At 62.0% G+C, this 57,671-nt stretch carries 53 protein-coding genes and 1 pseudogene (2 of these 54 running past the window's edge); 21 read left to right on the top strand and 33 right to left on the bottom strand.

Going from position 1 to position 57,671, the window contains the following annotated elements:
- On the top strand, positions 1-470 hold the 3' portion of the coding sequence (locus BAC01S_RS21530) for a glycosyltransferase family 2 protein (RefSeq protein ID WP_027796617.1). 382 nt of this gene lie to the left of the window's left edge; the window shows 470 of its 852 coding nt (coding positions 383-852); its start codon lies off the left edge, out of view; it ends in the stop codon at positions 468-470.
- Positions 471-708: 238 nt separating this feature from the next.
- Positions 709-2,595: a hypothetical protein gene (locus tag BAC01S_RS21535; RefSeq protein WP_027796618.1), complete on the top strand. Its 1,887-nt coding sequence runs from the start codon at positions 709-711 to the stop codon at positions 2,593-2,595.
- Between the two features lie 342 nt (positions 2,596-2,937).
- On the opposite strand, the gene BAC01S_RS21540 is transcribed toward BAC01S_RS21535, so the two are convergent.
- Genes BAC01S_RS21540 through rfbG form a run of 6 tightly spaced genes read right to left on the bottom strand, consistent with a single transcriptional unit; the run spans position 2,938 to position 9,122 of the window.
- Entirely contained in the window at positions 2,938-4,263 is a 1,326-nt protein-coding gene (locus BAC01S_RS21540; protein WP_027796619.1) for an NAD(P)/FAD-dependent oxidoreductase, read from the bottom strand.
- 26 nt (positions 4,264-4,289) lie between these two features.
- Positions 4,290-5,345 (bottom strand): lysylphosphatidylglycerol synthase transmembrane domain-containing protein, encoded by a 1,056-nt coding sequence (locus BAC01S_RS21545; protein WP_245616644.1) that lies wholly within the window; start codon positions 5,343-5,345, stop codon positions 4,290-4,292.
- On the bottom strand, positions 5,333-6,109 hold the full coding sequence (gene rfbF, locus BAC01S_RS21550; protein ID WP_027796621.1) for a glucose-1-phosphate cytidylyltransferase: 777 nt from the start codon (positions 6,107-6,109) through the stop codon (positions 5,333-5,335). The genes BAC01S_RS21545 and rfbF overlap by 13 nt, the downstream gene beginning before the upstream one ends.
- A 16-nt stretch (positions 6,110-6,125) precedes the next feature.
- Positions 6,126-7,094, bottom strand: coding sequence for a glycosyltransferase family 2 protein (locus BAC01S_RS21555; protein WP_027796622.1), 969 nt, complete (start codon positions 7,092-7,094; stop codon positions 6,126-6,128).
- Between the two features lie 22 nt (positions 7,095-7,116).
- Entirely contained in the window at positions 7,117-8,028 is a 912-nt protein-coding gene (locus tag BAC01S_RS32165; RefSeq protein ID WP_052408809.1) for an NAD-dependent epimerase/dehydratase family protein, read from the bottom strand.
- The gene (gene rfbG, locus BAC01S_RS21565; protein WP_084168756.1) at positions 8,025-9,122 is read right to left on the bottom strand and encodes a CDP-glucose 4,6-dehydratase; all 1,098 of its coding nucleotides are present in this window, start codon (positions 9,120-9,122) and stop codon (positions 8,025-8,027) included. Before rfbG ends, BAC01S_RS32165 begins: the two co-directional genes overlap by 4 nt.
- Before the next feature lie 687 nt (positions 9,123-9,809).
- On the opposite strand from rfbG, the gene BAC01S_RS21570 reads away from it, so the two are divergent.
- A complete protein-coding gene (locus BAC01S_RS21570) occupies positions 9,810-10,559 on the top strand; it encodes a glycosyltransferase family 2 protein (protein ID WP_027796624.1) in 750 nt (249 codons plus the stop codon).
- A gap of 1 nt (position 10,560) precedes the next feature.
- Positions 10,561-11,670, top strand: coding sequence for a glycosyltransferase family 4 protein (locus BAC01S_RS21575; protein WP_027796625.1), 1,110 nt, complete (start codon positions 10,561-10,563; stop codon positions 11,668-11,670).
- A gap of 26 nt (positions 11,671-11,696) precedes the next feature.
- On the opposite strand, the gene rfbD is transcribed toward BAC01S_RS21575, so the two are convergent.
- Genes rfbD through rfbB form a run of 4 tightly spaced genes read right to left on the bottom strand, consistent with a single transcriptional unit; the run spans position 11,697 to position 15,107 of the window.
- Positions 11,697-12,596, bottom strand: coding sequence for a dTDP-4-dehydrorhamnose reductase (gene rfbD / locus BAC01S_RS21580; RefSeq protein WP_027796626.1), 900 nt, complete (start codon positions 12,594-12,596; stop codon positions 11,697-11,699).
- An 8-nt stretch (positions 12,597-12,604) separates the two neighbouring features.
- A complete protein-coding gene (gene rfbC / locus BAC01S_RS21585; RefSeq protein ID WP_027796627.1) occupies positions 12,605-13,156 on the bottom strand; it encodes a dTDP-4-dehydrorhamnose 3,5-epimerase in 552 nt (183 codons plus the stop codon).
- The gene (gene rfbA, locus BAC01S_RS21590) at positions 13,141-14,034 is read right to left on the bottom strand and encodes a glucose-1-phosphate thymidylyltransferase RfbA (protein WP_027796628.1); all 894 of its coding nucleotides are present in this window, start codon (positions 14,032-14,034) and stop codon (positions 13,141-13,143) included. The genes rfbC and rfbA overlap by 16 nt, the downstream gene beginning before the upstream one ends.
- A gap of 11 nt (positions 14,035-14,045) precedes the next feature.
- Complete coding sequence (gene rfbB, locus BAC01S_RS21595) at positions 14,046-15,107, bottom strand: dTDP-glucose 4,6-dehydratase (RefSeq protein WP_027796629.1); 1,062 nt, start codon at positions 15,105-15,107, stop codon at positions 14,046-14,048.
- Positions 15,108-15,450: 343 nt separating this feature from the next.
- Between rfbB and BAC01S_RS21600 the strand changes: the two genes are divergently transcribed.
- The gene (locus tag BAC01S_RS21600) at positions 15,451-16,302 is read left to right on the top strand and encodes a symmetrical bis(5'-nucleosyl)-tetraphosphatase (protein WP_027796630.1); all 852 of its coding nucleotides are present in this window, start codon (positions 15,451-15,453) and stop codon (positions 16,300-16,302) included.
- 9 nt (positions 16,303-16,311) lie between these two features.
- On the opposite strand, the gene BAC01S_RS32170 is transcribed toward BAC01S_RS21600, so the two are convergent.
- From BAC01S_RS32170 to BAC01S_RS21640, 8 genes are all read right to left on the bottom strand, one after another.
- Entirely contained in the window at positions 16,312-17,088 is a 777-nt protein-coding gene (locus BAC01S_RS32170; RefSeq protein WP_043203156.1) for a lysophospholipid acyltransferase family protein, read from the bottom strand.
- Positions 17,089-17,170: 82 nt separating this feature from the next.
- A complete protein-coding gene (locus BAC01S_RS21610) occupies positions 17,171-18,448 on the bottom strand; it encodes a dihydroorotase (protein ID WP_027796631.1) in 1,278 nt (425 codons plus the stop codon).
- A gap of 25 nt (positions 18,449-18,473) precedes the next feature.
- A complete protein-coding gene (locus BAC01S_RS21615) occupies positions 18,474-19,496 on the bottom strand; it encodes an aspartate carbamoyltransferase catalytic subunit (RefSeq protein ID WP_027796632.1) in 1,023 nt (340 codons plus the stop codon).
- Between the two features lie 87 nt (positions 19,497-19,583).
- Positions 19,584-20,117, bottom strand: coding sequence for a bifunctional pyr operon transcriptional regulator/uracil phosphoribosyltransferase PyrR (pyrR, locus tag BAC01S_RS21620; protein WP_027796633.1), 534 nt, complete (start codon positions 20,115-20,117; stop codon positions 19,584-19,586).
- Positions 20,114-20,557: a Holliday junction resolvase RuvX gene (ruvX, locus tag BAC01S_RS21625; RefSeq protein ID WP_027796634.1), complete on the bottom strand. Its 444-nt coding sequence runs from the start codon at positions 20,555-20,557 to the stop codon at positions 20,114-20,116. Before ruvX ends, pyrR begins: the two co-directional genes overlap by 4 nt.
- Entirely contained in the window at positions 20,554-21,132 is a 579-nt protein-coding gene (locus tag BAC01S_RS21630; RefSeq protein WP_027796635.1) for a YqgE/AlgH family protein, read from the bottom strand. Before BAC01S_RS21630 ends, ruvX begins: the two co-directional genes overlap by 4 nt.
- A gap of 245 nt (positions 21,133-21,377) precedes the next feature.
- Complete coding sequence (locus BAC01S_RS21635; RefSeq protein ID WP_027796636.1) at positions 21,378-22,877, bottom strand: hypothetical protein; 1,500 nt, start codon at positions 22,875-22,877, stop codon at positions 21,378-21,380.
- 133 nt (positions 22,878-23,010) lie between these two features.
- Complete coding sequence (locus tag BAC01S_RS21640; protein ID WP_008342674.1) at positions 23,011-23,181, bottom strand: rubredoxin; 171 nt, start codon at positions 23,179-23,181, stop codon at positions 23,011-23,013.
- Positions 23,182-23,445: 264 nt separating this feature from the next.
- Here BAC01S_RS21640 and BAC01S_RS21645 point away from each other — a divergent pair, with 264 nt between their 5' ends.
- Complete coding sequence (locus BAC01S_RS21645; protein ID WP_027796637.1) at positions 23,446-24,318, top strand: hydroxymethylpyrimidine/phosphomethylpyrimidine kinase; 873 nt, start codon at positions 23,446-23,448, stop codon at positions 24,316-24,318.
- Between the two features lie 195 nt (positions 24,319-24,513).
- On the opposite strand, the gene groL is transcribed toward BAC01S_RS21645, so the two are convergent.
- Both groL and BAC01S_RS21655 read right to left on the bottom strand, forming a co-directional pair.
- Positions 24,514-26,154 (bottom strand): chaperonin GroEL, encoded by a 1,641-nt coding sequence (gene groL / locus BAC01S_RS21650; RefSeq protein WP_027796638.1) that lies wholly within the window; start codon positions 26,152-26,154, stop codon positions 24,514-24,516.
- A 47-nt stretch (positions 26,155-26,201) separates the two neighbouring features.
- Entirely contained in the window at positions 26,202-26,492 is a 291-nt protein-coding gene (locus BAC01S_RS21655; RefSeq protein WP_027796639.1) for a co-chaperone GroES, read from the bottom strand.
- 743 nt (positions 26,493-27,235) lie between these two features.
- On the opposite strand from BAC01S_RS21655, the gene BAC01S_RS35940 reads away from it, so the two are divergent.
- The gene (locus tag BAC01S_RS35940; protein ID WP_407667947.1) at positions 27,236-27,331 is read left to right on the top strand and encodes a transposase; all 96 of its coding nucleotides are present in this window, start codon (positions 27,236-27,238) and stop codon (positions 27,329-27,331) included.
- Between the two features lie 62 nt (positions 27,332-27,393).
- Here the strand turns inward: BAC01S_RS35940 and BAC01S_RS21665 are convergent, their stop codons facing one another.
- A complete protein-coding gene (locus BAC01S_RS21665) occupies positions 27,394-28,341 on the bottom strand; it encodes a LysR family transcriptional regulator (RefSeq protein WP_027796640.1) in 948 nt (315 codons plus the stop codon).
- A 247-nt stretch (positions 28,342-28,588) separates the two neighbouring features.
- Between BAC01S_RS21665 and BAC01S_RS21670 the strand changes: the two genes are divergently transcribed.
- From BAC01S_RS21670 to BAC01S_RS21695, 6 genes are all read left to right on the top strand, one after another.
- Positions 28,589-30,634: a hydantoinase/oxoprolinase family protein gene (locus BAC01S_RS21670; protein WP_027796641.1), complete on the top strand. Its 2,046-nt coding sequence runs from the start codon at positions 28,589-28,591 to the stop codon at positions 30,632-30,634.
- 3 nt (positions 30,635-30,637) lie between these two features.
- Complete coding sequence (locus BAC01S_RS21675) at positions 30,638-32,392, top strand: hydantoinase B/oxoprolinase family protein (RefSeq protein ID WP_027796642.1); 1,755 nt, start codon at positions 30,638-30,640, stop codon at positions 32,390-32,392.
- Between the two features lie 14 nt (positions 32,393-32,406).
- Positions 32,407-33,558: a CaiB/BaiF CoA transferase family protein gene (locus tag BAC01S_RS21680; RefSeq protein ID WP_043203197.1), complete on the top strand. Its 1,152-nt coding sequence runs from the start codon at positions 32,407-32,409 to the stop codon at positions 33,556-33,558.
- The gene (locus BAC01S_RS21685; RefSeq protein WP_027796644.1) at positions 33,555-34,370 is read left to right on the top strand and encodes an enoyl-CoA hydratase-related protein; all 816 of its coding nucleotides are present in this window, start codon (positions 33,555-33,557) and stop codon (positions 34,368-34,370) included. The genes BAC01S_RS21680 and BAC01S_RS21685 overlap by 4 nt, the downstream gene beginning before the upstream one ends.
- Positions 34,371-34,457: 87 nt before the next feature.
- Positions 34,458-35,831: an MFS transporter gene (locus BAC01S_RS21690; RefSeq protein WP_027796645.1), complete on the top strand. Its 1,374-nt coding sequence runs from the start codon at positions 34,458-34,460 to the stop codon at positions 35,829-35,831.
- 54 nt (positions 35,832-35,885) lie between these two features.
- On the top strand, positions 35,886-36,836 hold the full coding sequence (locus tag BAC01S_RS21695) for a hydroxymethylglutaryl-CoA lyase (RefSeq protein WP_027796646.1): 951 nt from the start codon (positions 35,886-35,888) through the stop codon (positions 36,834-36,836).
- A 212-nt stretch (positions 36,837-37,048) separates the two neighbouring features.
- Here BAC01S_RS21695 and BAC01S_RS32175 read toward each other — a convergent pair whose 3' ends face one another.
- From BAC01S_RS32175 to BAC01S_RS21730, 7 genes are all read right to left on the bottom strand, one after another.
- Positions 37,049-37,828 carry an alpha/beta fold hydrolase gene (locus BAC01S_RS32175; protein WP_043203164.1) on the bottom strand — a complete coding sequence of 260 codons (780 nt, stop codon included), beginning with the start codon at positions 37,826-37,828 and terminating at the stop codon, positions 37,049-37,051.
- Between the two features lie 345 nt (positions 37,829-38,173).
- The gene (locus BAC01S_RS21705) at positions 38,174-38,575 is read right to left on the bottom strand and encodes a nuclear transport factor 2 family protein (RefSeq protein WP_027796647.1); all 402 of its coding nucleotides are present in this window, start codon (positions 38,573-38,575) and stop codon (positions 38,174-38,176) included.
- A 101-nt stretch (positions 38,576-38,676) separates the two neighbouring features.
- Positions 38,677-39,435: an SDR family oxidoreductase gene (locus BAC01S_RS21710; RefSeq protein WP_027796648.1), complete on the bottom strand. Its 759-nt coding sequence runs from the start codon at positions 39,433-39,435 to the stop codon at positions 38,677-38,679.
- A gap of 88 nt (positions 39,436-39,523) precedes the next feature.
- Positions 39,524-40,624, bottom strand: coding sequence for an alkene reductase (locus tag BAC01S_RS21715; protein ID WP_027796649.1), 1,101 nt, complete (start codon positions 40,622-40,624; stop codon positions 39,524-39,526).
- 20 nt (positions 40,625-40,644) lie between these two features.
- Positions 40,645-41,634, bottom strand: coding sequence for a zinc-dependent alcohol dehydrogenase family protein (locus tag BAC01S_RS21720; RefSeq protein WP_027796650.1), 990 nt, complete (start codon positions 41,632-41,634; stop codon positions 40,645-40,647).
- Between the two features lie 122 nt (positions 41,635-41,756).
- Positions 41,757-42,665 (bottom strand): LysR family transcriptional regulator, encoded by a 909-nt coding sequence (locus BAC01S_RS21725; RefSeq protein WP_027796651.1) that lies wholly within the window; start codon positions 42,663-42,665, stop codon positions 41,757-41,759.
- Between the two features lie 7 nt (positions 42,666-42,672).
- Positions 42,673-43,554 carry a LysR family transcriptional regulator gene (locus tag BAC01S_RS21730; protein ID WP_027796652.1) on the bottom strand — a complete coding sequence of 294 codons (882 nt, stop codon included), beginning with the start codon at positions 43,552-43,554 and terminating at the stop codon, positions 42,673-42,675.
- Positions 43,555-43,712: 158 nt separating this feature from the next.
- On the opposite strand from BAC01S_RS21730, the gene BAC01S_RS21735 reads away from it, so the two are divergent.
- The 3 genes from BAC01S_RS21735 (at position 43,713) to egtB (ending at position 46,991) form a co-directional block, all read left to right on the top strand.
- Entirely contained in the window at positions 43,713-44,459 is a 747-nt protein-coding gene (locus BAC01S_RS21735) for an SDR family NAD(P)-dependent oxidoreductase (protein WP_027796653.1), read from the top strand.
- 17 nt (positions 44,460-44,476) lie between these two features.
- Positions 44,477-45,724 carry an MFS transporter gene (locus BAC01S_RS21740; RefSeq protein ID WP_027796654.1) on the top strand — a complete coding sequence of 416 codons (1,248 nt, stop codon included), beginning with the start codon at positions 44,477-44,479 and terminating at the stop codon, positions 45,722-45,724.
- An 85-nt stretch (positions 45,725-45,809) separates the two neighbouring features.
- A complete protein-coding gene (egtB, locus tag BAC01S_RS32180; RefSeq protein WP_084168758.1) occupies positions 45,810-46,991 on the top strand; it encodes an ergothioneine biosynthesis protein EgtB in 1,182 nt (393 codons plus the stop codon).
- A 254-nt stretch (positions 46,992-47,245) separates the two neighbouring features.
- Here egtB and BAC01S_RS21750 read toward each other — a convergent pair whose 3' ends face one another.
- Genes BAC01S_RS21750 through BAC01S_RS32190 form a run of 4 tightly spaced genes read right to left on the bottom strand, consistent with a single transcriptional unit; the run spans position 47,246 to position 52,238 of the window.
- Positions 47,246-48,184, bottom strand: coding sequence for a LysR family transcriptional regulator (locus BAC01S_RS21750; protein ID WP_027796655.1), 939 nt, complete (start codon positions 48,182-48,184; stop codon positions 47,246-47,248).
- A gap of 35 nt (positions 48,185-48,219) precedes the next feature.
- The gene (locus BAC01S_RS21755; RefSeq protein WP_027796656.1) at positions 48,220-49,692 is read right to left on the bottom strand and encodes a M81 family metallopeptidase; all 1,473 of its coding nucleotides are present in this window, start codon (positions 49,690-49,692) and stop codon (positions 48,220-48,222) included.
- Positions 49,689-50,981: a D-amino acid dehydrogenase gene (locus BAC01S_RS32185; protein ID WP_043203166.1), complete on the bottom strand. Its 1,293-nt coding sequence runs from the start codon at positions 50,979-50,981 to the stop codon at positions 49,689-49,691. Before BAC01S_RS32185 ends, BAC01S_RS21755 begins: the two co-directional genes overlap by 4 nt.
- Positions 50,982-51,005: 24 nt before the next feature.
- A complete protein-coding gene (locus BAC01S_RS32190) occupies positions 51,006-52,238 on the bottom strand; it encodes an MFS transporter (protein WP_043203167.1) in 1,233 nt (410 codons plus the stop codon).
- A gap of 731 nt (positions 52,239-52,969) precedes the next feature.
- Between BAC01S_RS32190 and BAC01S_RS35660 the strand changes: the two genes are divergently transcribed.
- The 4 genes and pseudogenes from BAC01S_RS35660 to BAC01S_RS35665 form a co-directional block, all read left to right on the top strand.
- Entirely contained in the window at positions 52,970-53,101 is a 132-nt protein-coding gene (locus BAC01S_RS35660) for a hypothetical protein (protein WP_407667946.1), read from the top strand.
- Between the two features lie 35 nt (positions 53,102-53,136).
- Complete coding sequence (locus BAC01S_RS21775; protein WP_245616645.1) at positions 53,137-54,237, top strand: porin; 1,101 nt, start codon at positions 53,137-53,139, stop codon at positions 54,235-54,237.
- Between the two features lie 196 nt (positions 54,238-54,433).
- Positions 54,434-54,802, top strand: coding sequence for a BON domain-containing protein (locus BAC01S_RS21780; protein WP_027796658.1), 369 nt, complete (start codon positions 54,434-54,436; stop codon positions 54,800-54,802).
- 1,000 nt (positions 54,803-55,802) lie between these two features.
- A pseudogene (locus BAC01S_RS35665) lies at positions 55,803-55,970 on the top strand (alpha/beta fold hydrolase); the annotation flags it as partial.
- A gap of 97 nt (positions 55,971-56,067) precedes the next feature.
- Here the strand turns inward: BAC01S_RS35665 and BAC01S_RS21785 are convergent.
- On the bottom strand, positions 56,068-57,357 hold the full coding sequence (locus BAC01S_RS21785; RefSeq protein ID WP_043203171.1) for an ABC transporter substrate-binding protein: 1,290 nt from the start codon (positions 57,355-57,357) through the stop codon (positions 56,068-56,070).
- Between the two features lie 303 nt (positions 57,358-57,660).
- Here BAC01S_RS21785 and gntR point away from each other — a divergent pair, with 303 nt between their 5' ends.
- Positions 57,661-57,671: the 5' portion of an HTH-type transcriptional regulator GntR gene (gene gntR, locus BAC01S_RS21790; protein ID WP_245616646.1), read on the top strand. It continues 931 nt past the right edge of the window; 11 of the gene's 942 nt are visible here — the first part of the coding sequence; the start codon lies at positions 57,661-57,663; the stop codon falls past the right edge of the window.

Here is a 57,671-nt window from a genome sequence, read left to right on the forward strand (position 1 = left end):
ATCCAACGGAGCCTTGGAATCTCGAGCGACTCAAGGAAACTTGCTTCATCTGCCAGCCCGCACTCTTTTTCCGGCGGCGCGTCGTCGATCAATACGGATTGCTCGACGAGTCGTTGCACTATTGCATGGACTATGAATACTGGTTGCGACTTGGCAAAGCAGGGGTTCGGTTCGCATTACTCGATAAGAAGCTCGCTGGATCACGGCTCTACGCGGACAATAAAACGCTCGGTGCCAGAGTGAAAGTGCATGCCGAAATTAACGATATGTTCAGAAAGCTATTCGGCATGGTCCCTGATCGCTGGCTTTTCAATTACGCCCATGCGGTGGTCGAGCAGCGATATACGAGAAGCAACTCGAATGCATTTGCTCTCCGGGTCGGCATGACTTCGGTCTCGGCCTCATTGAAATGGAATCACCGTGTCTCCGGAGAAATGGCGAAATCAATTTATTCGTGGATTCGAAAATGAGGCTCTTACCTCTACTGGCGTAAACCGAAGGCAGACGGGCACACAGATTACCTCTACCTGACCGGCACGGCCACGATCAGACCGTATTCATCGGGTACTGCCCGGCTCTCTGCGAATCTTCGTTCACCACGTGGACCCAGGCGACCCAGGGTTACATCTACGGCATCAGATGCCACTAAGTACCGGGATTGATCTGCGGTATAGTTCCGGCGTCGCCAACACCCAAAGAACTGTCCCAATGTCCAACGCTTTCTGGGTGGCCGTCGCTGCGATGGCCGTCACGCTGTCTATTTCCACGGTTTTGGGCAGAGCAGTATGCCAGATGGTCCCGGGACGCCTTCGTCCGGCCGCCACGCTTTATCTCTCTCCAGCGTTTGGTCTCGCGGTGCTCGTCATTTTCGCGAGCATGACTGGACGTCATCTTCCGCTCGGAGGAACCCCAGTCCATCTTGTCCTCGCTGCGGTGGTGATTCTGGCGATCATCGCTGAGCGCGACCGTTTCGCAGCGTTTCGGCATATGTTGACGGTGGTGTGCTTCGGGCTGGTGTGCGGTTCCCCGGTCCTTGGAGGTCTCTTTGTTCACGGTGCCTATTTCGCATACAACGACACCTTCACGTATCTGGCGCAAAGTATCTGGCTGCAAACACATCCCTTCAGTCTCCACATCACACCTGATCTCCTAACGCCACTGAGTAGCCAGATCGGTCTATATCAGGCCGCGGGTTTGCGGATGGGCGCGAGCTATCTGATAGCACTCGTCCAGTCGTTCATGGGCACTCAGTGGCCGTATTCCATCTACCCGGCTGTGATGGTATCTGCGGTTGCGGCATGCTGTCTGGCGGCCGGCTTTCCACTCTCGAGGTTGACGCAAACCATGTCGCGGCGCGCAACGCTCGCGCTTCTTTCGCTGCCGGCCTTCGGCCTGAATGGACTGACATTCGGATCGGTCTTCGGCTTCGCACCTCAGACGCTCGGGATCATGTTTGGATCGAGCGTCGCATTCACCATCGGCTATCTGCTTCATTGGATCACGATCCGTCAACGTAGCGCGCGAGATATCGCTGTCGCGTCGGTCCCGGGTGCATTGCTCTTTGCGGCCTTGACCTACGCATATTCCGAAATCATACCTTTCGTAGTACTGGCTGTTCTCGCGAGTGCGCTGTTCGTGATCGCCCGGCACCGCGATCGCGCGGTCTCTATACTGTCCTTCGGAGTGGCATTCGCCGTAGCCGCTCTGATCCTCCTGAACACGGAGACGCTGCGCGCCATAGCAGCGATCCGGACGCAGGCAAATGTAGTTGTTGGAGGGCCGGTCAACTGGTCCTTGAGCGGCTTTATTGCCCATGCGCTCGGCGTGCATGGAGGCGCATGGGACGGCTTCACGTGGGCCATGCGGGGAATACCAAAGAGCGGCGCCTACTTTGTCGGCACGGCCTCCATGCTCGCGATAGTCGCGCTGTTGGCGCTGGCTCGAAGGGCGATCCGGAAGCGTATCGCGGACTATTCGCTGTTGCCGACAGCGGTAATGCTGGCGTTTCTCGCGGCGGCTCTATTGATTTTCAGGTATGGCGTGCACTCCCCGTTCCCAATCGGGATCGGGCAGAGCTGGAGCCAATTTAAGCTGGCGGAATGGGCTTCGCCCTTCGTATCCGTGTTTGTCCTTCTCTCTGTCGCGAGGCTGAAGAAGTTCGTCGGCAAATATCTGGCAGCGGGAGTCGTGTGTCTCCTCTGCTCGCTGATCGCCGTTGAGGCGGTCGCGTGGCCGATTAACCTGCATGGCGTATACGGATATTTCACCTGGTATTACGGCACGCCCCGATCGGTCGGGAAATACTTGACGGACTTCCGCGAAACGATTCTGGAGACTTGCAAGCCCGGCACGCCGATATATCTCGATCTGCACGGTGATCATATCAAGGCGCGTGAAACGCTCGCAATGTACCTGTTTGACCAGCCACTGAAATCAGACTGGCACGACGACGATTATCTGAATTTCTACAACTCGCGCGGTGGCAAAAGTGAACGGATTCAGTCTGGAGACTGCGTCGTCGCAGCAAAAGACAACGCTGAATATCAGGGTGGCGTGGTCAGCGGTCCGTTTCGAATTGTGCCGGCGCAGAGGTAGCCGTGGTTGGCCGCAAGTTAGTAGGCCAAGGCGCGCGCGGCGACAATCATTTTGGCCGACGCGCTCCGCAGCTACGTATCGCACGCGTTCTGGTCTTCGCAGTGTGGCCGTGAAGGCCGCGGCCATATCCTCTGCGCCCGCTGCACAGTGGCTTGCCGCAGGATTCCCATCACCCAGTGAGAGTTTTTAGCTCCGGTCACCCAGTTCGAAGGCAACATGCCGCGAGCTGGCGACAGTTACATAGTGTTCATGAAAGGCCGCGCGAGGCGCACTCATTTGCGCACTCGCCCCGGAAAGTCGGTGTTGGAATTCTCGTCTTACTTCCGCGGCCCGCCTATAGTGTCAGTCAATCTTAAGCGCCCTATCCACCACGCCAGCCACATCGATACCCTCGCGAATCGCATAGTTGGTGCCACGATCTTCGGGATAAATATGGGCCATCGTGGAGATCAATGCGTTTTTAAAAGGCGTCTCGCGACCCGGCACGTATTTCGAATAATTTCGCTCAGTAACCGGTTGCGCGTAATCGGCCCGCCACAAACGAAATTCTTTGATCCACGATCGTTGCATTTCGGGGAACATCCGTTTCAGATGCTCAAGCGCATACCCGAGGTATTGTTCATCACCATATTTCCAGACAGGATCATCCGTCGCAATATAACGAGACAGAAAGACAATATGGTTTCCTCCGTAATTGGCCGGCGGATCGAAGTTGGTGTGCTCGATCACGCCTACAAACGGAAAACCTGGATCGTTCACATTGAGCCAATATGTATCAGACAAACTGCGATCCATCTCCAGCACCAAACACATGTTGCCGAGGTAGTTTACGCGTCGCAGCGAGTCGATCCATTTCGAATCCGTCGCTCCCTCCAACAGGTCAGCGATCGCCGGAAACGCTGGCGTAAACAAATATTGCCGGCCCTTCACCTCGTCTTTTCCGACCGTCAGTGACTCGATCTTCCCGTCAGCGGCTTCGACGGTCGTCGCACGCACGTTGTATCGAACCTCGCCACCTAGCTTGACGATCTCGTCGGCCATTGCCTGAGCAAGCCGACCAAATCCACCACGGAAATAGGCGAGTTGTTCACCGCCTTTCTTGTCCCGAGTACTGCCTCGCAACACCAGCTTCTTCCAAAACCAGACCGCGTTGACTGCATCGGCAAACACCGAGAATTTCGCGTCGATCAGCGGCTGCCAGACCACCCGGTAGACGGTCTTGCCGCAAAGCGGCTCAAGCCATTCGCGAATTGTCAGGTGCTCGATCTGACGCCAGTCCTTGATCTTCCGCACCTTGAAGACAAGCAATCCAAGCCGGATCCGGTCGACGATCGACAACGGAGAGAATCGCAGCAAATCGAGCGGGGTAGACAGCCGCCACATCTTCCCGTTGAAGTACATGCCTGTCCTTGAAGGAAGCGTCACGATCTCCTTCTCAAGGCCCAGTTCCTTCACGAGCTTCGGCACATACTCATCGTTGTTGAACCAGTGGTGATAGAACTTCTCGATCGTCACACCGTCGCGAAACTCGAACGTACCAGCCAGTCCTCCCGGATTGGAGTCGCTTTCGACGATCAACACCTTGCGGCCAGCACGGCTTAGCGAGAGACCTGCAGTCAGGCCAGTGAATCCGGCGCCTACGATAACTACGTCGTATGTTTGATTCATCAGATATGAGCAATCTTCATGTGCAATTAGTTCAACTCGCTGCGTACGCGCGAGGCAAACAGCTTCGGATTGAGCAGGATCGCAATACCCCCTGCGATCGTGGTCGGTAACCACAGCGACAGGTGCGAAAGTACAGCGAAACTGGCGGCCTGCGCGTCGCTGCCGCCAAGTGCACGCACCGCTGCAAATGCAGCTAGATGGAATGGGCCGACGTACCCCGGCGATGACGGGACCAACGTCGATAGAGTTGCGATAGCCATGACCATCAGAGCCGACGCATAACCAGCGGGCAAATCGAGTCCCTGAAACATCATCCAGAACAGGCCTGCTTCGCCCGCCCACACGATCGCGGACAATAACAGTACGCGCGCCAGCGTTCGTGCGTTACCCATCGTACTGAGTTGCTCGATCAGCGACGCCATGAGGCGAACGATCTTCGCAGCGGCGGCGACTCCATCCAGGCGACGAGCAAGCCATTCGAGCAGAGTGATCAAAGGTCGTCCAAGCACGATAATCACGGCAAGCGCTGCGCCTCCCACAACGGCAATGCCCAGGACTGTTTTACCGATCCATTCGGGGAGCGGCATCGGGGAAATCAGCAAACCAATTCCCAGGGACAACAGCAATGTCATCAGGTCGATCAACCGCTCGAAGAGCAAACTTGCTGTCGCGGTAACGCGGCTCACCCCAATGGCCGATGGAAACACGAGTGCACGAACAAGATCGCCCGCGCGCAACGGCAAGACGTTATTCAGCGTGATCGATCCCAGAAATGGAGCAATGCATCGACCGGTCCGAACCGACGCACCAGCTGCGCGCAGCATTACTGCCCACCGCTCAATACGTGCCGAATAGTCGATCGCGAGCGATACCAATCCGATCGCAAGAAAATGCCACCGAAACTCGACGAGCGCGAGCTTCAGCGCATCAAAATCTACCCGCCGGAACACGAGCACCAGGCAGGCGAGAGATATAACGATGCCAATAACCGGCCTGATCCAGGTCTTCCATCGCGCTGATCGCGATCCATCTGCAGCCAAGCGCCCGGTGCCCACGTCGTCGTCACGCATCATCGGTTCCATACCGCCCAGGGTGCCTTGCCGCGATCCCACATTTGCTCGAGGTGCCGCTTGTCACGCAACGTGTCACAGGGTTGCCAGAATCCGGCATGCGTAAATGCGGCGAGCTGATTATCCTTCGCCAGATTTTTGAGCGGATCTTGCTCCCACGACGTAGCATCGTCCAACACGTAGTCGATTGCGCGGGGTTCTACGACAAAGAAACCGCCGTTGATCCAGCCGATTTCATCACTCGGCTTTTCCTCAAAGCTCGACACGATGCCGTCTCGCGCGAGATTTAGCACGCCGAAGCGGCCCGGAGGCTGTACTGCCGCGACGGTCACCAGTCGGCCATGAGAGCGGTGATAAGCGAGTTCGGCAGTGATATCGATGTCGGAAAGGCCATCTCCGTACGTCAGACAGAACGCTTCGTCCTGGAGATAGGGAGCCACTCGCTTAAGTCGTCCACCGGTCATCGTCTCCGCACCGGTATCGACGAGCGTGACTTTCCAGTCTTCCGATTGCGAATTGAGAACCTGGTGCTCACCCGTACGCAGGTCTATCGAAAGATCCGCTGTATGCCTGTAGTAGTTGAAGAAAAATTCTTTGATTACGTACCCCTTGTAACCAAGGCAAATCACGAAATCCTTGATCCCGTGGTGTGCATACGTCTTCATGATGTGCCATAGCAGTGGACGTCCGCCAACCTCAACCATAGGTTTCGGCTTGTTGTCCGACTCTTCGGCAATACGTGTACCGAGCCCGCCGGCAAGAATCACTGCTTTCATCGAATCCCCAGAATTTCTAAAGTTTGATCTCTGCCGGCCCGAAGTTCAGCGTTTCTTCGGCAATCGCTACGGGTTCGGCACGCAATATCAGATAGATACGAAGTAGGTATTCCCCAAGAATTCCAAGGAGTAGTGACTGGAACCCAATGCCGAATAGTACAAGGATGTGGATGCTGGCAAGTCCGCGCGGCAAGTCGGGCTGAAAGGCCCGCAATATGACGTAGTAGAGCGCCCCTAGCGCGGACAAACCGAGCAGAAAGAGGCCGCAATATGTCGCTAAACGCAGCGGCAGCACGGAATGATTGAACACACCCGAGAGTCCCAACTTGATCAATTGGCCGACCCCGAATTTGCTTGTACCGGCAACACGTGCGGCGCGCGCATATGAAACGCCGATTTGCCTGAAACCCAAGCCGGCAATTAGTCCACGCAGATACGGATTCGACGAGCGATACCGTTGCAGCGCATCAATCACTTTTCGGTCGACCAGCCGGAAATCGCCGGCGTCGCGCGGAATCGCATGCTCACCAAGCTTGTCGATCGCCCAGTAACCGAACTTTCTGAACGCATTGATCAATCGCCCTTCCGGACGTTGCTCGCGCACACCATACACGACATGGTAGCCCTCCCGCCAGAGCTGAAAAAAGTGTTCGAGGAGTTCTGGCGGGTCCTGCAGATCGGCGTCGATCTGCATCACCGCGTCGCCCCGTGCGTGCATGTAATTGGCAAGAATCGAGCGCTGAAAACCAACATTCTTCGAGAACCGGATTGCCCGCACGCGTGAATCGGCTCGCGCCAAAGCGGCGAGCTTCTCCCACGTCGAGTCAGACGAATGGTTGTCCGTGAAGATGAACTCAAGCCGGCACCGGTCGGCCATCGTATCTCCAAGCTTTCTGAGACGCGCATAAAGCGCGTCCAGATTGTCCGCTTCATTTAAAACTGGCACCGAAATTGAAATCAGCGGAAAAGCAGCGGAATTGTCCATCGACGTTTTGTCCATTGAAAAATCAGTTCGACGCGAAGCGACGCAGTGCTGCTTCCACACCTTCATCGAGCGAATAATTCGCGTGCCACCCGATCGCATTTGCCAGGCCGGATGGATCGCCGACCACCATGGGCAGATCATCGGGGCGCAATGGCAAAGCGCCGAAGCGCAGCAGCGTTGCGTCAACACCCATGCAACGTGCCACTGCGCAGGCGAAATCCTTGACCGAGGTACCCACACCACTCGAGAGATTGTAGGCACCACTGGGCATTGCGCCCGCGCTCAGCGCGGTAGCTGCCGCAATTAGCCCATCGCATGCGTCGTCGACGTATACGAAATCACGCACCTGCGTGCCAGCGGACAAGTTGACCTGTTCGCGCTGCCTCAGCTTGGCGAAGAGCGACGGTAGCAGGCGATGATCGCCCTCACCCTGTCCAAAGACATTGAAGGCGCGTAGCACCGCAACGGGCAAACCGCACTCAGCGGCCGTTGCCAAGGCAAGCAAGCCGCCTGCCGCTTTCGTTGCGCCATAAAGTTTCCGGCTCTCCAACGGCATATCTTCGCGTAACAATCCAGTGGTCTGACCAGCGTACTCGGCACTGCTTCCCATCAGAACGACGCTGGCAACGCCGAATACGCTCGCCGCCGCGACCACCTCGGCAGGAAGGATCGTGTTCACTCGAACCAACTCATCGCGGTTACGATCCGCTGGGTGCACGCCGGCTGCCGCCAAGTGGAATACAACGTCGAAACGCTGGGCAGCCATCACGTCGCGCAAGCTCCCCGGATCGAGCCGCACGGCTTCGACGCTTTTCACTCCCGCGACTGGACAAGCGCGGCGACCGAGCGCGACCACCTCATAGCCGAGCGCCATCAACTGACGCGCAAGATTGCGACCAATGAAGCCGGCGCCCCCCGTCAGCAGAGCCTTCAACGGACCGCCCTGTCACTTAGCTCATTGCGCCAGGCCTTGATCTGACCTAAACACAATTCACGCGCCGGGGTTTCACCGTTGTAAAACGCCCGATACCAGTCGGCTGTTTCCTTGACCACGCGCTCCGTATCCCATGGCGGCTGCCAGCCCAATACATTGCGGGAAAGAGAACTGTCGAGCGCCAATGCAACCGCTTCTGGAAGGGGGTTCTGCTGATAGTCCAGCACCGGTCGTTGCCAGTCGTTCGACAGAATCTCCAGCACTTCGCGGACACTGAATTGACGCGGATCATGCGGACCGAGATTCCATGCGCGCGAAAAAGCGACGCGGTCCCGCTCAAGGCCGGCGAGCAGCATCAGGTAGCCTTGGACCAAAGCGAGAACATGCTGCCAAGGGCGCGTCGCGTCCGGATAGCGAAGCGTCAGCGAGCCACCGCCAATGACAGCTCGGACAAAGTCCGGGATCAACCTGTCTTCGGACCAGTCGCCGCCGCCAATGATGTTACCGCCACGCGCCGTCGCGATACCGAGAGGATGATTGGCATCGGAGCCAAACGAATAGCGATAGCTGTCGATCACCATCTCCGCGGCGGCCTTTGACGCGCTGTACGGATCTTTTCCCCCTAGCGCGTCGTTCTCGCGATATGGCCACTCCCACTCGTTGTTTTTGTACACTTTATCGGTCGTGACACAAACAACTGAGCGGCAACCTCTTGTCGACCGGGCAGCCTCCAGCACATGCGCCGTGCCTACCGCGTTGGTAGTGAATGTCCACACCGGCTCGCGATATGAGCGCCGCACCAGCGGCTGAGCGGCAAGGTGTAAAACCAGCTCAGGCTGAACTTCTTCGAAGCAGGCCCGAACCGCCTTCAGATCGCAGATATCGCCCTCGATTCCGGCCACGTGATCGTCAACGCCAGCTTCAACATAGAGCGATGGCGTCGTATCGGGCGACAATGAGAATCCCGCGACCTCGGCGCCGAGCATCTTGAGCCAAAGGCAAGCCCAACTACCCGTAAAGCCCGTATGTCCCGTAACCAGAATTCGCTTACCGGACAACACCGATTCGAAATCCAGCTTGCCTGTCTCGTTCAAAAAAACTCCCCAGCTTTCAATCTGATTGCTTCGTCAGCAAGAGCCAACAGCTCGGGTTGCGTTCGCCGCAACCGACTTCCCGGTGATCTCGCGATCATGGGCCCAATAACGCCAAAGTGGCCACAAAACCGGTTGCAGCCAGAGAAATTGCCGTAGCGTCAATTTTTTCAGACAGAACGTATTATACCGTTCCGGTACGTCATGCCAGGCGCTGCCGATCATGGATTCTCACCGCACCGGATACAATCCTGCGGTTACTGTTCCGCTGTCTTGAGCATTACCGGCGTAACGATTGTGACGGAGAGCATCATCCACGCACACATCTTCCCAGCGCGCCGACCAGCCGCCATGCCAAGCCGCCCGGCCCAAACATCAGATGTTACAATCTGACACAAAGAAGCCTGATGACCCCATCAAAAGAGTCCAATTTTGGGGATAATTGTCGGCTTCGACAGTGGAAAAGGCTGACGTACGGTTCCAAGCGACTCACTCGCCGACCTCCGCGAGGTTGCATGATTCCGTATCAATCAGTTAGCGAGTGGTAGCTACCGCTCCCCCTAGCCGCCACGCGGTGCGCAATATGCCACAAATTGTGCGTGCGGCTTTTGCCCACGAGGCCAGATTCCCGCTCATGGAACGCGCTCCCACTTTCCCCCCAATCGCCCAATTACGATACGCCGTACCTGTATGAATGAGCGCAACCCAATCGTTACGGTAGTCGTACCGTCATACAACCAGGGACGATATCTCGAAGAAGCCCTGCGTTCAATCGCAGTCCAAAAGGTTCCAAAGGAAATCTTTGTCATGGACGGCGGCTCCACCGACCAGTCGCCCTCGATCATCGAGAATTGGAGCCCAAAGCTGGCGGGCTGGCGTAGCCATAAGGACGATGGGCAAGCGGCCGCAATCAATGAAGGCGTTGCGCTCGGCTCCGCACCCTACGTTTGCTGGCTGAACAGCGATGATCTGCTTCTGCCTGGTGGCCTCGACAAGCTCGTGAACGCAATGGAGCGGCATTCCGCCTGGCCTGCCGCCTATGGCAAAGCGTGGCATCTCGACGACACCAGCGGTCGTCGCACGCCCGCATGGGTCGAGCCGTTCAACGAGCGGCGGATGGCGACGCGCTGCGTCATCACCCAGCCGGCATCGTTAATTCGCAGAAGCGCATGGACGGCTGTAGGGGGACTTGATCCGACGCTCAAAATGGCCTTGGACTACGACCTGTGGTGGCGGCTATATCGGCACGGTGGCCCGCTCGGGTTCGTAGATGACGATGTAGCCATCAACCGGAACCACGACGCCACCAAAACGCGCATTCACCGCCGCCTCCATTACAAAGAAGCCATGGAAACGGTGCGACGCCATCACGGCCACGTCCCTCTAAAATGGTGGCTTGCTCAACCGTACGCCGTTTGGTGGAAAACCCTGATTCGATAGCATGCGCGTTCTTCACTTTTATAAGACATACAAGCCCGATTCGATGGGCGGGGTCGAACAACTGATCGGCGAGATCTGCAGCGGAGCCGCGAGCCACGGAATACCAAGTGACGTGCTGACTCTCAGCAAGAATACGTCGACAGTCGATCTTGGCGACCACAAGCACTATCGCGCGCGACTCGACTTCAAGATCGCGTCCGCCTATTTCTCGCTATCGTCATTGGCACGGCTGAAGGAACTGGCGAAGACGGCCGATGTCATTCACTACCATTTTCCATGGCCATTCATGGACATGGCGCACTTTCTTACGCGTCTGAACAAACCTACGGTGGTGACCTATCACTCGGACATCATCAGGCAAAAGGCGCTTCTGCAGTTTTATCGGCCATTGATGCTGGCCTTTTTTGGCAGCGTAACGAAGATCGTCGCAACGTCACCGAACTATGCACAGACAAGCCCTGTGCTCCGTCGGTTTGCGAGCAAAGTTGAGATCATCCCGATCGGACTGAACGAACACGCCTACCCACAACCCACCGATAGAAAGGTTGCCGAGTGGCGCGCAAGAATCGGGCCGCGATTCCTGCTTTTTGTGGGAATGCTCAGATACTACAAAGGGCTCCACGTTCTTCTTGATGCCCTTAAGGGCACCGACTATGACGTAGTGATTCTCGGTGGTGGTCCCCTTGAGGGCGAACTGAAGGCGCAAGCGAAAAGTCTCGGATTGCGCCGCGTACATTTCGTGGGCGCCCTCCCGGACGAAGACAAAGTGGCACTTCTAACACTATGTCGCGGACTGGTGTTTCCGTCACACCTGCGTTCGGAAGCCTTCGGTATTTCGTTGCTGGAAGGAGCCATGTACGGGAAGCCGCTTATCTCGTGTGAGATCGGCACCGGGACAAGCTACGTGAATGTCGCAGGCAAAACTGGGCTGGTGGTGCCTCCCAGCGATGCTCCCGCTCTTCGCAATGCGATCGATCGCATCTGGAATGATGATCAGTTGGCGTCCGAGCTTGGCGCAGGCGCCCGAGAGCGATTCACGAAGCTCTTTACTGCGGACAAAATGGCCGACGCGTACGTCGACCTATATCGGCGCATTGCTTCAAAGCCCTGAAACACGTCTACGCCGCAGAGCGAAGATCAACTACCCAGCCCGGCAAGGCAAAGCTGCAGTGCGTCGAGCCAGTCGGGCGCACGCACGCCAAAGCTCGCGTCCAGTTTGTCATTGGACAAATGGGAGTTGCCCGGGCGCTTTGCAGGCACTGGATACTCGCACGAAGCAATGGGAACCACCACCGGTTTGTTTTTCGGTGACGCCAATTCGAAAATCGCGTTAGCAAAGTCGAACCATGTTGTCCGTCCGGATGCTGTCAGATGGTAGACACCTGATTTTTCACGCCACCAGTCCGCGCCGTTTTTGTTTTCCACAAAGCCTTGTGCAACGATGTGCGAAGTCATCGCCGCAATAGTCGCGGCCCAGGTCGGCGCCCCGATCTGATCCGCAACGACTCGCAGCTCCGGACGCTCACTGCCAAGCTTGAGCATCGTCAGCAAGAAGTTCTTGCCACGCCGCCCGTACACCCAGCTCGTCCTCAGTGTCAAATGCGCGCAGCCCGCCGCCGTGATCGCCTGCTCACCTTCGAGCTTCGTTTCTCCATACACGTTTTGAGGATTCGTCTCATCGGTTTCCGTGTACGCACCCGCCTTCGTACCGTCGAACACGTAATCGGTCGAATAATGAATTAGCGAGCCACCGCTGCGCGCCATCTCTTCCGCGAACACGCGTGGCACGTCGACATTCAGGCGTCGTGCCATTTCGACGTCGGTCTCAGCCTTGTCGACCGCCGTATAGGCCGCCGGATTCACGATCAGGGATGGCTTCAGTTCCCTCACGAAGTCCCGCACACGAGCGAGATCCGAAAGATCAAGCGTCGACCGGCCGCACGGCACCACACGCCCCAGTCCCTGCAGCGTACGCAGCAATTCGAAGCCGACCTGGCCGTTGACACCCGTCACAAGAATCGTCGATTGCTGGCTCATCTTCGACCTCAAGCGTAGACGTCGGCGGCACTCAGCCGCATGCCTGCCGCATCCTTCGCCGCCAGCATCGGCTCGAAATCGATCGGCCAATCGATTCCAATCTCCGGATCGCTCCAGATGACACAGCGCTCGTGCTCCGGGAACCAGTAATCGGTCGTCTTGTACAGAAACTGCGCGGCATCAGAGAGCACGACAAACCCATGCGCGAACCCGGGCGGAACCCACAGCTGACGATGATTCTCTTCCGACAGCAAGATACCCACCCACTTGCCGAAATTCGGCGAGCTATTGCGAATATCGACGGCAACATCGAACACTTCGCCTTCCACCACGCGCACCAGCTTGCCCTGCGCGTGTTCGATCTGGTAGTGCAGCCCGCGCAGCACGCCCCTCGCCGAGCGCGAATGGTTGTCCTGGACAAACTCGACGCCAGGCGCGACGTGCTCCGCAAAATCGCGCGCGTTAAAGCTCTCGTAGAAATACCCACGCGCGTCGCCAAAGACCTTCGGCTCAATGATCTTTACTTCAGGAAGCGCAGTTTCGGTTACCTGGATACCCATGCCACGTGGTCCGTAATAATTTGCTTGAGGTATTGTCCGTAGCCGTTCTTCGCAAGCGGCTGCGCCAGCTTCAGAACCTGTTCGGCATCGATCCACTTGCGCCGGTACGCAATCTCTTCGGGGCAGGCTATAACAAGCCCTTGCCGTTTCTGCAGCGTTGCAATGAAACTCGCCGCCTCGATCAGCGAATCGTGCGTGCCGGTGTCGAGCCACGCATAACCGCGTCCCATGATCTGGACGTTCAGTGCACCGTCGGTGAGATACCGCGAGTTGACGTCGGTGATTTCCAGTTCGCCACGTGCCGACGGTTTGATATCCGCCGCAACATCGCACACGCGGTTGTCGTAAAAGTAGAGTCCCGTGACCGCATAGTTCGAACGCGGCTGGGCGGGCTTCTCCTCAATGGAGACCGCGCGAAATTCCTGGTCGAATTCGACAACGCCATAACGTTCGGGATCCTGCACGTGATAGGCGAACACGGTTGCACCACTATCCTGAGCATTCGCTCGCTCAAGCTGGATCGCAAGATCGTGTCCGTAGAAGATGTTGTCGCCAAGAATCAGCGCAGAAGGATCGTTGCCAACGAAGTCCCTTCCGATGATGAAAGCCTGAGCAAGCCCATCCGGTGACGGCTGTACCGCGTACTGGATGTTCATGCCCCACTGGCTACCGTCACCGAGCATCGCCTCGAAACGCGGCGTGTCCTGCGGCGTCGAGATGACCAGAACGTTACGAATGCCCGCCACCATCAGCGTCGAGAGCGGATAGTAGATCATCGGCTTGTCGTACACCGGCAGCAGTTGCTTCGACACCGCATGGGTAATCGGATACAGCCGCGTTCCGGAGCCGCCGGCCAGGATGATGCCTTTGCGTGTCATCGCGCCTGCCTTCACGCGCGCTGCGCGTAGTTCGTTTCCACCCAGTTGCGATAATCACCCGAGGCGACTTCGTCAACCCACGCCTGATTGCCGAGATACCAGCCCACTGTCTTCGCAAGGCCTGTTTCAAAGGTTTCCGCCGGCTTCCAGCCGAGTTCGCGCTCGAGCTTGCGCGCGTCGATCGCATAGCGGCGGTCGTGGCCGGGGCGATCCTTCACGTAGGCGATCTGGTCGCGGTACGAGCCCGTGGCCTTCGGACGCAATTCGTCGAGCAGGTCGCACAGCGTATGCACGACTTCAATGTTTTTCTTCTCGTTCCAACCGCCCACGTTGTATGTCTCTCCAACCTTGCCGCGGGCGAGCACTTCGCAGATCGCAGCACAATGATCGCCCACGTACAGCCAGTCGCGCACGTTCTGGCCATCGCCATACACGGGCAGCGGCTTGCCGGCAAGCGCATTGGCAATCATCAGCGGAATGAGCTTTTCAGGGAACTGATAGGGGCCGTAGTTGTTCGAGCAGTTCGTAGTGAGCGTCGGCATGCCGTAAGTGTGATGCCAGGCGCGCACGAGGTGATCCGAACCCGCCTTGCTTGCCGAATACGGACTATTAGGCGCGTAGGGTGTAGTTTCCGAGAATTGCGGGTCGGCGGCAGAGAGCGAACCGAACACTTCGTCGGTGGAAACGTGCAGGAAGCGAAACGCGGCCTTATCAGCGTCGTTCAGGCTGCTCCAGTGCTGGCGCGCAGCTTCGAGCAGGACGAAGGTACCGATCACATTGGTCTGAACAAAGTCGACCGGGCCGTGGATCGAGCGATCGACGTGGCTTTCGGCCGCGAAATGCACGATCGCACGCGGCCGGTGCTCGGCAAAAAGGGCGTCAAGCGCCGCGCGGTCACAGATATCGACGCGGGCAAACACGTGCTTCGAATTCCCTTGCAGCGACTTCAACGTGCCAAGGTTGCCTGCGTAGGTCAGCTTGTCGACGTTGAGAATGGCCTCGTCGGAGTGACGGAACCAGTCAAGCACGAAGTTGGCGCCGATAAAGCCGGCGCCGCCCGTCACCAGAATCATGTAACTCCCTTGTCAGCGTTGCAGCAGATCCGCTGCGACACAAACCGCAGCCGGCTATTTAAAAGATTTCGGAAAGGTGCCTTCCAGACAAGCCGCGGACCCTATGCAAGAAGCATGTCCAGCCCTGATTTTTAAGCAGTAATTATAAGACGTGCATGGGCGAAAGCCATACCACTAGCATCTTGAAACAGCTTGACAAATTTTAACTTTGGCACATGTCGTGCCTGTGGCGGTGTTGTCACTGACATTGGCTATCCGCGGCGCGGCAGGTTTCGCTCTTGCTCCTGTGTTACCGTCTGCGCTAAGCAATGTAATGCATACTACCCAATCAATATTCTCTCCGATGACCAAGCTGCAGTCGGGCCCCGCTCCCCTCGCCTTCGGCGACCTGCAGGGCTGCCACACTTCCTTCCGTGATCTCCTCGCCAAGGCCGATCCTTCCCAGGACACCCCCCTCTGGTTCGCAGGCGACCTGATCAACCGCGGCCCCGATTCGCTCGCCACGCTGCGCGACGTCATCGCGCAGGGCGATCGCGCCGTTGCCGTGCTCGGCAATCACGATCTGCATCTGCTCTCGGTATCGGCGGGCATCCGCAAATCGAAGAAAGGCGACACGATCGACGACATCCTGAACGCACCGGACGCCGCCGATCTTCTCCATTGGGTACGCCACCGCCCGATCGCGCACTACGAGCACGGCATGCTGATGGTGCACGCGGGCGTACTGCCGCAGTGGGACATCGACCTCACGCTGGAACTCGCCCACGATCTGGAAAAGGCATTGCGACGCGACAACTGGCAGGAAACGCTCGCCGGCCTGTACGGCAACGAGCCGAACCGCTGGTCGAAGGATCTGAAGGGTATCGACCGGCTGCGTGTCACGTGCAGCGCGCTCACACGCATGCGGTTCTGCAACCGTGACGGCGCGATGGATTTCAGCGCGAGCGGCGCGCTCGATTCCGCGCCGGACGGCTATATGCCATGGTTCGATGTGCCGGAACGCAAGACAAGCAACTGCACTGTCGTGTTCGGCCACTGGGCAGCGCTCGGCCTCACGCTGCGCGACAACCTGATCGGGCTCGACTCCGGCTGTGTGTGGGGCAACCAGCTTTCGGCGGTGCGCCTCGAAGCCGAACCCGCGCGCCGCACGCTCACCCAGGTCGAGTGCCCGGGCTGCCGCACCATCGACTCGTAGCGCGTCCCGCTACGACACCCGCTCCACCCCCTGCTGCCCGCCAGCGTCCGCCCGCCCGCGCAGTTTCTCCAGCGCCGCCTCCACCGCCGCCTGCGCCTGCGCCGCCAGCTTGCGGCGGTCGCCCTCGGGCTGTATCGGCTCTCCCACAAAGACATGGGCAGTAAGCGGCGCAGCCTTCAGCATCGCGTCCAGCGCCTGCTTGAGCGACACATCATCGATATAGGCCGGCGCCACCGACTGCTGCCCCCGCGCGTCTTCGTAGAGGATACAGATCGGCTGCACAGGCTGCCCGGCTTCCACCGCCGCCTGGAACATGTTCGTGTGGAACTGTTTGACCGCGCGGCCGTCCGTGGTCGTGCCTTCGGGAAACACGCACATCAGTTCGCCGCGCGTCAGGCGCTCGGCGAGTTCGTGCATGATGCGTTTCGCGTCGCTGCGCTTTTCGCGCTCGACGAACACGGTATCGAGATTCTTCGCGAACCAGCCGATCAGCGGCCAGTCGCGCACCTCGGCTTTGGAGACGAACGGCGTCGGTCGCCAGGCGTTGATTACGTAGATATCGATCCACGAGATGTGATTGCTGACGACGAGCGCGCCCGCGTCGAGCCGCGCCGCGTCGTTGTGCACGACGAGCTTCATGCCGCACAGCGCGAGCATCTTGAGCGACCAGGCGCGGTTCAGGGCATGGCGCTCGTCGGCGCTGGCGCGCGGAAAGCGCAGCGCGACGGTCCAGGCACCGTGCGCCAGGTGGGCCAGCAATCGGGTCTTGCGTACGAAAAGACTCATGGTCAACTAACGAATACGATATCGATGAGTACCAGCGGGTACGGTGGATACCAGCGTGCCGCGCGCGGCTATCACGCAGGCCTCAGCGGCGCTCGAAGCCGATGCGCCCCGCGACTATCGTCGTGCGCACCACGGCGGGCAATTCGTAGCCAAGGAACGGCGTGTTGTGGCCCTGGCTCTTGAGCGCGCGCGGCTCGACTTGCCAGTGCGCCTGTGCATCGAACACGCAGAAGTCCGCATTGCCGCCCACCGCGAGGCGTCCCGCGTCCACCTGCATCACGGCAGCCGGCGCCGACGTGATAGGGGCAAGCGCCTTCGCGAGCGGCACGTCCGCCTCCTGCGCCCACTTTACGGTCAGCGAAAGCAGCAGTTCGAGACCCGTCGCGCCCGGCGTCGCCTCGGCGAACGGCAGCAGCTTTTCGTCGTCGTCCACGGGCGTGTGGACGGAGCAGATCGCGTCGATCGTGCCGTCCGCAAGGCCCGCGCGAATCGCCTCGCGATCGCGCTGCTGGCGCAGCGGCGGGTCGAGCCGGAACTGCGCGTCGAAATAGCCGATGTCCATGTCGATCAGATGCAGGTGGTTCGCGCTCACGTCGCACGTTACCGGCAGGCCTTCGGCCTTGGCCGCGCGCACGAGTTCGACGCCCGCCGCCGAGGAGAGGTGCATCACGTGCACGCGCGCGCCGGTCACGCGCATCAACTCGAAAAGCGTGAAGAGCGCGATGGTCTCGGCGCTCACCGGCACGCCCGAAAGGCCGAGCCGCGACGCCAGCGCGCCGCTCGCGGCCACGCCGCCCTTCGAAAGCCAGGCATCCTGCGGACGCAGCCAGACCGCGTAGCCGTAGGTACTCGCGTACTGGAGCGCGCGCAGCAGCGCCTGAGTGTCGGCGATCGGCCGATCAGCCTGCGTGAAGCCGATGCAGCCGGCCTCGGTCAGCGACACCATTTCGGTGATCACCTCGCCCTTCAGGCCGACCGTGAGCGCACCGAGCGGATATACACGCGAACGCTCCAGCTTGCCGACGCGGAACTTGAGCATCTCGATCAGGCCTGCCTCGTCGAGCACGGGGTCGGTGTCCGGCGGGCAAACGAGGCTCGTCACGCCGCCCGCGAGCGCCGCGGCCATTTCCGATTCGAGCGTCGCCTTGTGTTCGTAGCCCGGTTCGCGCAGCCGCGCGCACAGGTCGACGAGGCCCGGGGCAACGTGCAGTCCGCGCGCGTCGAGGGTTCGTTCGGCCTGGAAGTCGGCGGGCGCCGCGCCCAGCGCGACGATCTTCCCCGCCGCGATATACACGTCCTGCTGCTGTTCGGTGCCGGAGGCGGGATCGATCAGCGTGCCGCCTTGAATGTGGATCTTCATGCGCTGCCCTTGTCGTTCTCGCCGTTTATTCGTTGTTGCCTGCCACGATGCCCATCACGGCCATGCGGACCGCAATGCCGAAGCTCACCTGGTCGAGGATCACCGACTGCGGGCCATCGGCCACCTGCGAGTCGATCTCGACGCCGCGGTTCATCGGCCCCGGATGCATGACGATCGCGTCGGGTGCAGCAAGCGCGAGACGCTCCGGCGTGAGCCCCCAACTCTTGAAGTACTCCTGCGCAGAGGGCAGCAGCGCCCCGCTCATGCGCTCGTTCTGCAGGCGCAGCATGATGATGACGTCGACGTCCTTCAGCCCTTCGTCGAGGTTGTGGAACACGCGCACGCCCATCTGCTCGAGACCGCCCGGCAGCAGCGTGCGCGGGCCGATGGCGCGCACTTCGGGCACGCCGAGCGTCGTGAGCGCGTGGATGTCCGAGCGCGCGACGCGCGAATGCAGGATGTCGCCGACGATCGCCACGCGCAGATTCGTGAAGTCGCGCTTGTAGTGGCGGATCGTGTACATGTCCAGGAGGCCCTGCGTGGGGTGCGCGTGGCGTCCGTCGCCGGCGTTGATCACGTGCACGTGCGGCGCGCAGTGTTCGGCGATCAGATACGGCGCGCCGCTCGACGCATGACGCACGACGAACATGTCGGCATGCATGGCCGAGAGATTGCCGATCGTGTCGAGCAGCGACTCGCCCTTGCTCGTCGACGAAGCGGCGATGTTCAGGTTCAGCACGTCGGCCGAGAGCCGCTTCGCGGCGATTTCGAAGGTCGTGCGCGTGCGCGTGGAATTCTCGAAGAACAGGTTGAACACGGACTTGCCGCGCAGCAGCGGCACCTTCTTCACCTCGCGGTCGGTGACGCTCACGAACTGCGCGGCCGTGTCGAGAATATGCGTGACGATCGAGCGCGGCAGGCCCTCGATCGACAGCAGGTGCTTGAGCTCGCCGTTCTTCGTGAGCTGCGGATTGCCCTTCAGGAAGCCGTAGCGAAAGCGTCCGCTTTCGGCGCTGGCGGCCTGGTCCGGGGTGGGCTGGGTGTTCATCGTAGGGGTCCTCTGGATGCAGGGCCGGGTTCGGACGAAAGATGCGCTCAGGGTGCCTTCGTGAGGTCGCCTGAAACGCTAAAAAAATCAGACGATGCTTTGCGGCGCGATGGAAAAGGCGAAGCGGCCATCGTCGCCGCGTTCGAGCACGAGGGTCGAGCCGGCAGACAAATCCGCGCTCCCGCCCGCAAAGCGCGCGGCTACGGGCAATTCGCGACCGCCGCGATCGGCGAGCACGGCGAGCTCCACCGAAGCGGGGCGGCCGTAGTCGTACAGTTCGTTGAGCGCCGCGCGAATGGTGCGGCCCGTATGCAGCACGTCGTCCACCAGCACGATGCGCCGCCCTTCCACGTCGAACGGCAGCGAGGTCGGCGCCGCCTGGCTATGCAAACCTTTTTTCGCGTAGTCGTCGCGATGCAGCGCGACGTTGACGACACCCCAGCCGCTCGCGCCCAGGTCCTGGGCCAGCCGCTCCGCGATCCACGCGCCGCCGCTGTGGATGCCCGCGAGTGCGACGCCATCGGGCCCGCTGAAGGCATCCGACGAGGGATACGCGGCGCGAATCTGGTCGAGAACGGCGCGATACAGCGCCTCGGCGTCTAGCGTGTCGCGGATAGTCATGGCGTGGAGGCGGAACGTTCGTCGAGGTATTGCTGGAGGATCACGCAGGCGGCTTCGGCATCCAGCTCGTCAAGGCCGTCACCGCGTTCGCGCAGGCGCGCTTCGGCGTCCACCGACGAGTAGCGCTCGTCCACCCACACGACGGGCAGGTTGAAGCGGCCATTGAGCTGATTGCCGAAGCGTTTGGCCTGCTGCGTCATGGCGTGCGGCGCACCGTCCGGATGCGACGGCAGGCCGACCACGAGCAGATCGGGTTGCCACTCGCGCAGGAGCGCGCCGACGGCTTCGAAACGATAGTCGCGGTTACGGTTCTGGATCACGGTGAGCGGCCTGGCGCTATGCGTCAGCGCGTTGCCGAGCGCGACGCCAATGCGTTTTTCGCCGTAGTCGAACGCAAGCAGGGTAGCCTCCGCGGCGCCCCGCCCGGCGGCCACGCTCATGCGTGACCCGCCTCGCCCGAGAGCATCGACGACGAAATGCCGAGCAGCGCGAGGGCCGCTTCGAAACGCTCTTCGGCGGGCACGTCGAAAACGATCTTCGGATCGGCCTCGACGGTGAGCCAGCCGTTGCGCGAGATTTCGTCCTCGAGCTGGCCCGCGCCCCAACCGGCGTGACCGAGCGTGAGCAGGAAACGTTCGGGGCCCTTGCCGTTCGCGACGGCTTCGAGCACATCCTTGGAGGTGGTCATTTCGAGGCCGCCCGGCACCGACATCGACGACGTATAGTTCGTGCCCTCTTCGGGCGCGTGCAGCACGAAGCCGCGCTCCGTCTGCACGGGGCCGCCGAAATAAACGGGCACATGCAGCAGCGGTTCGATTTCGAGCTTGAGGTCGATGCGCGAGAAAAGCGCCTGCAGATCGATGTCGGTAGGACGATTGATAACGAGGCCGAGCGCGCCGCGCTCGGAATGATCGCAAAGGTAGACCACCGTTCCTGAAAACGTCGGATCCGCCATGTTGGGCATGGCGATCAGGAACTGGTTGGTCAGATTGATGCGATCGTTACTCTTGGACATGGTTTGAATTCTAGCAAAGACGATGCGAAATGGCGGACAGCCGCCGGTGCACACAAAGTGGCTTGGCGCGGCCCTGCGCGCCGTGGCGCCAGGTGGCCACGCCCCTTTTGTTGCAGCGCGTTTCGCTCACTCTAACATGCGGACCTCTTGCGTCCGCCCCGGCGCTAGCCGGATCCGCGCCGGGTTGCAGCAGGTCGCCGCAGGTTGCATCAATCGGTGATCGGGTTCGATAGCCGTCGAGGACGCTAGTGCGGAAGAGAGTCGGCCGCGCCTGCCAGGCGTGTCGGTGCAGCCGTAATCGCCGCACCTAGCGCGCGTACCGCGCCCGTCGCGTCGGGCTGCGGCACCCCTGCGGCGATCTTGTGCAGCATGGCGCGCAATGCCTCGCTCGCGTGTTCGATGGCGGCGGCATCCGGCGCCGCGACAGGATTCGCGGCCCGCTCGGCCTCGCCTGCCTCCACCTGCGCCACCGCGTGCGCGGTGCGCCGCCATGCGAGGCCCAGCGCGTCCGCGAGCAAGCCCACGTGGCCCAGCCCGAGCGCCCACGCCGCCGCGCCGAGGCGGTAGGCCGCCTCGGCCGCAAGCAGCGCCTGCGCCGCATCGCGCGGCGCGCGCCTTGCGTGCGTACGCGCGTGCCCTTCCAGCTCGACCACCGAGGCGTCGGCCGTCTGCAGGAAATCGTCATACGCGTTGGCGTTGACCGCGAGCGCGCCCAGTTGACGCGTGGGGGCAACCGACGCCACGGCGTCGGCTTGCGTCGCACTCACCTCCCAAAGCGCCTCGGAGGCCTGCGTGCCCGCCACGTGCCAATCCACTGTCACGCCGTAGTCATGCAACAGTTCCACGTCGGCGGTATCTTCCGCGGCTGCGCCGAAGAGCGCGTAGTCGCGCCACAGCAGCGCAAGCGTTGCGCGCACGAGCGACTGCGGCGCCACGCGCAGGCCATGTGCATGATCGCCCAGCAGCAGATTGCAGCGGGCGTAGAAGCGCCGCACTTCGTCTTCGCCCCAGACGGAAGCGCCGCGGCGCAGCGCGCGGGCACAGGCCAGCGCGAGGCGCCAGTAGTCGTAGGGGTCGGAGCTTGCGAGTTCGGCGAAACAGGTATTCATTTCGTCGAAGGCCGCATTCGCCCACGCAGCCGCCGCACGGTTGCCGCTGGAAAGCCGCGTCTTAAGGGCAGGCAACAGCGCCGCCTCGTAGCGCGCGCGCAGCTGGGCGAGCTTGTGGGCCGGTTGCGCGCGCAGCGTGGCAGGCGCAACCGGCCGGCCGAGCAGCGCCACGTCCTCGTAATGCAGCGAGACGCCGGGCGTGTGCTCGGCAAGCACCTCGAAAAGCGCATGTTGCCGCGCGTAGAGTGCGGGCGAGCAGCTCAGTTCGCGCAGGTTATGGCGTTCGAGCGCCGCCAGCAGGTCGGCGGTCGCGTCCCGGAAGAGCATGTGCACGCCGGCGTCGGTGTCGTCGTCGGGCGCGGAGCGCAGCGGCTGGCCGGGCTGGGTCACCACGCGCGCCGGCGCCACCATGGCGAGCGGCGAAGCGAGCAGCAGGGTGTCGGCGAAGCGTGCCGCCGCGAGCCAGCCCGCGTCGCGCAGCGTGCGCGCGGCACGGCGCAGCGGCGTGGCCACATCGCCGTGCGCCTCGAGCGCGGCGAGCACTTCGGCAAGCGCCGCCTGAGCGAGCGGCACCCGGCCGCCGCGAGGATTGGGCAGCGCTTCGAAATGAGCAACGAACGTTGAACGAAGACTCATGAGCGAACGCCGAAATCGACTATGAACCCCGCGGTTATGCACTCCGCGGCTGTGAACCCGGGCCACGACCGTTGTGAGAGGGCAGACTGGGCACGAAACATGCCGCAGCCGCCCCCGGCGCGCGGAAAGCGCGTCAGATCTGGACCATCTCGAAGTCTTCCTTGCGCGCGCCGCACTCGGGGCAGGTCCAGTTGATCGGGACATCCTCCCAGCGCGTGCCGGGCGCAATGCCCTCGTCCGGCAATCCGGCTTCTTCGTCGTAGATCCAGCCGCAGATCAGGCACATCCAGCTTCTATATTCCATTCTTATGCCGCGTCGAAAGGTCGAAAAATCGGTCAGAAAACAAGAGCCATGATGGTACCGTGTTGCCGATTGCATGCCTAGCAACCGTGCCTCGGAATCGTCGTGTGCAGGGGCCGCGCCTGGCGATGAGGCTTCTGAGCGGCGAGGCGCTACGCAAAAATCTCCGCTTCGCCCATGTCATCCGTCCCCAGGCGTGCGGATAAGCCGCATAATTGAAGCGCCGGCGCGACTCGCGCCACGTGTAACTGCACATTCGCCATCCCCATGCCCAGCGACACCCCTCCCATCGTCCTTACTTTCGGCCTTTCCGATCCGACCGGCGGCGGCGGCCTGCAAGCCGATCTGCTCACGCTCGCCAGCATGGGCTGCCACGGCGCCAGCGTGCTCACCGGCTACACGGTGCGCGACTCGGCGGGCTGCGACGAGGTGACCGGCCTCGACCCCGAAGTCGTCGCGACCCAGGCGCGCATGCTGCTCGAGGACATGCCGGTGGCCGCGTTCAAGGTAGGCGCGGCCACGCGCGCCGAAGTCGTGAGCGCGATCGCCGAAGTCGTGGCCGACTACGACGACATCCCGCTCATCCTGACACCCGACTTCACGCTCGACGACGAGCACGTGCTGGCCGCCGACGAACTGCGCGAAACGATTGCCGATCTGCTCGCGCCGCAAACGACGCTCCTGATCGCAGACGCCGCGACGCTGATTGCACTGGCCCAGCCCGATAGCGACGCGGAAGCGCCCAGCCTCGACGCCGCGATCGCCCACCTGCTCTCGACCGGATGCGAGTACATCCTGGCGATGGAGACCGGCACGCATCGCCTCGTCAACACGCTCTACTGCGAGGACGGCCAGTTGCGCCAGGACCTGTGGGACCGTCCGACGCAGCCGTTGATGGGCCTCACCGATACGCTCGGCGCCGCCATTGCCGCGCTGCTTGCCAATGGACAGGAACCGCCGGAGGCGGTGCGCGAGGCGCAGGAGTATCTCTACCAGGCCGCGCAGAGCGCGTTCAGGCCCGGGATGGGCGCGTGGATTCCGGATCGGTTCTTCTGGGCGCGGAGCAATGACAGCGAAGACGGCGAAAAACCGTCGGGCGATGCGGGAGAAACGCCGCCGGCCGGTGAGGCGCGGCACTGATTGCGTAGTTGCGCCGCCGGCCCGCGGTCGGCAGCGCGAAATTCAGGCGTAAAAAAACCCGCAGATGCGGGTTTTTTTGTCTGGGCAGGAAACACGCCTCGCAGCGTGTTCCCCTGCACTTCAATGTAATCGCGGCACGAGCCTGGCTCTGCCTGAGTCCGGAGTAGGGCCTGAAGCACCAACTCCGGATCGCAATTACATGTCCATGCCCATGCCGCCCATGCCGCCGGGCATACCGCCAGGCATCGGGGCATCTTCCTTCGGCACTTCAGCAACCGCTGCGTCCGTCGTCAGGAGCAGGCCTGCGACCGAAGCTGCGTTTTGCAGCGCCGTGCGCGTGACCTTCGTCGGGTCGACCACGCCGGCTTCAACCAGGTCGCCGTACTCGCCGGTCGCTGCGTTGTAGCCGTAGTTGCCTTGACCAGCCGCGACCGCTGCCACGACCACCGACGCTTCTTCGCCGCCGTTCGTGACGATCTGGCGCAGCGGCTCTTCCATGGCGCGCAGGACGATCTTGATACCGGCGTCCTGGTCTGCGTTGGCGCCCTTCACGCCGGCGATTGCCGAACGTGCGCGGATCAGCGCGACGCCGCCGCCCGGGACGATGCCTTCTTCAACGGCAGCGCGGGTTGCGTGCAGCGCGTCTTCCACGCGTGCCTTCTTTTCCTTCATTTCGACTTCGGTCGCGGCGCCGACCTTGATCACGGCAACACCGCCTGCCAGCTTGGCAACGCGCTCTTGCAGCTTTTCACGGTCGTAGTCCGACGTCGCTTCTTCGATCTGCGTGCGGATCTGCTTCACGCGCGCTTCGATGCTGGCGGCTTCGCCAGCGCCGTCGATGATCGTGGTGTTTTCCTTGCCCACTTCGATGCGCTTGGCTTGACCCAGCTCTTGCAGGGTGGCCTTTTCGAGCGTGAGGCCGGTTTCTTCCGCGATCACCTGGCCGCCGGTCAGGATCGCGATGTCTTCCAGCATCGCCTTGCGACGGTCGCCAAAGCCCGGAGCCTTGACGGCGACGGTCTTCAGGATGCCGCGGATGTTGTTGACCACGAGCGTTGCGAGCGCTTCGCCTTCGATGTCTTCGGCGATGATCAGCAGCGGACGGCCAGCCTTCGCGACTTGTTCCAGAACCGGGAGGAGGTCACGGATGTTCGAGACCTTCTTGTCGTGCAGCAGCACGAACGGGTTTTCCAGAATCGCGACTTGCTTGTCCGGGTTGTTGATGAAGTACGGCGAGAGGTAGCCGCGGTCGAACTGCATGCCTTCGACGACTTCCAGCTCGTCTTGCAGCGACTTGCCGTCTTCGACGGTGATGACGCCTTCCTTGCCGACCTTGTCCATCGCTTCAGCGATACGGTCGCCGATCGACGAATCGCTGTTCGCCGAGATCGAGCCGACTTGCGCGATTTCCTTGTTGGTCGTGCAGGGCTTGCTGATCTTGCGCAGCTCTTCGATTGCGGCTGCAACGGCCTTGTCGATGCCGCGCTTCAGGTCCATCGGGTTCATGCCCGACGCGACGTACTTCATGCCTTCGCGGACGATCGACTGGGCCAGAACCGTAGCCGTCGTCGTGCCGTCGCCGGCGTTGTCGCTGGTCTTGGAAGCGACTTCCTTGACCATTTGCGCGCCCATGTTCTGGAGCTTGTCCTTGAGCTCGATTTCCTTCGCGACCGAGACACCGTCCTTGGTGACCGTCGGGCCGCCGAACGAGCGCTCGAGCACCACGTTGCGGCCCTTCGGACCCAGCGTGACCTTCACAGCGTTGGCGAGAATGTTCACGCCTTCAACCATCTTGGAACGGGCGGAATCGCCGAACACGACGTCTTTAGCTGCCATCTTTTAACTCCTTGAATTCTGGGAAATTTCTCGGCGCGGCGATGAACTTAGCGGTTCACCACGGCCATGATGTCTTCTTCGCGCATCACAAGCAGTTCGTTGCCGTCGACCTTGACGGTCTGGCCAGCGTACTTGCCGAACAGGACGCGATCGCCGACCTTGACGTCGAGGGCGATCAGGTTGCCCTTGTCGTCGCGCTTGCCCGGGCCCGTGGCCAGGACTTCACCTTGATCCGGCTTTTCGGCCGCTGCGTCCGGGATCACGATGCCCGAAGCGGTCTTGGTTTCTTGATCCAGGCGCTTGACGATCACGCGATCATGCAAAGGACGAAGGTTCATGGATAGATCCTCTCTTGATTAGGACTTGAAGACAGTCAAGAACACCTGACTGGCGAGCGGGCCAGCCAGAGAATTGTTAGCACTCTCGTGCAGTGAGTGCTAATTATATGGACGGGGGGTGACAAATTCAAGAAGGGGGGCGGATGGATTTGGTGTCGTGTGACGGGTGCGCTTGACGCTGGGCTTTGTCCCCCTCCCGGCTGCCATACGATGACGGTAATCACAACCATTTTTCAATTAAAACAACGAGTTATAGAAAATAGCCGCAGCTTCGAACATCTGGATGATGAAAGCTTCACGCTGTCGCCCAACGCAAAAAAGGCCCAGCGCATTGCGACGCCGGGAACCCAGGGAAATCCCCGATCACCGGGCAAGAAGCCGCTACCGGCAGCGAGGCAAACCATTCTGTGGCTACGATCCTGCTGCCGAAAGCAGGTCTGACTGGGCGCTCGATCATAGGCAAACCTGGCACGCCAGCTTTGACTGGGTTCGTCAAGGGCTATTCGATGCCTGCCCTCATTCACATTGCTATGAGCGCCCGGGATACTGAGCGGACTTGCGCACGATGCGCAGGTAGTCGGCTTGCGTCTTGGAGAAAAGCTGGCTGCGCATGTCGTCAATCATGCGCATGCGCAACTGGCCCGGTTATAGACGGTGGCTGAAGGCGACATCAAAGTCTGCAGAGAAGAGGCCGGGTATCCGAACGGGACGTCCGAATTCCCCCCGGGAAGCTTCGTGAGCGACTGGCAGCAGCCGCTTGCAAGCCGGGCGTATCGGTCGCAAGGCTGGCCCACGAAAATGGCATCAACGCGAACATGCTGTTCACCTGGCGGCGGTGATATCTGACAGATCGGCAAGCTAGATCTGCCGCGCCATTCCCGGTCTCTTGCAGCCACGCGGGTCAGAGATGGCCGGTGTCGCCGTCCCGCTTCGCCTTGCATAGATCGATGAACCGCTGCACCGGTTGCGACAAGGTCGCGCCTCGCCGTGTCGCGATGCCATAAGGCGCACCGCGTCGCTCGATCCGCAACGGCAGGATCCCAACAAGGCCGTACTCCGCAAAATATTGTGCGACCTTGAGCGGCATCAGGCCCACTGTGCCGGCTCCTGACCGTAGCAGCGAGACGGTTGCGAAGGTCGACGAAGTCTCGATCGCATAACGGGGAAACGGCAGTTGCGCGTCGTCGAAGAGCTGCTCGAGCAGCGAGCGCATCGGCAGCGTTGCCTGCGGCACGATCCAGGGATTACCCACGAGATCGGCGAGCTTCGCCGGTGGCTTGCGCATGAGCGGATCCCGACCTTCAACGATGAGACAGACCTCTTCGATTTCGAGCGGTACGAAATCATAGGCATCGGGATGCACGCTGACGCTCGGCCGCCCGATCACCAGATCGAGCAAACGCTGATCGAGCATCGACAGAAGCCTCGCGCTATTGTCCTCCCATATCTCGACGGAGACGTCGGGCTGTACCTCGCGCAGGCTCTTGAGGACCGGCGTGAGCCACACCGGCATCGACCCCATCACGGCGCCGATCGCCAGCGTGCCGCCGCCGCCGCGCATGATCGCGGCGAGCTCGTCGCGCAGGGCGCTGATCTCCGAACGCAGCGCCCGCGCGTGACGGATCACACAGCGCCCCAGTTCGTTCGCGACGATCCCGCGCGGCGAGCGCGAAAAGAGTTCGGCACCGAACAGCGCTTCGATTTCGCGCAACGACTTCGTCGTCGCGGGTTGCGACAGCGACACCTGCTGCGCCGCCTTGCGCAATGAACCGTGATCGTCGAGGGCGATCAGCAGCGCGATGTGGTTCCCCCGTAGTCTTCTCAGAATCGCATCGATACTGGTTATCACCGATATAACTCCAGCGTCTCACCTGATCCGAAGGTTTCATTATCTGCGCGCCTGGGCCCACATCTACACTCGACGTGTCGTACCCGCCATGCCTACGGCGCGGTCATGACCCGAAGCGCGCGTCGATCATAGCCAAAACCGCGTGATCGTGTCCGTCGCGGCACATCGGTAGCCGGGCGCGAATGTTCGCCCGGCGTATCCAACGCGTATGACATGCGCTGACATTCCGAACATGGAGACAGGCTAATTGAAAAGAATCGGTATCGACGTCGGCGGCACGTTCACCGACGTCGTGATGGTGGATGACGAAACCGGCCGCATCTGGTCGACCAAAGTGCCGACCACCCCACAGGACCGCGTAACCGGAACGATCGAAGGCTTCAGCCGCATCATCCAGCTATCCGGTGCGCACGCCGAGGACGTGGGCTTTCTCGGCCACGGCACGACGATGGCGACCAACATGGTTGTCGAAGGCACGGGCGCGAAGACGGCGCTCGTCACCACGCGCGGCTTTCGCGACATCCTGGAACTGCGGCGCGTCTCGCGCCATGACCGCGCCGACCTCTACGATCTGCTGTTCGACAATCCGCGACCGCTCGTCGAGCGCCGCTGGCGGCTCGAGATAACCGAGCGCATGCGTCATGACGGCGTGGCCGCGACTGCGCCCGAGCAGGCGGAAATCGCGCGCCTCGCCGCGCAGATTCGCGACTCCGACGTCGAAGCCGTGGCGGTGTGCCTGTTGCACTCGCACGTGAATCCGCAACACGAGCGCGAGGTCGCCGACGCATTGCGCCGGCTGCTGCCGGATCGCTTCATTTGCGCATCGCACGAAGTCAACCCGGAAGCGATGGAGTACGAGCGCGCCAGTTCCACCGTGATCAACGCGATGCTGGGCCCGGTGTGCGGCCGCTATATCGGCCGCCTCGTGAAAGCGCTGGGGCAACGCGGCTTTGCGGGCAAGTTCCTGTTCATGCAGTCCAATGGCGGTCTGGCCAGCCCCGAGATGGTGGCGGCCCGGCCGATCGTACTGCTCGAATCCGGTCCCGCCGGCGGCGTGAGCGCGGCGATCCGCAACTGCGAGAAGAGCCAGTTGCGCAATGCGATTCTTGGTGACATGGGCGGCACGACCTTCGATGTGTCGCTGATCCGCGAATTCCGGCCGGAGTTGCGCAACAAGAGCGTGCTGCACACCTATACGGTGCGCTCGCCGAGCATCGATATCGACTCCGTGGGCGCGGGCGGCGGCTCGATCGTCTGGATCGATGCAGGCGGCGGCGTGCGCATCGGGCCGGAAAGCGCGGGTGCGGACCCAGGACCCGCGTGCTATGGCCGGGGCGGCACGCGACCGACGGTCACCGACTGCAATCTTGTGCTCGGCTATATCGACCCCGACAACTTCCTCGGCGGCGAATTCCGTCTCGATGCCAAGGCCGCATGGCGGGTCGTCGAGGAATCGATCGCGAAGCCGCTCGGCCTCTCCGTGCCCGATGCGGCCCAGGTGGTGCGTTCGGTCGCGAATGCGCTCATGGCGCAGGCGATCCGCATCATGACCGTCGAGCGCGGCTACGACCCGCGCGAGTTCTCCTATATCTGCTATGGCGGCGCGGGGCCCGTGCACGCGGTCGATCTCGCGCAGGAAATGGGCATCCGCCGCGTCGTGATTCCGCCGCTGCCGGGACTGTTCAGCGCGTTCGGCATGACGGTCGCGGATCAGCAGTACGACTACCAGAGTCCGCTCGAAACCGATCTCGCGAACATCGACGACGCAACCCTTGCGCAGGCGCTGGACGACCTGCTGGAACAGGGCAACGACGAGCTGCGGCGTCATGGTGCCGAACTGGGCAACGTCAAGGTCGTGCGTCTCGCAGACTGCCGCTACGCGGGGCAGCCCGACGTGATCACGATCGAGGTGCAGGACGCACGCGACGGTTGCCGCGCGGCACTCGCCACGGCCTTCGAGGCGGCGCACCGCCGGCAATGGAATTTCATCAGCGAGGACAAGCCGATCATCGTCGCCAACGTGCGTCTCCAGCTGATAGCGACGACCGGCTGGCGCGGCGGCGTCGCCGGCACCGACGCTCTCGATACGCCGAAATCTTCCCATACGCGCACCGTGTATATCGACGGCAGCATGCGCACGTTGCCGGTCTTCGCCCGCACCGCCATTCCGGTCGGCGCAGCGATCGAAGGGCCGGCCGTGATCGAAGAGCACAGCAGCTGCGCGGTGCTCAAGGATTCGCACATCGCGCGCGTCGACTCCGACCTGAACCTCGTCATCGAACTGGCGGCCTGAGTTATGGACATCGTTACCTACGAAATCATTCGCAGCAGTCTCTTCGCGATCGCGCGGGAAATGAAGATCGCCATGATGCGCACCGCGGGCAGCCCATTGATGCATGCCAGCGGCGACTCGTCGGCCGCGATCTTCGATGCCGACATGCAGCTCATCGCACAGGGCAACGACATCCCGACCATGCTCGGCTCCGCGGTCATCTCGACGCGCGTCTCGGTCGAGGCAGTCGGCCGCGAGAACCTGCGCCCCGGCGACGTGATCGTCAGCAACGACGCTTACGTGGGCGGCGGTAATCACCAACCCGACGTGCAGTTCACGCGGCCGGTGTTCGTCGACGGCCGGATTGTCGCCTTCGTGATGACGCGCGGCCACTGGACCGACATCGGCGGGCAGTCGCCGGGCAGCTATACCGTCACCACCTGGGACGTGTTCGCGGAAGGCATCCGCATCCCGCCGGTGCTGCTCTATCGCAACGACGAGCCAGTGCGCGACATGCTCGAGCTGCTGACACGCAACAGCCGCAACGCGCACGAGCTGCGGCTCGACATCCAGGCGCAGTATGCCGGCACGTTCGTCGGCGACCGGCGCATCGCGGATCTGGTCGCGAAGCACGGCGCGCAGGCGCTGCGCGCCGTGATGCGCCAGAGCCTCGATCATTCGGAGAAGCTGATCCGCGCGGAAATCGCCCGCATTCCGGACGGCATCTACGAGGCCGAAGAGTATCTCGATCCGATCGAGGCACCGGGCTGGAAGCAGGAGCGGCCGCTGCTGAAGGTGAAGATCACCGTCGAGGGCGACCACATCACCTTCGATTACACCGGCACCGGTGCGCAGGTGCGCGGCGGCATCAACTGCCCGTTGTCCGTCACCTGCAACAGCACGTGGTTCACAGTGAAAGCGCTGACCGATCCGGGCATCCCGATCAATCAGGGCTGCTATCGGCCCGTGACGATCATCGCGCCCGAAGGCAGCGTGCTCAACTGCCGCTATCCGGCTTCGGTCGTGTCCGGCAACACCGAGACCTCGCCGCGCGTAATCGACCTGCTGCTGAAGGCACTCGCCCCCGCAGTACCCGAGCGCATCACCGGGCAAAGCAATTGCGCGTCGTGCGCCGGTATCTTCAGCGGCCGCGACACCGATGCGCGACGTGTCGAGGCGACCGGGCAAGAGTTCGTGACGATGCACGACGTGCACGCGGGCGGGATGGGCGCGCGGGCCGAAAAGGACGGCGTGAGCGGCATCCGTGTCTATGTCGGCAACGCCGGCAGCCAGTCGATCGAAATGATCGAGCGGACCTCGCCGTTGCTCGTCGAAGAGTGGTCGCTCGTCACCGACAGCGGCGGCGCAGGACGGCGACGGGGCGGTCTGACTTCTCGCCGCGTGTACCGCATCGAATATGACGAAGCGACCTTCACCGTATCGGGCGAACGTGGCCGTTCGGCGCCCGAAGGCCAGTTGGGCGGACTGCCGGGCTCACGCTTTCTGTGCAGCGTGCGCCGTGCGGACGGCAGCGAGCAGAGCGTCGCCGCCAAGGGCGGCCAGACCGTCGTGTATCGCGGCGACCGGGTCGTCGTGCAGCCGGCCGGCAGCGGCGGCTACGGCGATCCGCGCGAGCGCGAGCCGGAGCGGGTGGCGGCGGACATCGTCGACGGCTACGTCAGCGAGGATGCCGCGCGACGCCTGTACGGTCACGGCGCGCACGAGGTCCCCGGGCACGAAGCGCTCGCCGATGCTGCTATCGCGCTGGCAGCCGAATGAACGGAAACGAACCGATGACGAACCCTCTACCGCTCGATGGCGTGTGCGTCGTCGAGATCGGCCACAGTCTGGCGGCGCCCTATGCCGGCATGATCCTGGGATCGCTCGGCGCCGAGGTGATCAAGATCGAGAGCACCGGCGGCGGCGACTATGCGCGCGACTGGGGACCACCCTTCATCGACGGCGCTGCTGCGCTGTTCCATGCAGTCAATCACGGCAAGTCGAGTATTGCGATGTCGCTGTCGAATCCTGAGGAAGCTGCGCTGCTGCGCGATCTGATCGAGCGCCGTGCCGACGTCGTGCTGCAGAATCTGAAGGCCGGCGGCGTCGATAAATACGGACTCGGCGCGCAACGCATGCGCGAGCTCAAGCCGTCGCTCGTGTACTGCAATCTCGGCGCATTCGGTATCAGCGGCCCGTGGCGGGACAAGCCGGGCTACGATCCGCTCGCCCAGGCGCTGGCCGGACTGATGAGCTTCCTCGGCGGCCCAGGCGAGCCGCTGAGCCGCATTCCGGTCTCGGTGAACGACATGGGTACCGGGCTGTGGGCTGCGATCGGTGTACTGGCCGCGCTGTTCAGGCGGCAGGCGACCGGCGTCGGCGAAACCGTGTCCGTGTCGCTCTACGAAACCGCGCTAAGTTGGGCCGGCATGCAGATCGCCGACTATCTCGCGTCCGGCGAGCTGCCCGGCCGCTGGGGCTCGGGCACCGCCGCGATCGTGCCGCATCAGGCGTTCGCCTGCGCGGACAGCACGATCATGGTGGCCGCCGGCAACGACCGGCTGTTCCGGCGCCTGTGCGAGGTCCTCGAATTGCGCGCGCTTGCGGACGACCCCCGCTTCGCGACCAACGGCGCGCGCGTGGCGAATCGCGCCGCGCTGATCGAACGGCTGCAGGATGCGTTCGGACAACGCGACAGCGCAAGCTGGCTCGCCGCGCTGGATCGGGCCGGCATCCCATGCGGACCGATTCAGACCATCGATCAGGTGGTCGCGCACCCGCAAACTCAGGCGCTCGACATCCTGCGCACGACGGAAGACCACGCCGCCAGCTTCGTCGGCCTGCCGGTGTCGTTCGGCGGCGTGCGGCCGGTACGCACCGGGCGCACGCCGAAGCTCGGCGAACACAATCATCTGCTGACGAAAGCCCCTCTGGAGACATCTTGAAGCTCGCAACCTGTCTGGATTCTGCCCCGCTCACCACACTGCAGCTAGAAGAGATCGATGGACAGATTCTCGTCGTCACGCTGAATCGACCCGACGTCTCGAATGCGATCAGCACGACCACCGGCCACGAACTGATCCGTGTGTTCGGCTCGCTCGAAGCGGAGCCGTCCGCCTATCGCTGCGTGATTCTCACCGGCGCGGGCCAGCGCGCTTTCTGCGGCGGCGCCGATCTCAAGCAGCGCGAAGGCATGACCGACGAGCAGTTCGGCGAGCAGCACTACCTGTTCGAGCGGATGAATCGCGCGCTCACCTTCTGCCCGGTCCCGCTGATTTGCGCAGCCAACGGCTCGGCCGTCGCGGGCGGACTCGAATTGCTGCTGGCCTGCGATTTCGCGTATGCGTCGAAGCAGGCGGTATTCGGCTTTACCGAGGTGAAGCGCGGCATCATGCCAGGCGGCGGCGGCACCCAGCAGTTGCCCCGCACGATCGGCGTGCGCCGCGCCAAGGAATTGATTTTCCGCGGCGCCCGCTTCAGCGCCGAGGAAGCGCTCGCGTGGGGCGTCGTCAACCGGCTGTGCGAACCGGGACGAGTGCTCGCCGATGCGATCGAGGCGGCACGCGACATCTGCAACAGCGCGCCGTTGTCGGTCAGCCAGGCGAAGAAAGCGATCGACCTCGGCATGCAGGGCGATCTGCGTACAGGGCTCTACGTGGAAATCGAAGCATATAACCGCCTGATCCCGACCGCCGACCGGCTGGAAGGAATCAGCGCGTATAACGAAAAGCGTCAACCGGTATTCAAGGGCCGTTAGCGCGGCGGTCTTCGCAATCCGCGCAGCACAGGACCGGCAGGCACGAACCTGCCGGCTTGACCACCGGCATACCCGGAGGAGACAGGCATGACACCCACGACCGGCAGTTCGCAACACGCTCACGGGGACCAGACCTACGGCAAGATTACCCGACGTCTGATCCCGTTTCTGTTCCTGTGCTATGTCTTCGCGTTTCTCGACCGGATCAACATCGGCATCGCGCAGCTCGACATGAAGCACGATGTCGGCTTCAACGATCTCACCTACAGCATCGGCGCCGGCATCTTCTTCCTCGGCTACGTGCTGATGGAAGTGCCGAGCAATCTATTGCTCGCGCGCATCGGCGTGAAGCGCACGTTCTCGCGGATCATGATCCTGTGGGGCATCGTCGCCGCGGCGACCGCCTTCGTGAAGCTGCCGGCTCACCTCTACGCGGTGCGATTCCTGCTCGGACTCGCGGAAGCCGGCCTGTACCCGGGGGTGATCTTCTATCTGACGCGCTGGTACCCCGTCGAGCGGCGCGCCAAGGTCATCGCACTCTTTACGTGCGCGACCGGCATTGCGGGGCTGTTCGGCGGTCCGCTGTCCGGCGCGTTGATGACGTATGCCAATGGTTCGTTCGGACTGCACGGCTGGCAATGGATGTTCATTGCGCAGGGGCTGCCCGCGAGCGTGCTCGGCATCGTCGCGTTCTTCTATCTGGATGACGGTCCGCAGCAGGCGGCGTGGCTGAACGACAGCGAAAAGGCGGTAGTGCTGAACGATCTGCAGCGCAGTTCGAGCGTCAGCGCCACGCATGCGGAACACACCTTCGGCCGCGCGCTCGTCGACTTTCGCGTGTACGTGATGGGCTTTGTCTGGTTCACGCAGATCGCGGGCGTGTTCGCAATCGGCTTCTGGCTGCCGACATTGATCAAGGAATCGGGCGTCAACAGCCCGTTGTATGTCGGGTGCTACTCGGCGATCCCGTACTTCGTGAGCTGGGTCGCACTCGTGATGCTCAATCGCAATTCCGACCGCACGATGGAGCGCCGCTGGCATTGCGCCATTGCAATGCTGTTCGGCGCCGCCGGCCTCGTGGCGGCGGGCTTTACCGGCGGCAATCTGGCGCTGTCGCTGGTAGCGTTGTCGATCGCGACAGCCGGCATTCTCGCGCCCAATCCGCTGATCTGGGCCATCTCCACCGATTACATCCGCGGCAGCGGCGCGGCCGGCGGCGTGGCGATCGTTAACTGCATCGGACTGCTCGGCGGCTTCTTCAGCCCGATGATCATCGGCTCGATCAAGACGCTGACGCACAGCATGTCCGGCGGCCTCGCCGCCATCGCCGTGCTGATGACGCTCGGCGCTGTCGCGGCGATCGTCTTCGCGCCGCAGACCTCGGCGGCCACCGAAGCGCATCGTCAGGCGGACGACAGCCAGCCCGAGGGTGGGCAGCCGGTGGCCGATGCGACGCCGTGAAGAACGCCATGCAGCGTGACGTCACGCAAACCCGCCTTTAAGGAGCAAAGGACCATGGATAACAGGGAAACGGCGCAGGTTCGGGAAGTCGGCCTGCGCGATGGGCTGCAGATGGTCGGCACGATCCTCAGCACCGCCCGCAAGCTGGATTGGTGCGCGCGCATGGTGGATGCCGGCGTGACCGAGATCGAAGTCACCTCGTTCGTGCCGCCGAAAGTCGTGCCGCAGTTCGCGGATGCGGTCGAGGTCGCGACAGGCGCGCTTGCCATCGACGGCCTGCATGCGGCCGCGCTGGTGCCGAATATGAAGGGTGCGCAACGTGCCTTCGACGTCGGTCTGCGCAAGGTGCACTACGTGCTCTCGGCGAGCAACGAACACAATCTGAAAAACGTGCGGCGCAGCACCACGGAATCGGTTGACGATTTCGCGCGGATCGTCGCGGAGCGCGATGCCAGCCCGCTGCCCGGGGTGCGCGACGTCGTGCTCGGCGCGGGTGTCGCGACCGCTTTTGGCTGCACGATCGCCGGCAAGGTGGACGAAGCCACCGTGCTCGGTCTCGTCGATACGTTGCTCGAAGCCGGTGCCGACGAGATCACGATCGCGGATACGGTCGGCTACGCGAATCCTGGACAGGTGCGTGCGCTGATGCGCAAGGTTTGCGCGCTGGCCGGCACAGTGCCGGTGGCGTGCCACTTCCACGATACGCGCGGGCTGGGTCTTGCCAACGTGATCGCCGCGCTCGATGCCGGCGTGCGCCGCTTCGACGCGTCGCTCGGCGGTCTTGGCGGCTGTCCGTTTGCGCCTAATGCGACGGGCAACATCAATAGCGAAGACACCGTATTCCTGCTCGAATCCGAAGGGTTCGATACCGGCATCGACATCGGCCGGCTGCTGGCGATCCGGGAAACGATCGCCGCGTGGCTGCCGGGCGAGCCATTCACCGGCGCGATTGCACGGGCCGGTTTGCCGAAAACTTTCGTACCTTCGCAAGCCGTGACGGCATGAGGCTTCACCCAGGTTGGCCGTCATTCACCGGATGACATGAATCGACCTGCCGTCACCTCGCGCTATCGTGGCGTCTTTCCCGTCGTCACGCCATCCTTCACCTGTCGGGCACGTCAATGGTCATGGTGATGCCCGCCGCGCTGCTGGCCCGCGCGGCGACGGAAGTCGGCCATATCGTACTTCGAGAGCTCTGCCGGGGCCGCTGACGCCGCTCAAGCGGCCCGGCCAGCCAGCCGTTCGAGCAGATCGACGAGCAGGTCGGGGGCCAGCACCATCGCATCGTGTCCCGTGTCGAGCGTTTCCCAGCCCCAGCCGTCGCTGGCGCGAATCCGTTCGCGTACCAGCGCGAGCGTGTCGTACGATGGGTTCGCGCAATGCACATAGGTGCGCGGCAGACCGTTGCCCAACGCATGGCGCAACGTGAGCCGCGACTGATACGTGGCGAGCGGATGCGGCGTCAAACGGCGGCGCACCCACGCGGCGAGCGGATGGTCGTCGGGAATGCCGGTACCGGCAAGACCGTTCACCGGCATTCCAAGCCTTTGCCCGCTTCCCTCGACCGCCGCGAGGCGTTCGGCGACGACGCTGCCCGGCAACACGTCCATAGCCGATTCGCCGCTTTCGACCAGCAGGCTGTCAAGACACACCAGAGCACGAATGGATTCGCGCCGCCGGTCTGCGACACCGGAGGCCACGAGGCCGCCGAAGCTATGCCCGACCAGCACCACGTCTTCCAGTTCTTCGGCCTCGAAAAGGCATTCGATGTCGGCAATCGATACGTCGAGCGACGTTACCGCCTCCAGCAGGTGGCGTCGCTCGCCGAGCCCGGTGAGCGTCGGCGCGAAGGCGCGGTGCCCTCGTGCAACCAGGCGCTCCGTCACGAACCGCCAGCACCAGCCGCCGTGCCAGGCGCCATGGACCAGAACGAACGTATATCCCCGCTGGTGCCCCGCCTGGCCGCCAGCCGATACGGTTGATGTTGCTTGATGCATGCGAGTGCCTCCATCGGCAACCCTGACAGTGGATCCATCGCTGGCGCTTCGAACGACCGCCACCAATCCTTCGCCGTCGTGCCGGACTTCGTGACAAGAAAACGCCAGTTGTCAGCGCGTCTCTTGAAGACTGCAATGATGCACCCGCTCTGGTGCGACGCGCACTATTGCTTCGGTGCCGACGTTCGCCTCGTTCTTTGATGTGCTCGCCGGACGGCGGCACCAGCATACACTCTTGCACGTACAACTGCGCCCTCGCGTCGGACTTCTCCGCAGCAGAGTCGCTGGACTGGGGCAATTGTTGACTGAGCCAGCAGGTTAGCCCGCTGTCTCCCACGCGGTTGGTTACGACGGAAAACGTTCGCCGAACATGGGCAGGCCGCTCACCGACTGCGCCGCGCTGGCCTCGTCCTGCAGCACGTCCCAGTGTTCTGCCAGCCTGCCGTCTTCGAAGCGGACGATATCGGCGGCAATCCACGCAGTTGGCCTTCCGTTCCCGGAAAACCTGCCGTGCGCGATCACGTAGTCGCCCTCGGCCACCACGAGCTGGTTCTCGTAGCGCAAGGTGTCGGGCAAGGTACGGATCAGGTCGAACAGTCCTTCGCGTCCGGGCGCAATGTGCGCGCTGTGCTGGATATAGGAATCCGACCAGAAGCGTTCGGCGGCGGCGTAGTCGCGCCGGTTGAACAGCGTTTCGAAGGCTTCGAGGAGCAGTGCCTTGTTCTGTGCGGGGGTGGTCGTGGTCATGAGAGTGTCCTGAATAGCGGATGAGACGGTAATCAAGCGTCGGATACGCTGAAGATGGATGAGGTCCGTTGTTCTCGCGGGGCCTCATCCACCAGCGTGAATCAGCGTTGGCTCAGAACAGGCACCATCTGGGCGTTGAAACCATTGACGAGGTCATGCTCGCCGGCACCCGGATTGGCGCGGAAGAGTTTCGCGCCGTCGACCAGCACTTCGTCCGCATCCGAGCCGAGTACCGCAAGGGTTTCGCTGATGAATGCGTCGAGCGGCATCGCCTGCTCAGCTTCACGGCTGTTCATCAGGTCGGTCCGTACCCACGGCGGTGCGATTTCCAGCACACGCACGTTGTGGTCGCGCAGCATGAACCGCTGCGACAGCACGTACGAGTGCACGGCCGCCTTGGTCGCCGAGTAGACCGCGGTGAGCGCGAGCGGAACGAAGGCCAGTACCGAGCTGGTATAGGCGATGACGGCGTCGTCGCGCGACTTGAGATGTTCGACAAGCGCCGAACTCAGACGTACCGGGCCAATGAAATTGGTCGTGACGGTCGAGAGCAGGAGCGCATCGTCGATGCGACCGGCCGCGTCGTCCGGCAGCATGCCCCCCGCGTTGTTGATCAGAACGTTGAGCGCCGGGTACGTGGCGATCAGGTGCTGCGCTACCCGGTCGATGCTCACCGGATCGGTCATGTCGATTTCGACCGCCTCCATGCCCGGGTTGGCCGTAATGACCTCATCGAGCTGGGCGCGCCGACGGCCGCCGATAACGACCTTGTTGCCGCGCTGATGAAGTGCTTCGGCAAGCGCGCGGCCAATGCCTGAGCCACCGCCCGTGATGAAAATGGTGTTTCCGTTGAGTTTCATGATTGCAATCTCCTGAAAGAGGTGTCCCGCGCCCAGCAAGCGCCGGGCTGTGAAATCAGGCCGCGGGACGGTCGGACTGAAAGTTGGATCAGACGCGTTCGAGCGTCGGATAGTCGGTGTAGCCGTGCGGTCCGGTGGCGTAGACAGTTGTCCAATCCACGGCCTCGAGCGGGGCACCGGTCGCCAGACGCTCGACCAGATCGGGGTTGGCAATGAACGGACGGCCAAACGCCACCATGTCGGCAAGTCCAGCCTCGATCAGCCGGTTGGCGCGATCGGCATCCATGTCCACGTTGGCAATCAGGGTGCCGCGAAACAGCGGGCGGAAATGGCGGAACATGCCGTCGCCGGCGAGCGGCTCAAGAGGCGTGCCCGTGAAGTCGGTGGTATTGCCCATCAGTAGCAGATGCGAAAGGCCGTAACCATCCAGTTCGCGAATCGCGTACTCGGTCATCGGTAACGTTTCGTCATTGGCGGCGAACGGGCCGCCTTCATGCATAGGGCTGATCTTGACGCCTACCAGGGATGGATCGAGTTCCTCCAGCACCGCCTCAACCACTTCGAACAGAAAACGCGCGCGATTCTCGATGCCGCCACCGTATGAGTCCGTCCGATGGTTCGTCGCACGGTTAAGGAACTGAGCGATCAGATAGAGGTAATTGGCAAGAATCTGCACACCGTCGAAACCGGCCTCAATTGCGTTGCGTGCTGCGCGGGCATAGTCATCCACCGTTCGGAAAATCTCATCGAGCGCCATTGGACGTGGTGCGACCGTTGGCTTGCGTCCGCCTGGCGTGACAGATTCGTGCTGAACGTTCACGTTGGAGGCCGACAAGGGCAAGGCGCCATCGAGCAACTCGGGGTGCGAAATTGCGCCGGTATGCCAGAGTTGCGCAATGATCCGGCCACCAGCGTCATGCACGGCGTCGGTGACGCGGCGCCAGCCGTTGATCTGTTCCCGGCTCCAGAGTCCTGGCGTGTTGGCCCAACCGAAGCCGTCCGGGCTGATCGCTGTGGCCTCGGCCACAATGAGTCCGGCCGACGCGCGCTGCGCGTAGTAGTCGGCCTGAAGCACCGTCGGGGCGTGCGTGTGCGGATGGGCGCGCATGCGCGTCAGAGGCGCCATCGCGATCCGGTTCGGCAGTTCGAGCTGCCCGAGCCGCACTGGAGTAAAAAGCGAAGTATTCATGATGGCATCCATTCCAGGGTTCAGAGGGTCACGACGATCTTGCCGACGTGCTCACCCGCTTCTACGGCGCGGTGCGCGTGGGCAATGTCGTCAAACGAAAACGTTCGTGCAATGACGGGATACAGCGCACCGCTCGCCATGCCCTGCTCGACGAACTGCTTCATCGCCGACAGTTGCACGTCGTTGCGTGCATGCGCGGGCAACGAGATACCCCGGATCGTGATGTCGCGGGCGAACACGTCGAATGGGGGTACCGTCGCCGGCGCACCGGACAGCGCGCCATACAGAACCAGCGTTCCGCCGTTTGCCGTGGCTTGTACAAGCTGTGCGAATCCGGGGCCGCCAACCGGATCGAACACGAGATCAATGCCACGGCCATTTGTGACCCGCTGAACAGCGGCGAGGAGATCCTGTTCTTCGCGAACGATGACCGTCTCCGCGCCGTGCTGAGTGAGCGCAGAGACCTTGTCGGCGCGACGCGTGACCGCGATCGGGTATGCGCCGAGATATCGGGAGATCTGGATGGCAGCCAGACCAACGCTGCTTGATGCGGCTGGAATGAGGACGTGCTGGCCGTGCGCCAGTTGTCCAGCGGCAACCAGTCCGCTCCATGCGGTACCGAAGGCGGCCCATGTCGCCGCGGCCTCCACGAAGCCGATATGCTCAGGAATAGCTACCAACGAAGCCGCGGGAGCGAGTGCGACTTCGCCGTAGAGCGCATACTGCGCCGCGCCGTAGGCAGGCACCAGTGCGACGCGATCGCCTGCCGCGAAGCCGGTGACGTCCGGTCCGACGGCGTCGATGATGCCCGCCGCTTCGAAGCCGAGGCCCGTGGGCAAGGCGGGTTTGACGGGCGAGCGCCCGGAGCGGAGTGTGATTTCCGTGCGATTGAGGCCAATCGCATGAATTTTCAGGCGGACTTCGCCCTCGCCTGGTTGACCTACCGTGACATCTTCGATGCGAAGGACATCGGCATCACCGAAGTCATGGATACGGACCGCGCGGCTCATTTTCATTCCCCTTGTCGAACGAAGTGCGATGGGGGAACGATAAAGGTCTAGCCGGCCAGGCAGTAGCCGTCGCTTTTCGCTATCTGTTATACGCGCGATACATAAACGGGCTTACCGACAAATCACTCTTGCATGGGAATGGCCGCGTCGTCTGACTGAAACGAGTTCACGAGATGCTCGATCACCGCGCGTCCGGCCGCGCGGGTGGCGCGGCCCAATGGAAAGTAAGCATGCACGGGAATGTCCGCGGTTTGCCAGTCCTCCAGCACGCGAACCAGCGTGCCTTCCTCCAGTTCACGGCGACACGCCCATTCGCTCGTCGAGGTAATGCCGAAGCCTGCCGCCGCCGCGGCGACGGCGCCTTCGTTCTCGTCCGTCCACAGGTGCGCCTCCAGATCCATCGTGATTTCCTGCCCTTCTTTCGCGAATTTCCAGGCAGTCGGTACAGCGGAGGCTGGCCCTCCAACGATGCGATGCACCGATAGATCGGCAGGCACAAGCGGCGTACCGCGCCGTTCGAGATAGGCCGGCGCGGCAACGACGACGCGACGGATATTTGTGATGCGCCTCGCCGTGGCGGTCGAATCGACGAGTCGTCCGAGCCGGATCGCGACGTCGACGGCGTCGCGAATGAGATCCTGGCGTTGATCGCCCAGTGTCAACTCGATGCGCAGCTCCGGGTGCTTTTCGGCGAACGGCTGCAGGCGCGGAATGACTTCGCGAATGCCCACGCTGGTAGGCATGCTCATGCGGAGAATCCCGCGCAAATCGGTCCCTTCGCGCACGCTGTGTTCGGCCTCTTCGAGCGCGACCAAGATCGGTTCGACGCGCGCCAGAAAATCGGCGCCCGCTTCGGTGGGCACCACCGCGCGCGTCGTGCGCGACAACAGGCGCACGCCAAGCTCGCTTTCCATGTCCGCAATCAGGCGGGAAACCTGCGGTTGAGACAGACCGACCTCGCGGGCTGCGGCGGAAAAACTGCCGAGACGCGCCACGCGGGTGTAGAGCTTGAGCGAAAGAATGTCGTTCATAAGGCGATCACTTTTTGATCTGATCAATACGCGAGAGGAATAGCTCGACAATGGGTGAGCGATTGCTGCGGTTATAGCCGACCACCAGTTCGATCGTCGGTGGTTCGCCCTTGAGCGGCCGGCTCGTCACCGACCAGGGCAGCAGCTTCTCGGCGTAGGCAGGCAAGAGGGCAACACCTCGCGTCGAGGCGATCAGCGACATCGCCATCGTCAGGTTGTGGACGCGATGCGCCGGCTCGATGGCCAGATCGTTCGCCGCCAGATAGTTTTCGATCGCGCGGCGCATGGGGCCGGCCACGTCCGAGCCGCCGATGAACCGCTCACTCGCCAGTTCGTGCACGTCGATCTCATTGAAGGCCGCAAGGCGATGATCGCTCGGCATCAGCACGACGAAAGGCTCGCGTGCAACAGTCACGTACTCGAGGTCGGGCCGGTTGGCTTCGGCACGCATGAACGCGACGTCCAGCCGCCCCGTCGACAGTCCCTCGGCCAGATCCGGGGAGTGTTCGCTCGACACCGTCATCTCGAGGGTCTGCAGATCGGCCGCCAGAACCCGCGTCGCCTCGGCAAGCCAGGTCACTTCCTGGCCGCTCAGGAAGCCAACCGCAAACGTCGGCTTCGACGGCCGCGCCGCCCGCCGCGCCGCTTCGCACGCTGCATCGACCTGAGCCAGTGCCAGGCGCGCATGGTCGAGAAATACCTTGCCGGCATCGGTCAGCTCGATGCCGCGTGCGCTGCGCACGAACAGTTGCGCCCCCACTTCGTATTCGAGGTCCCGGATTTGCCGGCTCAACGACGGCTGGGACGTATAGAGCCGACGCTCCGCCGCGACGGTCAGGCTGCCCTCTTCCGCCACGGCAACGAAATAACGCAGGTGACGCAGTTCCATGCGTGGAGTCCTTTACGCCAAGCCATGCCTGTCAGGTATGGCGACCAGCTTACAAAGTCTTTTTCGGCCAGGCAAGTGCCGACTATCGTTCGATTCCATCAGCCGGACGAAACCGTCTCTCACCGTCAACCTCAGTCACCTGCTGGAAGGACACGATCATGAAGGCTCTCACCGGAAAGACCGCGCTCGTCACGGGCGCTTCCCGCGGCATCGGACGCGCGGCTGCGCTTGCGCTTGCGCAGGCAGGCGCTCAGGTCATCGTCCACTATGGGCGCGGCGCACGCGAGGCCGACGCCGTTGTCGCCGAAATCACCGCGGCGGGCAGCCGCGCCCATGCCATCCAGGCAGATCTCGTGGAATCCGACGGGCCGCACCGGCTCGCGCGGCAGGTCCGGGCAATCGTCGACGAACGGCTCGACATCCTCGTTGCCAACGCGGGCATCGCGAAGGCCGCCACGATTGAGGAAACCGGCGTCGAGGACTTCGACGAACTGTTCGCCGTCAACGTTCGGGCTCCGTACTTCCTCGTTCAGCAACTGCTGCCCGTGCTGGGGGAAGGCAGCAGCGTGGTCCTGCTTTCCTCCCTGGCTGCCCGCAACTCGGTTGGCAACCTGTCGGCCTACGCCGCGACCAAGGGCGCGATCGACACGCTGGTCAGGCACTTCGCCGCGTCGCTTGGCGAGCGTGGCATCCGCGTGAACGCCATCGCGCCGGGCGTCGTCGAGACCGACATGTCGAACTTCGCCAAAACCGATGCCGGGCGCGACTTCACGCTCGGCATGCAGGCCCTCAAGCGCGTGGCGCAGCCCGACGACATTGCGGGCGCAGCCCTGTTCCTCGCATCCGACGCGGCGCGTTGGGTAACGGGCGACACGCTGCGTGTCGACGGCGGCTCGAAGCTCTGACACCCACGGAGGCGGCCATGACCCACGCAACCTGCCCGACCGTTCCCGCGACTCGCGGTGAAAGTCCCCGTCGATATACGCCAGTCGCGCTCGACCGCCGGGCCAGTTTCTGGGTCTCGGCCGGCGTGGTCGCGCATACGCTCTGGACCAGCGCGGCGCCAGCCATGACGTACCGGCTCTACGCAAGCGTATGGCACCTCACCCCGACGACCACGGCCGAAATCTTCGCGATCTACCCGATCGTGGTTGTCAGCGTGCTGCTCCTGTTCGGCGGCTTGTCCGACCAGATCGGCCGGCGGGCGACGATGCTGCTGGGTCTGGGCGCCTCTTTCCTTGGCGCACTGACCCTCGCGCTTGCGCATGATGCTTCATGGCTTTTCGCGGGCAGGGCGTTCATGGGGGTTGGCGTTGGCCTGACCGCGGGCCCGTCGACAGCCGCGATGGTCGAATTCAATGAAGGCGGTGCGCCACGGCGAGCCTCCGTAGTTGCCACGGCTGCCCAGGCCTTCGGCTTCGCAGCGGCGCTTATCGTCGGGGGCGCACTGACGCAATACGCGCCGTGGCCCCTGCACCTGGTTTTCTGGCTACTGGCTATCCTGATCGCAGCGTTGTTCACCGTCACGTGGTTCCTGCCGCTGTCGGTAGAGCGCGGCACCGCGGGCGGCTGGACGCCCACTTTGCCCTCCGTGCCTCAGAGCGCCCGCAAGGCCTTCATGATCGCTGCGTTTGCGATGATCACCGCCTATACCCACGGCGTCATGATCCTGTCGCTCGGCGGACAGATCGCGCACGACCTGGTCCGATCCCCGAACACGCTCGTGAACGGCTCGGTCCTCGCCGTTTTCGCCATCACTTCCGGCGTTGTGAGTTTGCTGGGCAAATCGCTTTCGACTCGGGCTGCCATGATTGCCGGTTCCACAGCATCCTGTGCGGGCATGGGATTACTTGCGTCCGCAACCGCCCTTCACGGCATCACGCTTTTCCTGTCTGCGACCGCGATGACCGGCGCGGGCTATAGCCTGCTGTTTCTGAGCGCGCTGGAAGTCGTCAATCGCGCAACCCCGGTCGGACGGCGCAGTAGCGCCCTGTCGGCGCTCTATCTGCTCGGTTATCTGGCAGTTGGGATACTCGCGCCGGCTCTGGGGCGCTTCGCGACGGTTCAGGGGCTGGGCTTCGCCGTCTATCTGGGCGCCGGCGTCATCGCTGCCTTCAGTGTCGCCACGTTTGGACTCGCGCTCGGGCTACGTCGCATCGCAGACGATTAACCGGCGCCGATTCCCGACTGAAACGCCGAATCTGCTTGCCTCGCATGCCATAAGAATCCGCCGATCCCCAGAAGAAGAGAAAACAATGAAAAACCCCGTCGATCGCTTTCCCGACGTGCTGCCCAGTGGCGCCTCACCTTCCGCCCGAGCTTTGTCCGAAAGAGTCCTGCTCGAGCACTATCGCCTCGTTCGTGCGCGCACAGAAGCACTGGCGGCCCCGCTGAGCGATGAAGACCAGGCCATTCAGTCGATGTCCGACGCCAGTCCGACGAAGTGGCATCTGGCCCACACGACATGGTTCTGGGAGAACTTCGTGCTCGAACAAAATCTGCCCGGTTATACGCCGTTCGATCCGGATTTCTCGTTCCTCTTCAACTCGCACTACGAGTCGCTGGGTCCTCGCCATCCTCGTCCGCAACGCGGTCTCCTGAGCCGCCCCAGCAGCTCGCGGGTCGCGGACTACCGGCATTACGTCGACCAACACGTCGAGGAACTGCTCGGCACGCTGCCGCTCGCGACATTGAACGGCATCGAACCGCTCGTCCGGCTCGGCCTCGCGCATGAGCAGCAGCACCAGGAACTGCTCCTGATGGACATCCTGCATCTGTTCTCGCAGTCGCCCCTCCATCCCGCCTACCGTCCCGACTGGTCACGCCCCGAAGCCGGTCGGGCAGGCAAATTCCACAGGCACGACGGCGGGCTGGTCTCGATCGGAGACGCAGAATCGCCGTTCGCTTTCGACAACGAACGGCCGCGCCACCGGGCCTGGCTAGAACCGTTCGAAATCAGCGACCGGCTGGTCACGAACCGGGACTGGCTGAGATTCATGAACGACGGCGGATATATGACAGCTAGCTACTGGCTATCAGACGGCTGGGACCGTGTTCACGCCGAAGGCTGGGATGCGCCGCTCTACTGGCGGCGTTCGTCCGCTGGGGAGGGCTGGGCGGAAATCACACTACGCGGTCTCAATCCTCTGGATCTCGATGCGCCCGTCATGCACGTCAGCTATTACGAGGCCGCTGCCTTTACGACCTGGGCGGGCGCGCGTCTGCCGACCGAAGCGGAATGGGAAATCTCGGCTCGAGCGGGCCTGCTCGAACAGGCTGACGACGTCGCCTGGCAATGGACCCGCAGCGCCTACGCGCCCTATCCAGGGTTCAGGCCCACCGCAGACGCAACCGGCGAATACAACGGCAAGTTCATGAGCGGACAAATGGTATTGCGTGGCGGTGCATTCGCGACGCCCGAAGGGCTGCATGCTTAGACCGCTCTTCCGGCTCGTTAGCCAGATATGCTGCCGGTGCGATTTCTGTTCGGCCTGGGGTTCGATACGGTAACCGCAGTAAGCCTGCTTGACGCTATCTAACGGCACAACAACGCGCCGCACAACTGGTAGGCAAGACCCTGGTCTTACCTCAGAGCACGCCGGCAGAAGCGCAACCGGCGCTGCGCGGATTGGCGGCGCACTTCGAGGTCCATGCCGACGAAATCGAGGCAGCCCGCTCGTGTCACGCGCGCTCAATCTTCCGGCAGCGATTCGCGAACGATCTGCAAAAATGTATCGACTAAAGGCGACGAAGACTCCGACTGTCTAACGAGGCTATGTACACTGAGAGTCGGGGTGTTTGGCAGGAGCGGCAGGATCGTTACACGTGAGCTCGATTCCACAATATGCCGGACAGCGAGCAAGACTGCATCGGTTTGGAGTGCGAGCGCGACACCCAGCCCCGATGCGGTACAGAGTATCGCTCGCGACGGGGGTTGAAGGTCGGCATCGAGAAATGCCTGGGCAATAAAATTCTCCTGGGCGCCACTCGGATCGGTGTAGACCCACAGCGCCCCTTGCAAATCCTCAAGTGATCGAGCTTGTGCAAGAGTTCCGTCGCGACACACAGCGAGAGAAAATTCGGCGGAGAAGAGCAGCTCGCCGACGGGATCGGCACCCCAACTCATAAACGAAGGAATCCCGCAAAGCGCAATGTCGAGGGAACCATCGTCGAGACGATGTGACATCTGTTCCCGCTGATATTCAAATACCTCGATACGGACATGGGGCATCTTCGAGACGAATCGCTCAATCACCTTTGGCCCCAGCAGGACAGAGACGGCCGGCGTCAGACCCACGCGCAATCGCTCATGGTGAAGGCCCCTATGCGCGCGCAGTTCTTCGTCGGCGCGGACCATTTCGGCCAGAATCGATTGCGCTCTCGGCAGCAAGATTCGCCCGGCAGCCGTCAGCGGCATGCCATACGGCGTGCGCTGAAATAGCGAAACTTCGAAGCTCTCTTCGAGTTCCCGGATGGTCTTCGATACCGCAGTGGTTGTCTTGTTAAGTCGTATGGCAGCCTTAACGAGGCTGCCCCCTTCCGCCAACGCGAGAAACGCCTGGATTTGATGATATTTCATATCGACAACGATATAGGTGAGAGTCGTCGCAGAGCTTTCCAGCCGGAACAATCGCTTTGTATTGATCGTGGCGCGCCGAGACCCGCCTAGATCAACAGATGTGGCGCGGCTTCCGCGTCGATCGGCCAGATTGGTCGACGCACATGCTGATAGCGAATCGCTGAATAGTCACGCCGCAGGGGGCCGCCGCCGTCAACAAAGAGTACTTTAGCGGCAATCGGGCCAAAATGCGCCATGAAATGGTTGACCGACTTGACGAAAACCATCTGCTTCGCAAGCGGGTCGATACCAACTTGCGTGAATACTTCGAGACTGAAGGTTTGAGTTCGCATCGTCGTGAGCACGATCTCGGTGCCACCCACACGAAGCGCTGCCGAGTTGCCCGTTTCCACGCGGCTATCGCCGAAGAGCTGCCACGAATCGCGTTTCAGACCGATCACTTCCGCCACGATATCGACTGGCGTCCCGGACGTCACCGCTACCTTTCCACCGATGCGAAGCGGCATGACCGCGCCGATCCCCGCGTCAAAGCAAAGTTGCACGGTAACCGGGTCCCAAATGGGTCCAAACGCAACGTTGCTGACCTGCCGCGCGAGGAGTCGCGCCAGTACATCAACGCTATCCGAGGGCGCCCCGCCTCCGGCGTTATCGGTGGGATCGGCAATGACCACCGGAAATGCCGATGACGACAGGCCCGCATCAATCGCTGCGTCGATACCAAGAAGCGGGGGCGCTGTCTTTCCGCGCATACCGACCAGTTCGTCGCCCAACGTCACCGCGAGTTTATCGCCGAGTTCCTTGTCACCGTCCGTATAGACGAGGATCCGCGTACTCAAATCGGGCGAGTCGCCATATACGAATCCATGAACGACCGAAATCGACAGCACTTCATCTGCCTGTTGCGCTTCGATAGACTTGATGCGGTCGATAAAGGCGCGCATGCCCGGCGCGCTCGTCGGATACGAATCAATCTGACGGCAGTCGTAAAGCGAGGCGACGGGCCGCCAGCCACGATTGACGATCCCGCTGACGATGTCGATCAGCCGGTTTGCCTGTTCGACGATGTCGGTGTGCGGATACTCCTTGTAGAGCACGATCACGTCGCTATGCTCAAGGCGTTTTGGGGTAACAAGGCAGTGCGGATCGAATTCGACACCTATCACGCATTTTTCGCCCACTAGCTGGCGCACGCGCTCAATCAGATCACCTTCGGTGTCGGGATATCCGAACGCGATCATGCCGCCATGCAGGCCGAGCAACACGGCATCGACGGGGAGCGCTGCCGAGAGCTCCGCGAGGATTTCGTCGCGAAGCTCTTCGTATGCCTGACGGCTCGTCAGCCCGGCGGGCGTTGCGCGAAAGCAGCTTCCTTCGACCAGTTCGAACTCGCCGGCCGCGGCGCGACGCTGACTTGCCCACATCAATTCGGTTCCCACGGCTGGCGCCGCGCTGTGACCCTGGCCGGGACGCCAGTGGCCCCGGCGGAACGTTTCAAGACTGGTAGGCAGATTGACAAACGAGTTGGTCTCGGTGAGAAGGCCGGCAACGAATACTTTCATGGTTCGACTCGGTTTAAATGGCTGGGAATGAGGGCATTGCGAAGCACGAATGGGCTGACATCAATGGCTGGGCGTTCCGCGCTCGCGAGACTTGCTACCAGGGAGCCGGTGCCGCACGCAAGCGTGAAACCGAGCGCGCCGTGACCGGTGTTCAACCACAGGTTGCGATAGCGCGTCGGCCCAATGACGGGTTTTCCAGACGGCGTGGCGGGCCGCATACCGGTCCACACTCGTGCCTCGTCGTAGCGTCCAGCGCACGGCAGGAAATCTTTGGCCTGTCGCCTGAGCAGGTCGACGCGCGCCCTTTGGACACGTGCCGAGATCGGGCCAATGTCGACCATCCCTGCTATACGCAAGTGGTTGCCAAGCTTTGCGTACACGATCTTGTGATGGGTGTCGGTGATGCTGACTAGCGGCGCGGCGTCTGCTACGGACGGCACGGTCAGGCTATATCCCGTCAGCGGATAGACAGGTACGTGCAAGCCCGGCAGGTCAAGCAGGCCGACACCGCCGACACCCAGGCAGGCCACGAAAAGATCGCCATCGATTCGCCCGCGCGATGTGTCGATCGCATCAATCGAATGGGCGCCTTTATCTCGTGTGACAAAAGAGTGAATGGTTGTGCCGAACAGAAACTTCACGCCGTATCGCGTCTTCAGTACATTCGACAGAGCTGAACAAAAGGCGTGGCAGTCACCTGATTCTTCGGACGGTGTATAGATACCGCCTGCTAGATGACGGGCCTGCTCCAACAGCGCGGGCTCGATATCCGCGCACTCGCTGGCTGAGACGGCGCGTTGCTCGCAACCATGCGCATTCTGGAAATCCATCTGCCGGCGTGCCGCGGCGAACGCATCCGGAGCGCGATAGAGCACCAGCTTCCCGGTATGCGTGTGGTTAAAAGAGAGATGCTCGGTCTCGGCGATTTCGTTGACAAGGTGGCGACTATAGGCACCGAGCTTCAGCAGATCGAGGGTGGTCCGGCGACTCGTGCGCGTGGTACACGCGGCAAGGAATTTCAGACACCAGCGCCACTGCGCAGGATCCAGTGCAGGCCGGAACCGCAGCGGTGAATGACGATCCGTGAGCAAGGATGGAAGCTTGCCGATCACTGACGGTTCCGCCAGCGGCGCGACGTAGCTGTAACTCAGTTGCCCCCCATTTGCAAAACTCGTTTCGGCCCCGGCCTCGCCATGCCGTTCAATGACAGTGACAGCGTGCCCTGCGCGGACAAAAAAATACGCTGCTGTGATGCCTGTTACCCCGGCTCCCAGGATGAATACTTTCATTTCTCTTTTTTCGATACGTATGGTTCAAGCATGGTTCTGGATCGCTGCGGAAGTGGACACGGGTTTTTCGTCGAAATGGCAGGTCATCGCGACGAAGAAAGCCATTACGCCCGCGCCAATCAGCAGGTAAAACGCAAACAGGTACGACCCGTGATTCAGCGTAATGAGGTGCCCCATCACGACCGGCGCGATGGCGCCCGCGATTTGCCCGCCAAAATTGATGACTCCAATGGTGCGGCCAACGTTTTCGGGCGGAAACTGTTTGAGCGGAATCGAAAAGACCGTGGTGTAGACGACGACATACGAGACCATGCAGAGCGTCCAGAAGACGACAAGCGCCGGCAACGACGTAGTCATGGTCATGAGTGTGAGGAACAGTGCGCTGAGCAGGGCGCCTCCGGCGAGGAATGGCTTCAGCAGCCGGGCACCGCCTCGGTCGATGAGGTAGCCGGTCGCGATCGTGCCCAGAAAGGCCGCGGCAAATGGGACGGCTGACACGACCCCAATATGCAAGATATCGATTCCGTGCGCATGCAGCAAATATGACGGCATCCACGACTGCAGTCCCAGCGAGATGATGCACGCGCCGAACCAGGTCGCCGCGATGCGCCACAGCAACGAAGAGGAAACGATATCGCGCCATGTCGACCGGTCCTTCGGCCTCGCGTCGTCAGAGATTAGTGACGGCCGCGGCGGAAGAGCCAGGAATAGCGACACGGCCACCACCAGCCCAAGCGCGCCGAGCAGTGGGAACGTCAGGCGCCAACCGTAGCGATAGATCGTCCATCCCACCAGCGCCGCGCCGACCGCGCCCCCGAGAAACGCCGTGCTCGCCATCAATGATTGAACGCTTCCCCGCTTTTCCCGTGGGAAAACTTCGGTAATGGCACTTGCATTCGCGGGCGAGAAGCTTCCTTCACCAATGCCGAACATCATCCGGAATGCGATGAGCGACGCAAGAGACCACGCCGTGCCGGTCAGCGCGGTGAACGCGGACCAGACCAATAAACAGCCAAGCAGGACCTTGCGCGATCCATATCGATCAGCCAGCCAGCCTCCGCCCAATTGCATGAGCGCATAGGTTACGTAGAACGCGCCGAGCACATATCCCTTCGCCGCGTCATTCAACGCGAACTCCCGGGCAATGGGGATGATCGCCGTTCCGATGACGATGCGATCGGCGTAAGCGACAAACCACGCGATAAACAGCGCCGCGAGGACAACCAACTGGCGTATGCGAGAGATCTGCGGCAGCATGAAAATCCTGTCGGGACGAAATAAATGAGCGGCGATTGCGTTCCGGGCAAACAGGCGCCGCCGATCGGACGGACGTGGAGACGCCACTATCAGTCAAGAAAATGAAGCAGGATATAGAAATGATGTACAGGGCTGCACTTTTAGTTAAGTTCGAACCAGGCCGCACAACCATCGGTCAAGGGGAGCAAAAACAATTCAATTGTGGGTGAATTTTGGCGCCAGGAAAGTACGGTCATGTTTTTTGCAGCACGTTAATGCCGTCCGTCTAACCTCCCAATATTTCCCCATGCCTGCATGCAGTGATCGTTTACTGACGCGAAGTATCGGCCGACGGGTTTCAGCTTCCCGCACGCATCATCGGCCGCCCCTCCCCCCCGCGCGCGTCTCGCGCGGATCACCATCGGGATTGCCGGGAGAATCGCCCTCGGTACACTGGCTCATTCAGCGTGAGCCGCGGATACCTCTTTTGCCGATTATTTCATCGGTGTGCCATATGCAACGTCATCCAGTTATGGCCCCGGCGTAACCCAGTACGGCGTTGTGGACGAAGCGATTGGCTTTACGAAGGCTGCGCAGACGACATTCATGCAACAGAGCAGTGGCGAATGGACGTCCAAGGGGAGCTCTATGGCGTCGAGGATCTCGGCGGTCCATACACCGTCAGATTCTCTCCGGATCCGGAATCAATCATCGTTAGTTAGGATTCCGACAATTTTCCGGGTTGCTACGTCTTGCTGGGCAATGGCGTAGGCGAAGTGGGCGGCTGCGCCGTCCACAACCCGGCCTACGATTTCAACGACAAGGCCGTTACCTGGGGCGCCGCCTGGTTCGCCGCGCTCGCGGAGCGCTATCTGAGTGCTTGACGACACATCAAACCAAACCCGTTCAGGAGATCGAGTTGAATACCAGAAGGATGACAAAAGGGATTGCCGTTTCCGCACTACTGCTCGCGTGCGGCCTGGCAAAGGCGCAAAGCAACGTCACGCTGTATGGTTTGCTGGACGAGGGTCTGCTCTATTCGAGCAAGACCCAATCACAGCCCTCACCCTCTGTGCAGGCCGGTCCCCATCAGATATCGATGCTGAACGGGGGCGGAATGGTACCGTCCATTTTCGGGGTGAACGGCTCAGAAGACCTCGGCGGTGGCTATAAGGCGACTTTCAAGCTCGAAAGCGGCATCAGTCTTTCCAATGGCGGCTTTTCAAATACGAACGGCGGGTTGTTCGGTCGCTTCGCATGGGTGGGACTCGAAGGCCCGATCGGTGCGCTGCGCCTGGGGTTGCAGATGTCGCCGTTCGAATACGCAATCGCCGATTCCGACGTTCTGGGGCTGGCGCTATTCGGAGGACCGGAAGTCAGCTACTCTGACTACGCATTTGCCACGGGTACGTTCGTTGCCAATGCGATCACCTATACAAGCCCGAAAATCGGCGGCCTGACCGCAAGCGCGATGTTCGCGCCAGGTGGCGTGGCAGGCAACTTTCAGGCAGGTCGCGAATACTCGATGAGTCTGAAGTACGAAATCGGACAGTTCATCGTCGATGCTGCGTTCTTCGACGGCAACAGTAACGTGGACGGCCTCACATCGCAGTTCAGTCCCACCGCCATCGAGCTGGAGCCCTTCATCGGCAAGACGATTGGCCTCTCCTGGTTCGCCGGCAGTCTGACCACCAAGGCCTCGTTCACGAGCTACAAAGTCGCGGGATACGTAGACTACGACGTTTATAACGTCGGCATGCTCTATGCGATCCGTCCGAACTGGTACGTCAACGGCGAAGCATCGCTCACGAGCGACCGCAACCAGACGCAGAATCACTCGATCATGGGCGAACTGGGTACCGAGTTCTACCTCTCCAGGCGTACCTCGCTGTATGGAGAAGTCGGCGTGGTCAACAATCACGGCCAAATCTACTCCGGGCTGCAGGTCGACAACGCACTCTTCTCTCCGGCCAATGGCACGACGGTTTCCGGCGAAGTCGGCTTCCGCCATACGTTCTGAATGCGCCGGGAGACCGTCGAGGAAGAGGTGAGGCCAGCTCGCGACGCGAGTCACATCGGCCGCGAGCCGTGCCCAGGGCGACGCCACGTGGTCGGGAAAGCGTCGGCAGGGGAACGGGCATTCCTCCCGCGACAGGCGCTACACCGGCTTCGGCCTTCAGCGAAATCAGGAATACTTTGACAACAGGAGAGTTCGTATGCAAGCAATTCAGACATTCAAGCTGGCTACTGCCGCAGTGCTGGTCGCCGCTTCATTTCAGGTATGGGCCCAGGATGCATCGGCACCACCAGTTGCCGCGAGCGGTACGGCTGTTACCGCAAAGCAGCTGGCCAAAGCCGCCAGGGCGGCTGATCGCGTGCTCGCGCACAAGGTCCGTGCCACGCTCTCAAAGGACAAGAATCTCGACGTCACCCACGTCAACGTGCATGCGAAGGACGGCATCGTCACGCTGGAGGGAACGTTCCCCGAGCAGTCTCAGATCGACCATGCCATTGCAGTCACCAAGGGCATTGCCGGCGTGAACTCGGTAGTCGATGCAATGGCTGTGCGCCCGGCCGGAAGCTAAACGATACGGCTATTTTTCGGAGGACGTCGATGACGAGGAAGATGCCGCGCGCAACTCGCCCGGCATCACTGCATACTCGTCGGAAACACCGCTGAGTATCGCACTAATCCTTGCTCGTGCCTTCGCAAGAAAATACCGCTTCATTAAAGCCGCGTTTTGCTCTCCAGCTCATTGCGACGCATAGCGTTTTCCCCCTCAACACGGGCTCCACGGACAACAATACGCTGATGACAAGGAAACGCGATAAATTGGCGTTTCACGGTTTACACAGTTTGCCATTTCGGCTGCCTTGACGGGATGCGTTTAGGTACAACCGAAAAGCATCTCGCACGGTAGCGCTGCATAGCAAACACTTTCCGGCTGAAGTCACCTGATGCCATCCGACGCACCTGGCGAACGAGCCCTGCGACCGGACTGCCGTCGTTGGCAATATCGCCGTCGCAGTAGGTGACCCGAATGCCCAGGCCACCTCTGGGGCAACGAATACCGCAGAGGAGCGAACTATTGATGGACAGCAATCGAACTTCTTGAACTTCGATCGGCACGCTACCTGCTGGGTGAATCAGCGTCAATAATTATTGTAACTGTTTCACCAGACAGCCCGTTCTGCAGACGAAGCGATGTGGCCCTCCCTTGTCGAGCTCCCGTGGCCTGGCATGGCGCACCAGGTTGGACAGAGGTGGCGGGAAACCACATGCTCAGGACGGCACCGCCCCTACTGCGACGCGATCGATCAGACGGAGTCGCGCACCGCACCCATCAATTTGTATCAGTTCAGTGGATTGACTGGCCGTTTCCAGGGCTCAACCGGCGCCGGAATGACTGGCTGCATTCCAGGTGAAGGGGCGCTTCATGGTCGCGTGCGGTCTCATGCGCTTTGCATTGCCCCATCCGCGACTTGCTGCGGGACGACCGCCCGAATGTGACCCGTTTCGGCCATCGGCCGGCGATGGTCTACCGCTAAAGAGCGGACGTTCATTCGCATACCCGCCGATCGTCGCTACCGACGCCCGAACAGGTACTCGACGCGCGCAAGTATCTGTGCACCCCTGACGGGCAAATCATCAGCCGAACGGTTCCGGGCGGCCATATCGGTTTGTTCATGGGCTCGCGCACGCTTGCCGGAGCGTGGCCGGAGATCGCGGCCTGGCTTGCCGGCAGCGCTTGATACGGCGCGGCGTTGCGATTTTCGCCACGCGGATCGCCCATTCTGGCGAGCCGCATGGCCGTGGCCACGGAAAGACCCGTCATCCAGGTGCCGCCACTCAGCGAGTCTTCGCCGCAAGGGCGAGCTTGTTCGCGGCCTCCTGCGCGCTTTCGTTGTCGTCGTTCCAGAAGTTGCCAAGCACATCGTAAAAGGCACCTTCCACCGCCGGCGTATCGACCATGTCGTGCGCCCACGACGGCACGAGCGTTCCCTTCGCCTGCGCGCTGGTGAAGTCGGCGGCCGAACGCTGCGCACAGGCGTCGAACTTCGACAGATCCATGCCTTGCCGCACCGGAATCGAACCCTTGTTGAGGTTGAAGATCTCCTGAAACTTCGGGCTAAGAAGCAGGCTCGCGAGATCCTTCTGCCCCTTCTCGACGTCCGCGCTCTTGACCTTGAAAAACGCGAAGCTGTCGACGTTGAATGTATAGGCGGTTTGCGAGCCGGGTCCCGGCACGCACAGATAATCCTTGCCCGGCATCTTTCCGGCCACACTGAATTCGCCCTTGGCCCAATCCCCCATGAATTGCATCGCCGCCTTGCCGGAGATCACCATGCCGGTCGCCAGATTCCAGTCGCGCCCCGTCTGGCCCTTGTCGGTATAGGCCTTGATCTTCTTGAACGTTTCGAGTGCCTTGACCATGGTCGGCCCCTTGAGGGTCGCCTGATCAAGCTGCACGAAGGCTTTCCTGTAAAAGGCCGCGCCGCCCACGCCGAGCGCCACGGTCTCGAAGGTTTCGGCTTCCTGCCATGGCTGGCCGCCGATCGCGACCGGCATGATACCCGCTTTCTGCAGTGCGTCTGCAGTCCTGAAGAACTCGTCCCACGTGGCGGGCGGCTGTGCGTTCACCTTCTTCAGCGCGTCGGCATTGATCCACAGCCAGTTGACGCGATGCACGTTGACCGGCGCCGCTACATATTGCCCCTTGTACTTCATGATGCCCGCAATCTGCGGGGGGATCAGCTTGTCCCAGCCTTCGCGTTTCGCTACGTCGTCGATCGAAACCAGCACGCCTTCGTCGCCCCACTCCTGAATGGCGGGCCCCTTGATCTGGGCTGCCGCGGGCGGGTTGCCGGCGATCACGCGCGTCTTGAGCGCGGTCATCGCGTTTCCTCCGCCACCGCCGGCCACCGCGAAGTCCTTCCAGGTATCGCCCTTTTCTTCAAGCATCTGCTTGAGGACCTGTGCCGATTTTGCTTCGCCGCCGGACGTCCAGTAGTGCAGCACCTCGACCTCCGCGGAGCGCGCCGCCCCGGCGGCGAGAAGCGCCGCGACGCCGAGCGAGCAGGCGGTAACCCTTGCAGTCTGGCCGGCCGGCTTCGGCAGGTTGTCTCGTTGGGTTCGCATCTGGCTGTCTCCTTATATCGTCGTGTTTTCATGTTGCATGACGCGGATGTTAGCGCTAACAGATCACGCTGCCCTATCCGGATGAACCCTGCTTCAATCCCGCACTTTCCCGGGCTTCCCTTCCGGCATAGGCGAGGCGATACTCGCGTGATGAAAGACAAACCGACTCGCGCAGCACGGCAGCCCGGAACGCTCCAGAGCCCGCGCAACGCCACGACCGCGACAGCCCATGAATCAGCGCGACGCCGGCAAAGCGGACGCGCGACGATCGCCGACGTCGCGGATCTCGCACAAGTCAGTACGATGACGGTATC

Source organism: Paraburkholderia acidipaludis NBRC 101816, assembly GCF_000684975.1.
GTDB lineage: Bacteria > Pseudomonadota > Gammaproteobacteria > Burkholderiales > Burkholderiaceae > Paraburkholderia > Paraburkholderia acidipaludis.

Bases quoted from the DNA above. Each gene is read 5' to 3' on its own strand.
- BAC01S_RS21710 (WP_027796648.1), bottom strand. From the start codon at position 39,435: ATGAAACTCAACGGAAACACCATTTTCATCACGGGCGGTGGCTCAGGC.
- BAC01S_RS21600 (WP_027796630.1), top strand. From the start codon at position 15,451: ATGACCAAGCTGCAGTCGGGCCCCGCTCCCCTCGCCTTCGGCGACCTG.
- BAC01S_RS21680 (WP_043203197.1), top strand. From the start codon at position 32,407: ATGACGAACCCTCTACCGCTCGATGGCGTGTGCGTCGTCGAGATCGGC.
- BAC01S_RS21575 (WP_027796625.1), top strand. From the start codon at position 10,561: ATGCGCGTTCTTCACTTTTATAAGACATACAAGCCCGATTCGATGGGC.
- BAC01S_RS21695 (WP_027796646.1), top strand. From the start codon at position 35,886: ATGGATAACAGGGAAACGGCGCAGGTTCGGGAAGTCGGCCTGCGCGAT.
- BAC01S_RS21755 (WP_027796656.1), bottom strand. From the start codon at position 49,692: ATGAAAGTATTCGTTGCCGGCCTTCTCACCGAGACCAACTCGTTTGTC.
- rfbC (WP_027796627.1), bottom strand. From the start codon at position 13,156: ATGGGTATCCAGGTAACCGAAACTGCGCTTCCTGAAGTAAAGATCATT.
- BAC01S_RS21655 (WP_027796639.1), bottom strand. From the start codon at position 26,492: ATGAACCTTCGTCCTTTGCATGATCGCGTGATCGTCAAGCGCCTGGAT.
- BAC01S_RS21645 (WP_027796637.1), top strand. From the start codon at position 23,446: ATGCCCAGCGACACCCCTCCCATCGTCCTTACTTTCGGCCTTTCCGAT.
- BAC01S_RS21570 (WP_027796624.1), top strand. From the start codon at position 9,810: ATGAATGAGCGCAACCCAATCGTTACGGTAGTCGTACCGTCATACAAC.
- rfbF (WP_027796621.1), bottom strand. From the start codon at position 6,109: ATGAAAGCAGTGATTCTTGCCGGCGGGCTCGGTACACGTATTGCCGAA.
- BAC01S_RS21555 (WP_027796622.1), bottom strand. From the start codon at position 7,094: ATGGACAATTCCGCTGCTTTTCCGCTGATTTCAATTTCGGTGCCAGTT.
- BAC01S_RS21640 (WP_008342674.1), bottom strand. From the start codon at position 23,181: ATGGAATATAGAAGCTGGATGTGCCTGATCTGCGGCTGGATCTACGAC.
- BAC01S_RS32175 (WP_043203164.1), bottom strand. From the start codon at position 37,828: ATGCATCAAGCAACATCAACCGTATCGGCTGGCGGCCAGGCGGGGCAC.
- BAC01S_RS32185 (WP_043203166.1), bottom strand. From the start codon at position 50,981: ATGAAAGTATTCATCCTGGGAGCCGGGGTAACAGGCATCACAGCAGCG.
- rfbA (WP_027796628.1), bottom strand. From the start codon at position 14,034: ATGACACGCAAAGGCATCATCCTGGCCGGCGGCTCCGGAACGCGGCTG.
- rfbB (WP_027796629.1), bottom strand. From the start codon at position 15,107: ATGATTCTGGTGACGGGCGGCGCCGGCTTTATCGGCGCCAACTTCGTG.
- BAC01S_RS21630 (WP_027796635.1), bottom strand. From the start codon at position 21,132: ATGTCCAAGAGTAACGATCGCATCAATCTGACCAACCAGTTCCTGATC.
- BAC01S_RS21615 (WP_027796632.1), bottom strand. From the start codon at position 19,496: ATGAACACCCAGCCCACCCCGGACCAGGCCGCCAGCGCCGAAAGCGGA.
- BAC01S_RS21735 (WP_027796653.1), top strand. From the start codon at position 43,713: ATGAAGGCTCTCACCGGAAAGACCGCGCTCGTCACGGGCGCTTCCCGC.
- BAC01S_RS32170 (WP_043203156.1), bottom strand. From the start codon at position 17,088: ATGAGTCTTTTCGTACGCAAGACCCGATTGCTGGCCCACCTGGCGCAC.
- BAC01S_RS21535 (WP_027796618.1), top strand. From the start codon at position 709: ATGTCCAACGCTTTCTGGGTGGCCGTCGCTGCGATGGCCGTCACGCTG.
- BAC01S_RS21675 (WP_027796642.1), top strand. From the start codon at position 30,638: ATGGACATCGTTACCTACGAAATCATTCGCAGCAGTCTCTTCGCGATC.
- pyrR (WP_027796633.1), bottom strand. From the start codon at position 20,117: ATGACTATCCGCGACACGCTAGACGCCGAGGCGCTGTATCGCGCCGTT.
- BAC01S_RS21780 (WP_027796658.1), top strand. From the start codon at position 54,434: ATGCAAGCAATTCAGACATTCAAGCTGGCTACTGCCGCAGTGCTGGTC.
- BAC01S_RS21785 (WP_043203171.1), bottom strand. From the start codon at position 57,357: ATGCGAACCCAACGAGACAACCTGCCGAAGCCGGCCGGCCAGACTGCA.
- BAC01S_RS21635 (WP_027796636.1), bottom strand. From the start codon at position 22,877: ATGAGTCTTCGTTCAACGTTCGTTGCTCATTTCGAAGCGCTGCCCAAT.
- BAC01S_RS21715 (WP_027796649.1), bottom strand. From the start codon at position 40,624: ATGAATACTTCGCTTTTTACTCCAGTGCGGCTCGGGCAGCTCGAACTG.
- BAC01S_RS21725 (WP_027796651.1), bottom strand. From the start codon at position 42,665: ATGAACGACATTCTTTCGCTCAAGCTCTACACCCGCGTGGCGCGTCTC.
- egtB (WP_084168758.1), top strand. From the start codon at position 45,810: ATGAAAAACCCCGTCGATCGCTTTCCCGACGTGCTGCCCAGTGGCGCC.
- rfbD (WP_027796626.1), bottom strand. From the start codon at position 12,596: ATGAGCCAGCAATCGACGATTCTTGTGACGGGTGTCAACGGCCAGGTC.
- BAC01S_RS21730 (WP_027796652.1), bottom strand. From the start codon at position 43,554: ATGGAACTGCGTCACCTGCGTTATTTCGTTGCCGTGGCGGAAGAGGGC.
- ruvX (WP_027796634.1), bottom strand. From the start codon at position 20,557: ATGAGCGTGGCCGCCGGGCGGGGCGCCGCGGAGGCTACCCTGCTTGCG.
- BAC01S_RS21610 (WP_027796631.1), bottom strand. From the start codon at position 18,448: ATGAAGATCCACATTCAAGGCGGCACGCTGATCGATCCCGCCTCCGGC.
- BAC01S_RS21540 (WP_027796619.1), bottom strand. From the start codon at position 4,263: ATGAATCAAACATACGACGTAGTTATCGTAGGCGCCGGATTCACTGGC.
- BAC01S_RS21740 (WP_027796654.1), top strand. From the start codon at position 44,477: ATGACCCACGCAACCTGCCCGACCGTTCCCGCGACTCGCGGTGAAAGT.
- BAC01S_RS21545 (WP_245616644.1), bottom strand. From the start codon at position 5,345: ATGGAACCGATGATGCGTGACGACGACGTGGGCACCGGGCGCTTGGCT.
- BAC01S_RS21705 (WP_027796647.1), bottom strand. From the start codon at position 38,575: ATGACCACGACCACCCCCGCACAGAACAAGGCACTGCTCCTCGAAGCC.
- BAC01S_RS21720 (WP_027796650.1), bottom strand. From the start codon at position 41,634: ATGAGCCGCGCGGTCCGTATCCATGACTTCGGTGATGCCGATGTCCTT.
- groL (WP_027796638.1), bottom strand. From the start codon at position 26,154: ATGGCAGCTAAAGACGTCGTGTTCGGCGATTCCGCCCGTTCCAAGATG.
- BAC01S_RS32190 (WP_043203167.1), bottom strand. From the start codon at position 52,238: ATGCTGCCGCAGATCTCTCGCATACGCCAGTTGGTTGTCCTCGCGGCG.
- BAC01S_RS21690 (WP_027796645.1), top strand. From the start codon at position 34,458: ATGACACCCACGACCGGCAGTTCGCAACACGCTCACGGGGACCAGACC.